This window comes from Micromonospora sp. CA-249363 (assembly GCF_050950185.1).
In the GTDB taxonomy this organism is placed as follows: Bacteria; Actinomycetota; Actinomycetes; order Mycobacteriales; family Micromonosporaceae; genus Micromonospora.
Genome location: NZ_CP192020.1, coordinates 5,753,763 through 5,811,433, shown reverse-complemented (window position 1 = coordinate 5,811,433; position 57,671 = coordinate 5,753,763). Strand labels below are relative to the sequence as shown.

44 protein-coding genes and 1 pseudogene (2 of these 45 cut by a window edge) are annotated in these 57,671 nt (G+C 71.3%); 21 read left to right on the top strand and 24 right to left on the bottom strand.

The features are described from left to right. On the top strand, window positions 1-302 hold the 3' portion of the coding sequence (locus tag ACQPZK_RS25865) for an IS30 family transposase (RefSeq protein WP_433535437.1). Its footprint begins 724 nt before the window's first position; the window shows 302 of its 1,026 coding nt (coding positions 725-1,026); its start codon lies off the left edge, out of view; its stop codon occupies window positions 300-302. Between the two features lie 55 nt (window positions 303-357). Here ACQPZK_RS25865 and ACQPZK_RS25860 read toward each other — a convergent pair whose 3' ends face one another. The 4 genes from ACQPZK_RS25860 to mce form a co-directional block, all read right to left on the bottom strand. Next, window positions 358-2,622 (bottom strand): hypothetical protein, encoded by a 2,265-nt coding sequence (locus ACQPZK_RS25860; RefSeq protein WP_433535436.1) that lies wholly within the window; start codon window positions 2,620-2,622, stop codon window positions 358-360. A 177-nt stretch (window positions 2,623-2,799) separates the two neighbouring features. Further along, window positions 2,800-4,065 (bottom strand): cell division protein DivIVA, encoded by a 1,266-nt coding sequence (locus tag ACQPZK_RS25855; protein ID WP_433535435.1) that lies wholly within the window; start codon window positions 4,063-4,065, stop codon window positions 2,800-2,802. 286 nt (window positions 4,066-4,351) lie between these two features. After that, on the bottom strand, window positions 4,352-5,707 hold the full coding sequence (gene ccrA, locus ACQPZK_RS25850) for a crotonyl-CoA carboxylase/reductase (protein WP_433539319.1): 1,356 nt from the start codon (window positions 5,705-5,707) through the stop codon (window positions 4,352-4,354). Window positions 5,708-6,069: 362 nt separating this feature from the next. Continuing rightward, a complete protein-coding gene (mce, locus tag ACQPZK_RS25845; RefSeq protein WP_433535434.1) occupies window positions 6,070-6,543 on the bottom strand; it encodes a methylmalonyl-CoA epimerase in 474 nt (157 codons plus the stop codon). A 60-nt stretch (window positions 6,544-6,603) separates the two neighbouring features. On the opposite strand from mce, the gene ACQPZK_RS25840 reads away from it, so the two are divergent. The 6 genes and pseudogenes from ACQPZK_RS25840 to ACQPZK_RS25815 all read left to right on the top strand — a co-directional run. Further along, a complete protein-coding gene (locus ACQPZK_RS25840; RefSeq protein WP_433535433.1) occupies window positions 6,604-7,788 on the top strand; it encodes an acetyl-CoA C-acetyltransferase in 1,185 nt (394 codons plus the stop codon). After that, complete coding sequence (gene meaB / locus ACQPZK_RS25835; protein WP_433535432.1) at window positions 7,785-8,792, top strand: methylmalonyl Co-A mutase-associated GTPase MeaB; 1,008 nt, start codon at window positions 7,785-7,787, stop codon at window positions 8,790-8,792. The genes ACQPZK_RS25840 and meaB overlap by 4 nt, the downstream gene beginning before the upstream one ends. A 132-nt stretch (window positions 8,793-8,924) precedes the next feature. After that, on the top strand, window positions 8,925-9,338 hold the full coding sequence (locus tag ACQPZK_RS25830; RefSeq protein WP_433535431.1) for an Asp23/Gls24 family envelope stress response protein: 414 nt from the start codon (window positions 8,925-8,927) through the stop codon (window positions 9,336-9,338). A gap of 106 nt (window positions 9,339-9,444) precedes the next feature. Then, the gene (locus ACQPZK_RS25825) at window positions 9,445-11,133 is read left to right on the top strand and encodes an acyl-CoA mutase large subunit family protein (RefSeq protein WP_433535430.1); all 1,689 of its coding nucleotides are present in this window, start codon (window positions 9,445-9,447) and stop codon (window positions 11,131-11,133) included. A gap of 234 nt (window positions 11,134-11,367) precedes the next feature. Next, window positions 11,368-12,288, top strand: coding sequence for a tetratricopeptide repeat protein (locus tag ACQPZK_RS25820; protein ID WP_433535429.1), 921 nt, complete (start codon window positions 11,368-11,370; stop codon window positions 12,286-12,288). An 84-nt stretch (window positions 12,289-12,372) separates the two neighbouring features. Beyond that, a pseudogene (locus tag ACQPZK_RS25815) lies at window positions 12,373-13,353 on the top strand (arginase family protein); the annotation flags it as partial. 551 nt (window positions 13,354-13,904) lie between these two features. Here ACQPZK_RS25815 and ACQPZK_RS25810 read toward each other — a convergent pair. Then, window positions 13,905-15,869, bottom strand: a complete 1,965-nt coding sequence (locus tag ACQPZK_RS25810) for a penicillin-binding transpeptidase domain-containing protein (RefSeq protein ID WP_433535428.1) — start codon at window positions 15,867-15,869, stop codon at window positions 13,905-13,907. Between the two features lie 286 nt (window positions 15,870-16,155). On the opposite strand from ACQPZK_RS25810, the gene ACQPZK_RS25805 reads away from it, so the two are divergent. After that, window positions 16,156-21,237: an NAD-glutamate dehydrogenase gene (locus ACQPZK_RS25805; RefSeq protein ID WP_433535427.1), complete on the top strand. Its 5,082-nt coding sequence runs from the start codon at window positions 16,156-16,158 to the stop codon at window positions 21,235-21,237. A 73-nt stretch (window positions 21,238-21,310) separates the two neighbouring features. Here the strand turns inward: ACQPZK_RS25805 and ACQPZK_RS25800 are convergent, their stop codons facing one another. Both ACQPZK_RS25800 and ACQPZK_RS25795 read right to left on the bottom strand, forming a co-directional pair. Beyond that, entirely contained in the window at window positions 21,311-22,000 is a 690-nt protein-coding gene (locus tag ACQPZK_RS25800) for a class F sortase (RefSeq protein ID WP_433535426.1), read from the bottom strand. Between the two features lies 1 nt (window position 22,001). Beyond that, on the bottom strand, window positions 22,002-23,255 hold the full coding sequence (locus ACQPZK_RS25795) for a hypothetical protein (protein WP_433535425.1): 1,254 nt from the start codon (window positions 23,253-23,255) through the stop codon (window positions 22,002-22,004). A 591-nt stretch (window positions 23,256-23,846) separates the two neighbouring features. Here ACQPZK_RS25795 and ACQPZK_RS25790 point away from each other — a divergent pair. Beyond that, window positions 23,847-25,655: a glycoside hydrolase family 6 protein gene (locus tag ACQPZK_RS25790; protein WP_433535424.1), complete on the top strand. Its 1,809-nt coding sequence runs from the start codon at window positions 23,847-23,849 to the stop codon at window positions 25,653-25,655. 128 nt (window positions 25,656-25,783) lie between these two features. Here the strand turns inward: ACQPZK_RS25790 and ACQPZK_RS25785 are convergent, their stop codons facing one another. The 5 genes from ACQPZK_RS25785 to ACQPZK_RS25765 all read right to left on the bottom strand — a co-directional run bounded on the left by ACQPZK_RS25785 (window position 25,784) and on the right by ACQPZK_RS25765 (window position 30,283). Beyond that, entirely contained in the window at window positions 25,784-26,167 is a 384-nt protein-coding gene (locus ACQPZK_RS25785; RefSeq protein WP_433535423.1) for a hypothetical protein, read from the bottom strand. Window positions 26,168-26,283: 116 nt separating this feature from the next. Then, a complete protein-coding gene (locus ACQPZK_RS25780; protein ID WP_433535422.1) occupies window positions 26,284-26,592 on the bottom strand; it encodes a hypothetical protein in 309 nt (102 codons plus the stop codon). 15 nt (window positions 26,593-26,607) lie between these two features. Continuing rightward, window positions 26,608-28,266, bottom strand: a complete 1,659-nt coding sequence (locus ACQPZK_RS25775; protein ID WP_433535421.1) for a sodium:solute symporter family protein — start codon at window positions 28,264-28,266, stop codon at window positions 26,608-26,610. 311 nt (window positions 28,267-28,577) lie between these two features. Next, complete coding sequence (locus tag ACQPZK_RS25770) at window positions 28,578-29,672, bottom strand: hypothetical protein (protein ID WP_433535420.1); 1,095 nt, start codon at window positions 29,670-29,672, stop codon at window positions 28,578-28,580. A gap of 11 nt (window positions 29,673-29,683) precedes the next feature. Next, the gene (locus ACQPZK_RS25765) at window positions 29,684-30,283 is read right to left on the bottom strand and encodes a hypothetical protein (protein WP_433539318.1); all 600 of its coding nucleotides are present in this window, start codon (window positions 30,281-30,283) and stop codon (window positions 29,684-29,686) included. Window positions 30,284-30,692: 409 nt separating this feature from the next. Here ACQPZK_RS25765 and ACQPZK_RS25760 point away from each other — a divergent pair, with 409 nt between their 5' ends. From ACQPZK_RS25760 to ACQPZK_RS25730, 7 genes are all read left to right on the top strand, one after another. After that, window positions 30,693-33,140 (top strand): sensor histidine kinase, encoded by a 2,448-nt coding sequence (locus ACQPZK_RS25760; RefSeq protein ID WP_433535419.1) that lies wholly within the window; start codon window positions 30,693-30,695, stop codon window positions 33,138-33,140. Then, window positions 33,140-33,562 carry a roadblock/LC7 domain-containing protein gene (locus ACQPZK_RS25755; protein ID WP_433535418.1) on the top strand — a complete coding sequence of 141 codons (423 nt, stop codon included), beginning with the start codon at window positions 33,140-33,142 and terminating at the stop codon, window positions 33,560-33,562. The genes ACQPZK_RS25760 and ACQPZK_RS25755 overlap by 1 nt, the downstream gene beginning before the upstream one ends. Next, a complete protein-coding gene (locus ACQPZK_RS25750) occupies window positions 33,552-33,941 on the top strand; it encodes a DUF742 domain-containing protein (protein WP_433535417.1) in 390 nt (129 codons plus the stop codon). The genes ACQPZK_RS25755 and ACQPZK_RS25750 overlap by 11 nt, the downstream gene beginning before the upstream one ends. Continuing rightward, window positions 33,922-34,524: a GTP-binding protein gene (locus ACQPZK_RS25745; RefSeq protein ID WP_421472855.1), complete on the top strand. Its 603-nt coding sequence runs from the start codon at window positions 33,922-33,924 to the stop codon at window positions 34,522-34,524. Before ACQPZK_RS25750 ends, ACQPZK_RS25745 begins: the two co-directional genes overlap by 20 nt. Window positions 34,525-34,637: 113 nt before the next feature. After that, the gene (locus ACQPZK_RS25740; RefSeq protein WP_433535416.1) at window positions 34,638-35,675 is read left to right on the top strand and encodes a lactonase family protein; all 1,038 of its coding nucleotides are present in this window, start codon (window positions 34,638-34,640) and stop codon (window positions 35,673-35,675) included. 165 nt (window positions 35,676-35,840) lie between these two features. Further along, window positions 35,841-37,595: a substrate-binding domain-containing protein gene (locus ACQPZK_RS25735; protein WP_433535415.1), complete on the top strand. Its 1,755-nt coding sequence runs from the start codon at window positions 35,841-35,843 to the stop codon at window positions 37,593-37,595. A gap of 212 nt (window positions 37,596-37,807) precedes the next feature. Beyond that, a complete protein-coding gene (locus tag ACQPZK_RS25730) occupies window positions 37,808-39,292 on the top strand; it encodes a sugar transferase (RefSeq protein ID WP_433535414.1) in 1,485 nt (494 codons plus the stop codon). A gap of 9 nt (window positions 39,293-39,301) precedes the next feature. On the opposite strand, the gene ACQPZK_RS25725 is transcribed toward ACQPZK_RS25730, so the two are convergent. Then, window positions 39,302-40,432, bottom strand: coding sequence for a PP2C family protein-serine/threonine phosphatase (locus ACQPZK_RS25725; RefSeq protein WP_433535413.1), 1,131 nt, complete (start codon window positions 40,430-40,432; stop codon window positions 39,302-39,304). 95 nt (window positions 40,433-40,527) lie between these two features. Between ACQPZK_RS25725 and ACQPZK_RS25720 the strand changes: the two genes are divergently transcribed. Then, the gene (locus ACQPZK_RS25720) at window positions 40,528-41,154 is read left to right on the top strand and encodes a MarR family winged helix-turn-helix transcriptional regulator (protein WP_433535412.1); all 627 of its coding nucleotides are present in this window, start codon (window positions 40,528-40,530) and stop codon (window positions 41,152-41,154) included. A gap of 19 nt (window positions 41,155-41,173) precedes the next feature. Here the strand turns inward: ACQPZK_RS25720 and ACQPZK_RS25715 are convergent, their stop codons facing one another. Continuing rightward, complete coding sequence (locus tag ACQPZK_RS25715; RefSeq protein WP_433535411.1) at window positions 41,174-42,805, bottom strand: SpoIIE family protein phosphatase; 1,632 nt, start codon at window positions 42,803-42,805, stop codon at window positions 41,174-41,176. A 127-nt stretch (window positions 42,806-42,932) separates the two neighbouring features. After that, the gene (locus tag ACQPZK_RS25710; RefSeq protein ID WP_433535410.1) at window positions 42,933-44,171 is read right to left on the bottom strand and encodes an ROK family protein; all 1,239 of its coding nucleotides are present in this window, start codon (window positions 44,169-44,171) and stop codon (window positions 42,933-42,935) included. Window positions 44,172-44,249: 78 nt separating this feature from the next. Here ACQPZK_RS25710 and xylA point away from each other — a divergent pair, with 78 nt between their 5' ends. The 3 genes from xylA to ACQPZK_RS25695 all read left to right on the top strand — a co-directional run bounded on the left by xylA (window position 44,250) and on the right by ACQPZK_RS25695 (window position 48,390). Next, a complete protein-coding gene (gene xylA / locus ACQPZK_RS25705; RefSeq protein WP_433535409.1) occupies window positions 44,250-45,437 on the top strand; it encodes a xylose isomerase in 1,188 nt (395 codons plus the stop codon). Window positions 45,438-45,446: 9 nt separating this feature from the next. Continuing rightward, the gene (xylB, locus tag ACQPZK_RS25700) at window positions 45,447-46,865 is read left to right on the top strand and encodes a xylulokinase (RefSeq protein ID WP_433535408.1); all 1,419 of its coding nucleotides are present in this window, start codon (window positions 45,447-45,449) and stop codon (window positions 46,863-46,865) included. A 91-nt stretch (window positions 46,866-46,956) separates the two neighbouring features. Continuing rightward, window positions 46,957-48,390: an MFS transporter gene (locus tag ACQPZK_RS25695; protein WP_433535407.1), complete on the top strand. Its 1,434-nt coding sequence runs from the start codon at window positions 46,957-46,959 to the stop codon at window positions 48,388-48,390. Window positions 48,391-48,701: 311 nt separating this feature from the next. Here the strand turns inward: ACQPZK_RS25695 and ACQPZK_RS25690 are convergent, their stop codons facing one another. The 5 genes from ACQPZK_RS25690 to ACQPZK_RS25670 all read right to left on the bottom strand — a co-directional run bounded on the left by ACQPZK_RS25690 (window position 48,702) and on the right by ACQPZK_RS25670 (window position 54,939). After that, window positions 48,702-50,357, bottom strand: a complete 1,656-nt coding sequence (locus tag ACQPZK_RS25690; protein WP_433539317.1) for a glycoside hydrolase family 13 protein — start codon at window positions 50,355-50,357, stop codon at window positions 48,702-48,704. 33 nt (window positions 50,358-50,390) lie between these two features. Beyond that, entirely contained in the window at window positions 50,391-51,437 is a 1,047-nt protein-coding gene (locus ACQPZK_RS25685; RefSeq protein WP_433535406.1) for a LacI family DNA-binding transcriptional regulator, read from the bottom strand. Window positions 51,438-51,505: 68 nt separating this feature from the next. Further along, window positions 51,506-52,474 carry a carbohydrate ABC transporter permease gene (locus ACQPZK_RS25680; protein ID WP_433535405.1) on the bottom strand — a complete coding sequence of 323 codons (969 nt, stop codon included), beginning with the start codon at window positions 52,472-52,474 and terminating at the stop codon, window positions 51,506-51,508. Between the two features lies 1 nt (window position 52,475). Then, window positions 52,476-53,522 carry a carbohydrate ABC transporter permease gene (locus tag ACQPZK_RS25675; RefSeq protein WP_433535404.1) on the bottom strand — a complete coding sequence of 349 codons (1,047 nt, stop codon included), beginning with the start codon at window positions 53,520-53,522 and terminating at the stop codon, window positions 52,476-52,478. 70 nt (window positions 53,523-53,592) lie between these two features. Continuing rightward, on the bottom strand, window positions 53,593-54,939 hold the full coding sequence (locus tag ACQPZK_RS25670; RefSeq protein ID WP_433535403.1) for an ABC transporter substrate-binding protein: 1,347 nt from the start codon (window positions 54,937-54,939) through the stop codon (window positions 53,593-53,595). 251 nt (window positions 54,940-55,190) lie between these two features. On the opposite strand from ACQPZK_RS25670, the gene ACQPZK_RS25665 reads away from it, so the two are divergent. Further along, window positions 55,191-55,964 carry a peptidoglycan DD-metalloendopeptidase family protein gene (locus ACQPZK_RS25665; RefSeq protein ID WP_433535402.1) on the top strand — a complete coding sequence of 258 codons (774 nt, stop codon included), beginning with the start codon at window positions 55,191-55,193 and terminating at the stop codon, window positions 55,962-55,964. Window positions 55,965-56,012: 48 nt separating this feature from the next. Here the strand turns inward: ACQPZK_RS25665 and ACQPZK_RS25660 are convergent, their stop codons facing one another. The 4 genes from ACQPZK_RS25660 to ACQPZK_RS25645 all read right to left on the bottom strand — a co-directional run. Then, entirely contained in the window at window positions 56,013-56,507 is a 495-nt protein-coding gene (locus ACQPZK_RS25660) for a TspO/MBR family protein (RefSeq protein WP_433535401.1), read from the bottom strand. Between the two features lie 154 nt (window positions 56,508-56,661). After that, complete coding sequence (locus ACQPZK_RS25655; RefSeq protein WP_007464364.1) at window positions 56,662-56,805, bottom strand: GPGG-motif small membrane protein; 144 nt, start codon at window positions 56,803-56,805, stop codon at window positions 56,662-56,664. Further along, window positions 56,796-57,572, bottom strand: coding sequence for a metallophosphoesterase family protein (locus ACQPZK_RS25650; protein WP_433535400.1), 777 nt, complete (start codon window positions 57,570-57,572; stop codon window positions 56,796-56,798). The genes ACQPZK_RS25655 and ACQPZK_RS25650 overlap by 10 nt, the downstream gene beginning before the upstream one ends. A gap of 10 nt (window positions 57,573-57,582) precedes the next feature. After that, on the bottom strand, window positions 57,583-57,671 hold the 3' portion of the coding sequence (locus ACQPZK_RS25645) for a hypothetical protein (protein ID WP_433535399.1). It continues 187 nt past the right edge of the window; 89 of the gene's 276 nt are visible here — the last part of the coding sequence; its start codon lies off the right edge, out of view; its stop codon occupies window positions 57,583-57,585.

Below are 57,671 nucleotides of genomic sequence, written 5' to 3'. Positions count from 1 at the left end.
GGGCCTCACTGACCTGGGACCAGGGCGTCGAGATGGCCCGACACCGGGACTTCACCATCGCCACCGACTGCCCGGTCTACTTCTGCGACCCGCACAGCCCCTGGCAACGCGGCAGCAACGAGAACACCAACGGACTACTGCGCCAGTACTTCCCCAAAGGCCAATTCGACTTCACCACCATCGACCAAGCCGACCTCGACCACGTCGCCGACGAACTCAACGACCGCCCCCGCATGACCCTGGGCTGGGCCACCCCCGGCGAAAAGATGACCCAACTCCTCGGTGTTGCAACCACCGGTTGAACCCGCCCGCTGGACGGAAACTGTCCAAGATCTCGAAGCTCGGTGCGGGCGCCCGTCAGTCCTTCTCGATGGTGACCTTGCTGGGCTTGGCGCTGCGCTCGTCGGTGGTCGGCTTGCTGGGACGCTTGCCGTTCTCGCCCGTGCTGGTGATCTTGGTCGGCTTGGCGCCCCGGCCACCCTCGCCGGGGACCGCGGCCACCGTCGGCTCGCCGTCCACCCCGGCACTGGCCGTACCACCGTCGACCGTGGTCACCGGCTCGGCCACCGGCCGGGTGGTGGGCTGCCCGTCCTCGTCGGCGCCGGCGCTCACCGGGGCGTCAGCGGGCGCGGCCTTGAGACCACCGGCCGGGCCGCTACCGACAGCACCGTCACCCCCGGCACCGCTGACGGCCGCACCGTCAACGGCGTCAGCGCTCGTGGCGGCGTCACCGTCACCCGGGCGGCTACCACCGCCGGCCGACACGGTCGCGGCCTCGAGCGGCGCGTCGGAACCGTCGCCGTCGCCCGGACCGGTCCCGCTGCCCGTCGTCGTGCTCACGGCGCTGCCCGTCGTCGTGCTCACGGCGCTGCCCGTCGTCGCGCTCACGGCGCTGCCGTTGGCCGCCACGGTCGCTGCCGAAGCCGGCGCGTCTGGTCGATCGGCGGCCGTCGGCGCGGTCGGGCCGTCGACGGGGCCGGCGACGCTGCGCAACCGCAGCTCGGTCATCTGCCGCTCGATCTCGTCCGACTCCTGCCGGGCCTTCCAGGTCTCCTGCCGCAGGTCGGCAAGCTGTTGCTGGGCCTGCGCGATCTCCAACATCACCTGAGCGAGCTGCTGCCGGCCCGCCGCCGCCTCCTGCTGCGTCGCCGCCAGGTGCTGCTGCGTGGTCGCGAGATGCTGCTGGGTGGTGGCCGCGTACTCCTCGAACTGGCGGCGCGAGGCCGCGACGTGCTCGTCGGCCTTGCGGCGCTTGTCACCCGCCTCGGCCTCGGCGCGGCTCAGCATCTCGGCGGCCTCGGTCTCGGCGCGCTCGCGCAGGGTCGCCGCGTCCGCCTCGGCTGTCTGGCGGATGGCGTCCGCGCCCTGCTCGATCTCGTTCTTGCGGGTGGTGTACTCGGTCTCCAACTCGTCGCGGCGTGCGGTGTAGGAGGTCTCCAGCTCGTCCCGGCGTGCGGTCCAGCCCGACTCCAGCTCCTGCTGGCGGGACTCGTGCTGCTTGTCCAGCTCGTCGCGGCGCTTGGCGAACTCCTGCTCGGCGGTGGACCGGCGCTGGGCCAGCTCCCGATCGGCCGCCTCGCGCCGGGAGTTGACCTCCTGCTCCACACCGGCCCGCCAGGCGCCGAGCTCCTGCTGTGTCTGCGCCCGGGACTGCTGCACGTACGCCTCGGTCTCGCTGCGCATGCGCTGCACGTACGCCTCGGTCTCCGCCCGGCTGCGCTTGGCCGCCTCGGACGCCTGCGTGGTGAGCCGCTCCGCCTCCTGCTGGGCCTTGGCCCGGGTGGCCCGGCCGGCCATCGACGCGTCGTCGATGATCTGCTTGGCCTCCTGCTGGGCCTTGGCGTGGGTCGCCCGGCCCGCCTCGGTCGCGGTGTCGGTGAGCCGCTTGGCCTCCTGCTGGGCCTTGACGTGTACTTCCTTGGCCGCCTCGCGCAGCTCCGCTGCCTCCTGGCGGGCGGTGGCCAGCGCCTCGCGGGCCTCCTCGCGCAGCTTGGTGGCCTCCTGTTGGGCCCGCGTGTGGATCTCCTTGGCGGTGTCCCGGAGTTGGGTGGCCTCCTGCTGGGCCTTGGCCAGCTCGTCCTGCGCCGCCTTGCGCAGCTTCGCCGACTCGTCCCGGGCCGAGCGCAGGGTCTCGTCCGCCTCCGCGCGGCGGGAGGCGCTGTGCCGCTCCTCCTCCTGACGCCGGGCGGCGAGGGCGATCTCGAAGTCCTTCAATGCCCGGGCGGCCTGCTCGCGGGCTTCCTCGATGATGTGCTCGGCGGCGGCCCGGCGGGCGTCGATCTCCTCGTTGGCCGCGGACAGGATCTGCTCGGCCTGCTCCTCGGCGAGGGTGAGGATCGACTCGACCCGGGGACCCAGGTGCCGGAAGGAGGCCCGGTCGACCACGTTCATCTGCTTGCGGACCTGGGTCAGATCCCGCTGCAGCACCTCGACCTGGCCGGCGAGCTTGTGGATCTGTGTATAGGCCTGTTCCCGTTCGGCGGCGAGGGTCGCGATCTCGTGCTCGGCACGCGCGACGTACCGGTCAACCTGTTTCTTCTCGTACCCCCGCAGAGCGGACTCGAAGCTGGGCTCCGTGGTCACATCCCCGCCGAGAGCGAACAGTTCCTCGCCGTGCGACATGCCCCCATCCTCACACGCATCGCCCGCGGCTGGGGCGATACGGACGCCGCTTGTGGGACCTACTTCACTCCGGCGCGAGGGTGTCAGACCACGGGTTGGGAAACGCACACGGCGCGAGGTCACACCGGTTACCCGGTGTCACCTCGCGCCGTCGATGCCCCGACCTGACGCCTCGCGTCAGCCGGCGGTCTCCGCGGTGACCCGCTCCTGAGCGCCGTCGGTCTTCTTCGTCTCGGACTTCGTCGCCGCGGCCGGCGACGCCGCGGGAACGCCGGGCACGATGCCGGCGAGCCCGGAGAGCATCTGCCCGAGCTGCGAGGTGACCGCGTCCTTCTGCCGGGTGAGGTCCTCGACCTCGCGGCGGGCGGCCTGGGTGGTCAGCTCGGCCTCGGTGCGGGCCTCGGTGAGCAGGCGCTGCGACTCGGCCTTGGCCTCGTTGAGCGTCTTGTCGGAGAGCGCCTTGGCCTTGTCGATCGTCTCGGCGGCGTTGCGCTCCGACTCGACCCGACGGGCCTCGGCGCGCTGCTCGATCTCCTTGGCGCGCTCCTGGGCGGCGCGGGCGCGCTGCTCGGCCTCGCTGACCATCTTCTGGGTCTGCGCCACCTGGGCGGCGTGCCGCTCGGACTCCTCGCGCTCGGCCTTCTCGCGCCGCTCGGCGAGTTGCAGCTCCAGCGCCTGGAGGTCCTTGTCGCGCTTGTCCCGCGCGTCGGTCAGCAGCTTGGTGGCCTCGGCGCGCTTCTCCTCGGCCTCGCGGGCGGCCTTGGCCCGCTGCTGGGTGATCTCCCGCTCGGCGGTGGCGCGCAGGGTGGCCACCTCCCGCTCCACGGTCGACTTCAGCTCGGCCACCTCGTGTGCGGTGACCGTCCGCAGCTGCTTGGTCTCGCGGTCGGCGTCGGCGCGCAGCGTGTCGGCCTCGCGGCGGGCCTGCACCCGGACCTCGGCGGCCTCCCGCTCGGCGGCGGTACGCAGGTTGCCCGCCTCGCGTTCCGCGGTGGCCTTCATCGCGGCGGCCTCGGCACGGGCCTTGTCCGTGATCTCCCGCGCCTCGAGGCGGGCGGCGGAGAGGATGCCCTCCGACTCGCGCTTGGCCTCGTTGCGGTGGTCGTTGGCCTGCTCCTCGGCGAGCCGGAGGATCTGCTCGACGCGGGTGCCGAGCCCGGAGAGGGTGGGCCGGCTGTTCTCTTCGAGCTGCTTGTTGGTGTCGGTGAGCTTCTGCTCCAGCGCACTCATGCGCTGCTCGGCCTGGCGGAGGCGACGCTGGGCGTCGTTCATCCGCTGCTCGGCCTCGGCACGAGCCTGCTCGGACTGGGTCAGCGCGGCGGTCATCCGGCCGATGAAGTCATCGACCTGGTGAGTGTTGTATCCGCGCAGGCCAACGGTGAAATCTGGCTGCGAGTTCGCGTTATCGAAGAACGCGAGAGGGGAGGACTGCTGCTGGGGCATTGGGACATACTGGCAGACGCCCCAGGGTGCTTCGCAAGAGCGGTGCGAAGCTTTCGTCTCCTCTTTACATGGTCAACTGGCCTGGCTGTCGTACCTGGACCAATCGGCGATCTTGGCAGCTCCCGGGCCGCGTGGAGGCCACGCAGCGTGACGTGAAAAAGGGCCACGGGGTCTGTCCCGTGGCCCTTTGTTCGACCCGGATGGGTTCGGGCTAATGCGGGTGGAAGAACAATGGCCGATCACCGCATTGGCCATCGGGTGCTCATCCGTCCGGCCGGTGTCCCGCTCAGTGTCCCCGGAACCGGTTGATCGCCTCCTCGTGCCGGGCCCGCAGCTCCCCGTCCCGGACACCCAGCCCGTCCGACGGCGCGAGGCAGCGCACGCCGACCTTGCCCTGGTGCGCGTTGCGGTGCACCTCGTACGCGGCCTGGCCGGTCTGCTCGAGGGAGTAGGTGCGGGACACCGTCGGGTGCACCTTGCCGAGCGCGACCAGCCGGTTCGCCTGCCACGCCTCGTGGTAGTTGGCGAAGTGGCTGCCCACGATCCGCTTGAGGTGCATCCAGAGGTAGCGGTTGTCGTACTGGTGCTGGAACCCGCTGGTGGACGCGCAGGTGACGATGGTGCCACCGCGACGGGCCACGTAGACGCTCGCGCCGAACGTCTCCCGACCGGGGTGCTCGAAGACGATGTCCGGGTCCTCGCCGCCGGTGAGTTCACGGATCCGCTCACCGAACCGCCGCCACTCGTCCGGGTCCTGGGTCTCCTCGTCCTTCCAGAACCGGAAGCCCTCGGCGGCCCGGTCGATGACCAGCTCCGCGCCCATGCTGCGGCACAGTTCGGCCTTCTCGGGCGAGGAGACGACGCACACCGGAATGGCGCCACCGTTGAGGGCCATCTGGGTGGCGTACCCGCCGAGGCCGCCGGAGGCGCCCCAGATCAGCACGACGTCGCCCTGCTTCATGTTGGCGCCGTGGTGGGAGACCAACTGCCGGTACGCGGTCGAGTTGACCAGCCCCGGGCTGGCCGCCTCCTCCCAGCTGAGGTGCCGCGGCTTGGGCATGAGCTGGTTGGCCTTGACCACGGCGAGCTCGGCCAGCCCGCCGAAGTTGGTCTCGAACCCCCAGATGCGCTGCTGCGGGTCGAGCATCGTGTCGTCGTGCCCGGCCGCGTCCTCCAGCTCGACCGAGAGGCAGTGCGCGACGACCTCGTCGCCGGCCACCCACCGGGTCACCCCGGGGCCGGTACGCAGCACCACGCCCGCCGCGTCCGAACCGACCACGTGGTACGGCAGGTCGTGCCGGCGGGTCAGCTCGGAGACCCGGCCGTAACGCTCAAGGAACCGGAAGGTGGACACGGGCTCGAAGATGCTGGTCCACACCGTGTTGTAGTTGATCGCGCTGGCCATCACGGCGATCAGCGCCTCGCCCGGTCCGAGTTCCGGCGTCGGCACCTCCTGCACGTGCAGCGCCTTGCGGGGGTCCTTGTCCCGGGTGGACATGCCGTCGAACATCCGGGACTCCTCGGCGCGGACGACCACGCCTCGGTAACTCTCCGGTACGGGAAGTCCGGCGACGCCGGCCAACTCCCGGTCCGGGTCGTTCGATTCCTCCGCCGCCATGATCGCTTCGAGGATGTCCTGCACGGTGACCTCCGGTTCGTCCCGCACCCGCGCGGGCCCGGGTGCTGCCATCGTCGGCGCCGGTGGGACACGACCGCCATGTCGGCATTCGACACATCCGGCACCGGTCGCGCTCCTGTGGGCCGGGACGTTACTGAACGGTAGCTAAAGCCGGAAGTCCTCTGTGAAAAACTGCATCCGCCGATGCGTGAAGGTGCCCGACCAGCGCGAAAACCGCGCACCGTCGAGCGCGTCGCCCCCGCAGCACCGCCCCGCGCCGCCCCACCCCCGCCCTCCCCGGTGATCATGAGGTTCGCGTCAGATCCGGGCCCCGAGATGACGCAAACCTCTTGATCACCAGGGAGGCGAGGGCCCGGTGGGGGCGGTCAGTGGGCTGCGGCGGGTTGGACCAGCTCGACCAGGACGCCGCCCGCGTCCTTCGGGTGGACGAAGTTGATCCGGCTGTCCGCGGTGCCCCGCCGCGGCTCGTCGTAGAGCAGCCGCATCCCCCGCTCGCGCAGCGCCGCGCAGGCCACGTCGATGTCCGCCACGGTGTACGCGACCTGTTGCACGCCCGGTCCGTTGCGGTCCAGGAACTTCGCGATCGTCGACTCCGGGCCGAGCGGGGCGAGCAGCTGCACGCAGCCGCCCTCGGCGGTCGGCCCGACGGCCAGCATCGCTTCCCGTACGCCCTGTTCGGCGTTGGTCTCGACGTGTACGCAGCGCATCCCGAAGGTCCGCTGGTAGAACTCGATCGCGGCATCCAGGTCGGCGACGGCGATGCCGACGTGATCGATCTTGCGAAGCCCGATGTCTGTGACGTAGTCCGCACCGGGCTCGGCGGGGGAGTTCTCAGCCATGGCGATAGTCTGACCGAACCATCGTTCAGGCGTACAGCTCGGCACCCCTCGGAGGCAGGCATGGCTTCGGTGATCGTCAGCGGCGCGCGGACCCCCATGGGCCGGCTGCTGGGCAACCTCAAGGACCTCCCGGCCACCAAGCTGGGCGGGATCGCCATCAAGGCCGCTCTGGAGCGGGCGGGTGTCAGCCCCGACCAGGTCCAGTACGTGATCATGGGGCAGGTGCTCCAGGCCGGCGCCGGTCAGATCCCGGCCCGGCAGGCGGCGGTCGAGGCCGGCGTACCGATGTCCGTGCCGGCGTTGACCATCAACAAGGTCTGCCTGTCCGGCCTGGACGCGATCGCCCTTGCCGACCAGCTCATCCGGGCCGGCGAGTTCGACATCGTGGTGGCCGGCGGCATGGAGTCGATGACCAACGCCCCGCACCTGCTCATGGGTCAGCGCACCGGCTACAAGTACGGCGACGTGGTGGTCAAGGACCACATGGCGCACGACGGGCTCAGCGACGCCTGGGACTGCTGCTCGATGGGCGAGTCGACCGAGCGGCTCGGCACGAAGCACAGCATCACGCGCGAGGAGCAGGACGCCTTCGCCGCGACCAGCCACCAGCGGGCCGCCGCCGCGCAGAAGAACGGCCACTTCGCCGAGGAGATCACGCCGGTGCTGATCCCGCAGCGCAAGGGTGACCCGTTGGTGATCAGCGACGACGAGGGCATCCGGCCGGACACCACCGTCGAGTCGCTGGGCAAGCTGCGGCCCGCCTTCACCAAGGACGGCACCATCACCGCCGGCAGCTCCTCGCCGATCTCCGACGGCGCCGCCGCCGTGGTCGTGATGAGCAAGGCCAAGGCCACGGAGCTGGGCCTGACCTGGCTGGCGGAGGTCGGCGCGCACGGCAACGTGGCCGGCCCGGACAATTCCCTGCACTCGCAGCCGTCCAACGCGATCAACCACGCTCTCAAGAAGGGCGGCCTGAGCATCGAGGACCTGGATCTCATCGAGATCAACGAGGCCTTCGCGCAGGTCGGCATCCAGTCCACGCGTGACCTCGGCATCAGCCCGGACAAGGTCAACGTCAACGGCGGCGCCATCGCCCTCGGTCACCCGATCGGCATGTCCGGCGCGCGTCTCGTACTCACTCTCGCCCTGGAGCTCAAGCGGCGCGGTGGCGGCACCGGCGCGGCGGCGCTCTGCGGTGGCGGCGGTCAGGGCGACGCGCTGATCATCCACGTGCCGGCACAGTGAGCGAGGCGGCCGAGAGCGCTCCGGCGGCGGCCGGCACCACGTCGGTGCGTCGCAGCCGGGACGTACCGCTGCTGGTCGAGCGCGCGCGCACCGGCGACCCACGGGCGGTGGCCCGCCTGATCACCCTCGTGGAGAACGGCGACAGTCTGCTGCCGGCGATCGCCGCCGCGCTGGCGCCCTACGCCGGTCAGGCCCAGGTGGTCGGGTTGACCGGCTCGCCCGGGGTGGGCAAGTCGACCACCACCAACGAACTGGTCCGGGCGCTGCGGGCGCGCGGCCATCGGGTGGGCGTGCTGGCGGTCGATCCGTCCAGTCCGTTCACCGGCGGGGCGATCCTCGGCGACCGGGTGCGGATGCAGGACCACGCCACCGACCCGGGCGTCTACATCCGCTCGATGTCCAGTCGGGGCCACCTCGGCGGGCTGGCGGCGGCGACGCCGCAGGCGGTCCGGGTGCTGGAGGGCGCCGGCTGCGACGTGGTGCTGGTGGAGACCGTCGGCGTCGGGCAAGCCGAGGTGGAGGTGGCCTCGCTGGCCGACACCACGCTGGTGCTGCTCGCCCCGGGCATGGGCGACGCGATCCAGGCCGTCAAGGCGGGCATCCTGGAGATCGCCGACGTGTTCGTCGTCAACAAGGCCGACCGGGACGGCGTCGACGCCACGGTCCGCGACATCCAGGGCATGATCGCGCTCGGCGAGCGCGGGCCGGGGCAGTGGCGGCCGCAGGTGGTCCGCTCGATCGCGGCCCGGGGCGAGGGCATCGACGACATCGCCGCCGCCCTCGACAAGCACCGCGGCTGGCTGGTCGAGCACGGCGAGCTGCGTCGCCGGCAGGAGGCGCGGGCCGCCGCCGAGATCGAGGCCATCGCGCTCGGCGCCCTCCGCGCCCGGATGGGCTCCCTGCGCGACGGTACGGAGTTGAGCACGCTCGCCACCAAGGTCGCCGAGGGCGCCATCGACCCGTACGCGGCGGCGGACGAGCTGCTCGCCCAACTGGCGAACTGACCCGGGCCCAACGGCTGCACCCCCCGCGTGCCTGGACGCGAAGCGCCCTCCGGTTTTAGTAGGCTCGCGGCCGGCAGCGGACCGAACGATCAGGTCGGTCCACAGTGCACGGGGACCAGGGGAGATGTGATCATGACGGACGCGGTGGAGAACGCCGGCGCGGCGCAGCCGACGACGGGCGCGGCCCGGGGTGTGACGTCGGTTTCCGACGAGGTGGTGGAGAAGATCGCCGGTGCGGCCGCTCGCGCGGTTCCCGGTGTCGCCGACCTCGGCGGTGACGTGGCCCGGTTCTTCAACAGCGTGCTCGACAAGGTCGGCCTGGACGAGGTGGGTGACGCCCGCCGGGGCGTCTCCGCCGACGTGAAGGGCACCTCGGCCGTCATCAACGTGGTCCTGGTGATCGACGCCGGTTCCGTCGTGGCCGATGTGACCGATGCGGTGCGGGCCGCGGTCATCGAGGCGGTGGAGAAGTACGGTCTGACGGTCACGCAGGTCAACGTCACGGTGGACGACATCGAGATGAACCAGCCGGGCGCCGCCGTCTGACCGTGGGCGGCCCGGTTACCCGCCGGTACGACGTGACTTAGCGATCGTTCAGGCAAGGGCTCTACACTCGATGTGCTGGTCGAGACACCGAGGAGGAGCCCTGCGCATGGACGCCGACGAGATCGACGCCGGACGGGCACGCTGGCAGGCCCGGTACGACTCCGCGCGCAAGCGGGATGCCGACTTCACCACGCTCTCCGGGATGACGGTCGACCCGGTCTACGGGCCGCCCGAGGGCAGCACCTACCCGGGCTTCGAGCGCATCGGCTGGCCGGGCGAGTACCCGTACACCCGGGGTCTGTATCCCACCGGCTACCGCGGTCGGACCTGGACGATCCGGCAGTTCGCCGGCTTCGGCAACGCCCAGCAGACCAACGAGCGCTACAAGATGATCCTGGGCGCCGGCGGTGGCGGCCTCTCGGTCGCGTTCGACATGCCGACGCTGATGGGCCGCGACTCGGACGACCCGCAGTCGCTCGGCGAGGTCGGGCACTGCGGGGTCGCCATCGACACCGCCACCGACATGGAGGCGCTCTTCGACGGCATCGACCTGGCCGGCGTCACCACCTCGATGACGATCTCCGGCCCGGCCGTGCCGGTGTTCTGCATGTACCTGGTCGCCGCCGAGCGGCAGGGCGCCGACCTGTCCACGCTGGACGGCACGTTGCAGACCGACATCTTCAAGGAGTACATCGCGCAGAAGGAGTGGCTGTTCGACCCCGAGCCGCACCTGCGCCTGATCGGCGACCTGATGGAGTACTGCGCGGCCGAGATCCCGCGCTACAAGCCGCTGTCGGTCTCCGGCTACCACATCCGCGAGGCCGGCTCGACCGCCGCGCAGGAGCTGGCGTACACCCTGGCCGACGGCTTCGGCTACGTCGAACTGGGTCTCTCGCGCGGGCTCGACGTGAACGTGTTCGCGCCCGGGCTGAGCTTCTTCTTCGACTCGCACGTCGACTTCTTCGAGGAGATCGCCAAGTTCCGCGCCGCCCGCCGGATCTGGGCCCGCTGGCTGCGCGAGGTCTACGGCGCGACCAGCGAGAAGGCGCTGTGGCTGCGCTTTCACACACAGACCGCCGGTGTGTCGCTGACCGCGCAGCAGCCGGTCAACAACGTCGTGCGGACGGCCGTGGAGGCGCTCGCCGCGGTGCTCGGCGGCACCAACTCGCTGCACACCAACGCCCTGGACGAGACCCTCGCACTGCCCACCGACGAGTCCGCCGAGATCGCCCTGCGGACGCAGCAGGTGCTGATGGAGGAGACCGGCGTGGTCAACGTGGCCGACCCGCTCGGCGGCTCCTGGTACGTCGAGGCGCTGACCGACAAGATCGAGGCCGAGGCGGAGGAGATCTTCGCCCGCATCCGTCAGCTCGGCGGGGAGGGGCCGCACCAGATCGGCCCGATGACCTCGGGCATCCTGCGCGGCATCGAGGACGGCTGGTTCACCGGTCACATCGCCGAGTCGGCGTTCGTCTACCAGCAGGCCCTCGAGAAGGGCGACAAGAAGATCGTGGGCGTCAACTGCCACACCGGCACGGTCGCCAAGGAGCTGGAGATCCTGCGCATCTCGCACGAGGTGGAAGTGGAGCAGCGGCGGGTGCTCGCCGAGCGCAAGAGCGCGCGGGACGAGGACACGGTCCGCGCGGCCGTGGCCCGGATGGTCGAGGTCAGCCGTACCGACGGGAACATGATCCCCGCCATGCTCGACGCCGTCCGCGCCGAGGCCACGTTGGGCGAGATCTGCGACGCCCTGAGGGACGAGTGGGGCACCTACCGCGAACCCGCCCGCTTCTGACCCCCACCCCCGCCCTCCCACCCGCGCTCCCCACCCCCGCCCTCCCCACCCCGTCGATCTTGCAGTTTCTGTCGCGGCATAAGCCGCAAAAGTGACGTAGCGACAACCGAAAGTGCAAGATCGGCGGGGCTGGGGACTCGGGGCCGTTTCGCGTTGTCCGATCGGCGTGAGAGTTGCGACGTTGGAGTTGTGGGTGAGCCGGGAATCGGGGCTCACGTGCGAGACTAGGTAACCATGAGCGACCCACGGATCACCTCGTCGATCTTCACCCGCGGCGCGGTCGACCTCAGCACGCTGCGTGGCCCCGCACCAGCCAGTACCCGCCCCGGCGCACCCCCGCAGGGCGGCCCGTCCGCCGGCACGCCGGGCGCACCGACCGCCGACAACGCCTCCATCGTCGATGTCACCGAGGCGACCATCCAGTCCGCGGTGCTCGAGCAGTCGATGGCCATGCCCGTCATCGTCTTCTTCGGCGCGGCCGGCTTCCCCGAGAGCGACGAGTTCGCCCCGGTGCTCGAGCGGCTGGCGGCCGAGGGCGGCGGCACCTGGTTGCTGGCCCGGGTCGACGTGCAGGAAAACCCGCGGATCGCCCAGATGTTCCGGGTCCAGGGCATTCCGACGGTCTACGCGGTCGTCGGCGGCCAGCCGATCGACGCCTTCTCCGGTGTGGTGCCGGAGGCCCAGCTCCGCCAGTGGATCCAGGCCGTTCTCAAGGCCGGCGGCGTGACCGTCGCCGAGCCGGAGGACCCGCGCCTCGACGAGGCGGACGACGCGCTCATGAGCGGCGACCTGGACGCCGCCGAGCAGGCGTACCGCAAGATCCTCGCCGACGCACCCGCGGACGCCGCGGCGACGGCGGGCCTCGCCCAGGTCGGCGTGGCACGCCGGGTGGCGGGCGCCGACCCGTCCACCGCGCTGGCTGCCGCCGAGAGCGCCCCGGACGACGTCGCGGCCCAACTGCTGGCCGCCGACATCGAGGTGCTCAGCGGGTTGGCCGAGCAGGCGTACGCCCGCCTCGTCGGCCTGGTCCGGCGCACCGCCGGCGAGGACCGCGAGACCGTCCGCCAGCACCTGGTGTCGCTCTTCTCCATCGCCGGCCCGGACGATCCGGCGGTCGCCTCGGCCCGTCGGGCACTGGCCAGCGCCCTGTTCTGAGTTCGCAGCACGACTGTGAGTGCGTAGTACGCCAGCGCGGGCCGGCGGTTCGCCGGCCCGCCCGACCTCCGGGGACGGGAGCTCATGATGCGCCGGATCGCCGTCCTCGACGCGCCGACAAACCTCGGCCTGCGACCGCCGACGTCCACCTCCGTGCCGGGCTGCGCCAAGGCGCCCGGCGCGCTGCGCGACCATGACCTGCTGGCTCGGCTGCGGGCCCGCGACGCCGGGTGCCTCACCCCACCCCGGTACGACCCCGGTGACTGGCGACCCGGGGACGGTGTGTGCCACGCACGGGAGATCGCCGACTACTCGCTCGCGCTCGCCGAACGGATCGGCTCGATCATCGACCGGGGCGAGTTCCCGGTGGTGCTGGGTGGCGACTGTTCCGTGCTGCTCGGTTCGGCGCTCGCCATGCATCGTCTCGGTGAGGCGGTCGGCGGGCGGATCGGGCTGGTCTTCGTCGACGGGCACTCCGACTTCCGGCACCCCGGCAACGCCTCCTATGTCGGCGCGGCCGCCGGTGAGGACCTGGCCCTGGTCACCGGGCGCGGGCAGGCCGACCTGGCCGCGTTGGAGGGCCGCCGGCCCTACTTCCGCGACATCGACGTGGTGGTGCTGGGCATCCGGGCGCAGGACGAGTACCGCCTCGACCTCCAGGCCGCCGGCATCACCACCCGCCCGGTCCCCGCGCTGCGCGCCGAGGGCGCCGCCCGGACCGCCCAGTGGGCACACGAGCAGCTCGCCGACTGTGCGGGCTACTGGGTGCACATCGACGTCGACGTTCTCGATCCTGCGGTGATGCCGGCCGTCGACGCCCCCGACCCGGGCGGCATCGCCTTCGCCGAGCTGGAGATCCTGCTCGCCGGCCTGGTCGACACACCACACTGCCTCGGCGTCGAACTGACCGTCTTCGACCCCGACTACGACCCGGACGGCTCGTACGCCGCCGAGATCGTCAACACCGTGGTCGCCGGTCTGGCCCCCGTCACCGCGCCGGAGGCGGTGCCACCGCGGCTGCTGTCGCCCCGGTCCACGCCCGCCGCGCGGCGGGCCACCGAGCGGACGACGGACGCCGCCCGGTTCGACCGTGCCGAGCGCCACGACGGGCCGGCCGGGCTCGATCGTGCGGCGGGCGTGCCGGGTTCTGCCGGCCTTGATCGCGGTACGCACACCGTCGCAGAGGCTGCCCGAATGGATGAGCTCGACGGCGAGGGCCTCGACGATGAGGACCTCTCCGGCGCAGACTCTCCCGGCCTCGACTCCTCCCGTGTTCCGGTGTCGAGGGGTGAGGCGGCCGACGAGATGGCGGCGGAGACCGAGCCACCCGTGATCCTCGACCGGTCCGCGTCCGAGCCGTCCGGGCTCGCGGCGCAGATCGCGGCCACGGTCGAGCGCGAACCGGTCGGCCCGCCCGCGTCGGCCGGCCCGGGTCTGCTGCGGCGTCCCTCCCCGCCGACCCAGCACGCACCCGAGGGGCAGCAGGCCGACACCGCCTGACCCACTCGCGGCCACCCGACCCGTGATCCGCCGGGTATCAGCGAAACCGGGGTGTCCGGACGGCTTGGACGCCCCGGTTACAACGACATCGAGTGGATCAAGGCGGTGATCGCCGGTCAGGAGGTGGGCAGGGCGCGGAGGAAGCGTTCGGCGACCGGGACGGCGGAGGCGGTGCTCGATCCTCCGTTCTCCACGAACACGGCGAACGCGACGTCGCCCCGCCAGCCCACGAACCAGGCGTGCGTGTGGGCCGGGTTGTTGTCGAACTCGGCGGTACCGGTCTTGCCGTACACCTCGCCGCCCGGAACGTCCTTGAGCGCACTGGCGGTGCCCGCGGTGATCACCTCGCGCATCATCGTGCGCAGCGCCGTGACCGACTCGGGCTTGAGCTGCTCGCCCTGCGGGGCCGGCTTGGCCGGCGCCGGGTCAACCAGCAGTTTCGGCTGCTCGAAGCGGCCCCGAGCGACGGCCGCCGTGGCACCGGCCATGGCCAGGGGGCTGACCAGCGTGGTGCCCTGGCCGAACGACGCGGCCGCCTGCTCGGCCGGGCTGCCGCCGGTGGACACCTTGCCGGTGAAGGCATCCACGCCGAGGTCCCACTGCCCCTCCAGCCCCAGGGACCGGCCGGCGGCGGCCAGCCCGTCGCCACCGAGCTTCGGCGCCAGCGAGGCGAAGGCCGTGTTGCAGGACTTCGCGAAGTCGGTGCGGAACGGCACGGAGCCCAACTCGAAGTTGTCCGAGTTCTTGAAGGACCGGCCGTCGACGGTGAAGGTCTTCTTGCACTCCACCCGGCCGTCCAGGCTGACCGCGCCCCGGTCCAGCAGGCCCAGCGCGCTCACCATCTTGAAGGTGGAGCCCGGCGGCACCTGCGCGGTGAAGGCGAGGTTTTCGCCGGCCGAGCCGGGGCCGTTCGCGGCGGCGAGCACCGCGCCGTCGCTGACCCGTACCGCGACCAGCGCGGCACGACGCGGCTCCGCGCGCAGTGCCCCGTCGGCCGCGTTCTGGGTGGTCACGTCCAGGGTGGTCTTCAGCGCCTGGCCCGGCTGCGGGTCGCGGCGGAACAACTCGGTGCCGGTGGGCGCCAGCTTGCCGTCCTCGGCGGGCCGCTCGACGACGACGGTCAGCCCGGGCGCGCCCCGCAACCGCTCGTCGTACCGGCCCTGCAGGCCGCCGTGCCCGACGAGGTCGCCGGCGACGTACCGGTCGGGGTGGGCGGCGAGGTCGTCCGCCTGCGCCTGGTCGACGCTGCCGAGCAGCGCGCGGGCGAACTCCCGCGTCGGCGCGAGGTCGAGCTTGTCGGAGATGAACTTGGTGCCGGGCAGGTCGTAGATGCGAGGCTTGACCTGCTTGTACGCGTCCTCGCGCAGAGTCACCACCTCGACGAAGGCGCCCGGATCCGACTCGGCGACCCGCTTGGGCAGGTCGGCCAGGTCGACGCCGGGGACCAGCGCCGGACGGATCACCTTGAAGGCCGCGTCGAGATCCTTGACCAGCTTCTTGATGTCGGTGACCTGGTTGGGCTGCACGCCCACCCGGACCACCGCACGTGGCGACACGATGGGCTTGCCCGCCGCGTCCAGCACAGCGGCCCGGGGCCCCGCGTCGCGGCGCAGCCCGAGCCGGTCGCCCTTGGTGAGCTGCTCGTGGAGCACCCGCGGCTCCCACATCACCTGCCACTGGTCGTCGTCGCCCTGGACGAGACGCAGCTCCCGGTCGTACGTCCAGTGGGTCTGACCCGGCAGCGACCAGTCCACCCGTACGGTGCTGGTCGCGATGTTCTTGGTGATCTTCGGCTCGCCCTGCCGGGTCAGGGTGGGCGGGGTGGCCGCCAGCTCGCCGGACAGCTCCTTGATCTCCTTGCTCACCTCGGCCGCCGGCACCTTGGCGCCGGTCGTGTCGACCATCGCGACCGCCTGGAGGTCGCCCTTGCGCCAGCCGGCGAGGAAGGCGTCGACGCTACCCTCCGGCCCGTCGTCGCCGGAGCACGCCGCGAGGAACCCCGCAGTGAGCAGGGACGCGGTGAGCGCGGCTATCCGCCGGGCGCGGTTCGGCCGGTGGGGGCGGGGGTAGGACAAGGTCATGAAGCGGTCCTTCCGATCTCGTACTGCCCTGCACGGTAGTACGCGAACGCTGTCCCCAACGTCCCGTGCAGCCCGCAACGTGCGGAAAGACGGACCGGGCCGGTGTGATGAACATCGCGCGTCGGGGTATCCCGCAACCGGCCAACCTCGGACCCGCAACGGGTGAAAGGACGAAGTCCCGATCCGGACGTCCGGCCGGTGGTCCGCCGACAAAGGCGGCGGACGTCACGCCTAGGCTGGACGGCAGAGTGACCCACAACGCGGTGGGTCGAGGGGAGTGGCACCGATGGACCGGCGTCCGGCGATCAAACCGGAACCCGACCTCCGACCGGATGACTCCGGGCGGGACGACGACAGCTTTGATTCGGCGACCGACGGGGACGGCTACGGCCGGCTCGACACCGGCGTCACAGGGCTGACCGGGTCGAGCATCGACACCATCTACGATCTGGGTCTGCCGACCGAGGCATTGACCGACGACGTGGAGGACGCCGAGCTCGACGAACCCGTACCCAACGCGGAGCGGTTGGTGGCCCAGGCCGTCGCGCTCGCCGGCGACGACCACGACGCGGCGACCCTGGTCGGTCGCTTCTGGCGGTTCGCACCGGACGAGGAGCTGGTCGGCTTCACGGCGGAGGAGATGCTCGACGCGGCCCGGGCGCACCGGGACCTCGCGCAGCAGCGGGTGCCCGGCGAGTTGAAGCTACGCATCCACGAGCCGCACGCCGACCAGCACCACACCGTCGTCGAGATCGTCACCGACGACATGCCGTTCCTCGTCGACTCGGTGACCGCGCTGCTCAACTCGTACCACCTGGACGTACACCTGCTGGTGCACCCGCTGGTGGTGGTCCGGCGCGAGCCGCTGGGTCGCCTCACCGAGGTGTCGGCGGACGTGGAGCCGGACGACGCGATCGCCGGTGACATCGTCGAGAGCTGGATGCGGATCGAGATCGACCCGGTCCGGGACGCGGCCGAGCGGGACCGGTTGCGGCGTGAGCTGCAACGGGTGCTCACCGACGTACGGGAGGCCGTGGAGGACTGGCCAAAGATGCGTCAGCGTGCCCTCGCGCTCGCCGACGAGCTGGCCTCGGCCCGGACCTCGGACAACCGCCCGCCCGTGCCGGAGAAGGACATCACCGACTCGGTGGAGCTGCTGCGCTGGCTCGCGCACGACCACTTCACGTTCCTCGGCTACCGGGAGTACCGCCTGGTCGACGCCCCGGACGGAAACCCCGCGGACCCGGTGGACGGCAAGGCCCTCGAAGCGGTGCTCGGCACCGGGCTGGGCATCCTGCGCTCGGACTCCCCGGACGCCCGGTCGCTGGCGTCGATGACGCCGGAGGCGCACGAGAAGGTGCTGGAGAAGCGCCTCCTCATCATCACCAAGGCCAACTCGCGGGCCACCGTGCACCGTTCGGCGTACCTGGACTACATCGGCTTCAAGATCTTCGACGAGGCCGGCGAGGTCATCGGCGAGCGGCGTTTCCTGGGGCTGTTCTCCACCGCCGCGTACCGGACCAGTGTCCGGGAGCTGCCGGTGGTGCGTCGTAAGGTCGCCGAGGTGCTCGACCGCTCCGGCCTGAGCCGGCGCAGCCACTCCGGCAAGGACCTGCTCCAGATCCTGGAGACCTACCCGCGCGACGAGCTGTTCCAGATCAAGACCGACGACCTGTACCACGCGGTGATCGGCGTGCTGCGGATGGCGGGTCGCCGGCAGCTGCGGGTGTTCCTGCGCCGCGACGCGTACGGGCGGTTCATCTCCTGCCTCATCTACCTGCCCCGGGACCGGTTCACCACCCAGAACCGGCTGCGCATGCAGGACATCCTGCTGCGCGAGCTGAACGGTGTCGGGGTGGACTACACCACCCGGGTCACCGAGTCGATGCTCGCCCGGATCCACTTCATCGTCCGCACCGACCCGACCCGGCCGCCCGGCGAGATCGACGCCGACCTGCTGGCCGAGGAGCTGGCCGACGCCACCCGGCTCTGGGACGACGACTACCGGCTGGTGCTGGAGCGCAAGCTCGGCGACGAGCAGGCCAAGCATCTGTTCACCCGGTACGCCGACGCGTTTCCGGAGGGTTACAAGGACGGGCACACGCCGTACGAGGCGATGAAGGACCTGGCCAAGCTCGAGCTGCTGGAGGAGCCCGGCCAGCTCGAGATGCACCTGTTCCGCAAGCAGCTCGCGCCCCGACCGGGGACCCGCGTGCCGGGCGCCGACCTGACCGACGAGATGAACGTGCGGTTCAAGGTCTACCGGTACGGGGAGCCGATGATGCTCTCCGCCGTGCTGCCCGTGCTGCACTCGCTCGGCGTACGCGTGGTCGACGAGCACCCGTACGAGGTGGACCGGATCGACGGTCGGGTCTACCTGTACGACTTCGGCCTGATGCTGCCCGAGGGGCACCACGAGCTGGCTGAGGTCCGCCCGCACGTGGAGAACGCGTTCGCGGCCGCCTGGCGCGGCGAGGCCGAGGTGGACCGGTTCAACGAGCTGGTGCTGCGCGCCGGACTGACCTGGCGGCAGGTGGTGGTGCTGCGGGCGTACGCGAAGTACCTGCGGCAGGCCGGCACGGTCTTCTCGCAGGACTACATGGAGCAGACCTTCATCGCGTACCCGAAGCTCGCCAGCCTGTTGGTGGAGCTGTTCGAGACGCGGTTCGCGCCGGGCGAGCTGAGCGCCGAGCAGCGGCAGCAGCGCAGCGGCGAGTTGGTGGAGACGATCCGGGGCGCGCTGGACGACGTGGCCAGCCTCGACCAGGACCGGATCCTGCGCTCGTACCTGACGCTGATCGAGGCGACCCTGCGGACCAGCTTCTACCAGAAGCCGGTCGGTGGGCGGCCGAAGGCGTACGTGGCGTTCAAGCTGGACCCGCAGGCCATCCCGGACCTGCCGGCGCCCCGGCCGAAGTTCGAGATCTTCGTGTACTCGCCTCGGTTCGAGGGCGTACACCTGCGGTTCGGGCCGGTGGCCCGGGGCGGGTTGCGCTGGTCCGACCGTCGGGAAGACTTCCGGACCGAGGTGCTGGGCCTGGTCAAGGCGCAGATGGTGAAGAACACGGTGATCGTGCCGGTGGGCGCCAAGGGCGGCTTCGTGCTGAAGCAGAAGCCGGGGGACCGGGACGAGGCGGTCGCCTGCTACCAGGAGTTCGTCGGCGCGATGCTGGACGTCACCGACAACATCGTCAGCGGGCAGATCGTGCCGCCCGAGGACGTGGTCCGGCACGACGGTGACGACCCGTACCTGGTGGTCGCGGCGGACAAGGGCACGGCGACGTTCTCGGACATCGCCAACGAGATCTCGCTGGCGCACAACTTCTGGATGGGCGACGCGTTCGCCTCCGGCGGTTCGGCCGGGTACGACCACAAGAAGATGGGCATCACCGCACGAGGCGCCTGGGAGTCCGTGAAGCGGCACTTCCGGGAGCTGGGCCTGGACACCCAGACCCAGGACTTCACGGTGGTGGGCGTCGGCGACATGTCCGGCGACGTGTTCGGCAACGGGATGCTGCTCTCCGAGCACATCCGGCTGGTGGCCGCTTTCGACCACCGGCACATCTTCCTGGACCCCGACCCGGACGCCGCCACCTCGTACGCGGAGCGTCGGCGGATCTTCGACCTGCCCCGCTCCTCCTGGGAGGACTACAACCCGGAGCTGATCTCGGCCGGGGGCGGCATCTTCCCGCGTACCGCCAAGTCGATCCCGATCACGCCGCAGGTCCGGGCGGCGATCGGCCTCGACGACGGCGTCACGCAGATGTCGCCGCAGGAGCTGATGAAGGCGATCGTCACCGCTCCGGTGGACCTGTTCTGGAACGGCGGCATCGGCACGTACGTCAAGGCCTCCACCCAGACCAACGCCGAGGTGGGCGACAAGTCCAACGACGCGATCCGGGTGGACGGGCGCAGCCTGCGCTGCCGGGTGGCGGGCGAGGGCGGCAACCTGGGCTGGACGCAGCTCGGCCGGATCGAGTACGCGTTGACCGGTGGTCGGATCTACACCGACTTCATCGACAACGCGGCGGGTGTGGACACCTCCGACCACGAGGTGAACATCAAGATCCTGCTGAACACCGCGGTGGCCGACGGTGAGCTGACCACGGCCGAGCGGGACGAGCTGCTGGCCGGCATGACCGACGAGGTCGCCGACCTGGTGCTGCGCGACAACTACGACCAGGCTCGGGCGATCAACAACGCCCAGGCGCAGGCGGCGTCGCTGCTCCCGGTGCACCGCCGGATGATCAACGAGTTGGAGCGGTCCGGCGCGTTGGACCGGTCGCTGGAGGCGCTGCCGCCGGACGAGGAGCTGGCGGTACGCAGCGAGTCCGGGCTGACCGCGCCGGAGTTCGCCGTGCTGCTCGCGTACGTGAAGATCGTCCTTGAGCGGGAGATCCTCACCGACGGGTTGGCCGACGAGGAGTGGACGTCCGAGGTCCTCGTCAACTACTTCCCGACGCCGATGCGTGAGCGGTTCGCCGATCGGATGGGCCGGCACCGGCTGCGGCGCGACATCGTCACCACCGTGCTCGTCAACGAGGCGATCAACCGGGGCGGTATCTCGTTCGTCTTCCGGGTCGTCGAGGAGACCGCAGCCAGCGCCGCCGACGTGATCCGGGCGTACGTGGTGGTCCGCGAGGTGTTCGGGCTGCGTGACCTCTGGGACGCGGTGGAGGCGCTGGACAACAAGGTCTCGCCGGAGTTGCAGACCAGCGTCTACCTGGACACCCGTCGGCTGCTCGACCGGGCCGTGCGCTGGCTGGTCACCAACCGGCGCTCGCCGATCGACGTGCCCGCCGAGATCGCCCGCCTGCGGGACGGCGTGGCCCGCCTGCTGCCGGGTATGGAGGAGCTGTTCTACGGCAGCGAGCGGCAGGGCATCGTGGCGCACATCGACTCGATGACCGAGCGTGGGCTGCCCCGCGAGCTGGCCGAGCAGGCGACCCGCCTGATGTACAGCTTCGGCCTGCTGGACGTGGTGGAGACCGCGACCCGCAGCGGACGGGACGTCGGCGAGGTGGCTTCGGTCTACTTCGTGCTCTCCGACCTGTTCCGGGTGGACTCGCTGCTGTCGAAGATCTCCCTGCTGCCGCGGGAGGACCGTTGGCAGACCCTCGCGCGGATGGCGCTGCGCTACGACCTGTACGCCGCGTTGGCCGCGCTCACCGCGGAGGTCCTCGACTCCACCGGAGACGAGTTGCCGCCGCACGAGCGGGTGCAGCAGTGGGAGCAGTCCAACGCCACGTCGATCCACCGGGCCCAGCGGGCGATGGGGGAGTTCGACGAGTCGCGGGCGGACCTCGCCGCCCTGTCCGTGCTGCTGCGCCAGATCCGCACCCTGGTGCGGACCTCCGCCGCCGCCTGAGTCGCAACGCCGAACGCGGTCCGGCCGGTCGGGTCACCCCGACCGGCCGGACCGATTCTCGGGTACGTCCAGCTCACGCCGCCAACGTGGCGAAGACGACCACGTTGTCGGGGTAGCTGCGCACGGTCTCGTCGAACTGACCGCCGCACGTCACCACCCGCAGGCCGGGCCGGTCGTTCGGCCCGTACACCAGCTCGGTGGGGAAGGACGTCTTCGGGTACGACTTCACCGAGTCGACCCGGAACGTCGCCGGCTGACCGTCCGCCCGTTGGACGGTGATCGTGTCACCCGGCACGAGCGAGCCGAGGTCGAAGAAGACGGCCGGGCCGAGCTTCGCCGAGTCGACGTGCCCGACGATGACCGCGTTACCGGTCTCACCGGGGCTCGCGCCGGGCTCGTACCAGCCGGCCTGGTCGGCCTGCTCCAGCGGGGGGACCTGGACCGTGCCGTCCGGGTTGGTGCCCAGCGACATGACCGTCGCGTGGACACCGATCCGGGGGATCTCGATGGTGGTCGGGGCGGAACGGGTGAGACCGGTCGGCGCGGCTTCTCCGTCGAACGGTGGGACTCCGCTGTCGGGGACCGCCGATCCGGTGGCCTCGGGACCGGCCTGGGCCAGCGGCTGTGGGGGTCGGGGAGCGGGCGTGGTCTTCAACGAGGCGCCGATCATGCCGGCGCCGATCATGGCGAGGGTGACGACGACGGCCGCGCCGGCGGCACGCCACGGTCTCCCGTGACGGCCGCCGGCCCGTGTCGCCGTCACGTCAGGCGAGCGAACCATCGGTCCGCCGACGACGCATCAGCACGATCCCGCCGAGCGCGGCAGCGCCGAGCAGGCTCGCGCCACCGGTGGCCAGACCACGGTCGGTGCCGGTGCTGACGCCGCCGTCACCACCGTCGACCCCGCCGTGGGGCAGGACGACCAGTTCGCCCTCGCCGCACGAGCCCTTGAGCTCGTAGCGACCCGGCTTGGCGTCCTCGTCGACCTTGGCCTCGCCGTAGTAGACGAACTCACGCTCGTCGTCCCGGCCGCCCTTGTCCCAGCCCTTGTCGGAGCCGTACTCGTCGTCGGAGCCGTAGTCGCGGTCCTCGGACTCGTGGCCCTTGGACTCCCAGCCCTTGTCCGAGCCGTACTCGTCGTCGGAGCCGTAGTCGCGGTCCTCGGACTCGTGGCCCTTGGACTCCCAGCCCTTGTCCGAGCCGTACTCGTCGTCGGAGCCGTACTCGTGGCCCTCGGAGCCGTGGCCCTTGGACTCCCAGCCCTTGTCCGAGCCGTACTCGTCGTCGGAGCCGTACTCGTGGCCCTCGGAGCCGTGGCCCTTGGACTCCCAGCCCTTGTCCGAGCCGTACTCGTCATCCGAGCCGTACTCGCGGTCCTTGGACTCCCAGTCCTTCTTGCCTTCGTCCTTGGACTCCCAGTCCTTCTTGTCCTGGTCGTCCCGGCCCTCCTGGCCGTGCTCCTCGCCCTTCCAGTCCTTGCTGTCCTCGGCCTCGTCCTCGTAGGCGTCGGCGGCCGCGCCGCCGCCCTGGCCGCCGGGCTGGGCGTCGTCCTTGCCCTCGTCGCCCTTGCCTTCGTGGTCCTTGCCCTTGTCGTCCTTGCCCTTGTCGTCCTTGCCGTGCTCGTCCTTGCCGTGCTCGTCCTTGCCCTTGTCGTCCTTGCCTTCGTGGTCCTTGCCGTTGTCGTCCTTGCCATGCTCGTCCTTGCCCTTGTCGTCGTGGCCGGAGGAGTCCTCCTCCTCGCTCCACTCGCCGCGGTCCTCGCCCCGGTCGTCCCGCGCCGGCTTGAGCTTGACCTTGCCGGTGACCTTGGACCACACGTACGCGTGCTCCTGGCGATCCGGGCAGATCTCGAGGAGCTTGACCTCGTCGCCGGCCTTCACGATGTGCGGCTTGGCGTAGACCTTGCCGTCCTCGTCGTGGTGACCGTCAGCGAACGCGATCCCCGGCGTGAACACCAGGAGCGACGCGCCACCGAGGGCGGCGCCCGCAACGACCTTCCCGAGCATCTTCTTAGCCATGACCTGCGTCACTCCATCCCTGTTGTCCTGAGCCCGGCGACAACCGAGCTAAGACCGACGTTAGACCTTTTCATGACTTATGAAGTGAAAGATTCGCGTTTTGACCTTTGCTGGTGGTAAGAGGTGAAGGAGTGGTACGCGGCTTTCTCTGCCCACCGTGCCGCCTCGGGCGCTCACCGACCGGCCGGGTCGGTCGAGGCATTCCCGACCCGTCGCGCGTTACCCGACGCGCTCGACCGGTAACGGACGGCTGGTGCCGCACGCGTCGCTCGGGGGTATCGTCCGGGTCAGGGGCGACCGCGCATCGAGCCATTGCCATGGAAGCGCTCCCATGCAAGAATCGGCGCACGCGGTTCGGGGGAGCCACACCGCGTAGGCAGGGCGTCGAGGGCATCCGGTTTCACCGGACGACAGCCGGCCGCCGATCGGCCGGCCGCGCGCTGGCCAATCACCACCAACCACCACCGCCCGTCCGGGTCGGGCACCCCCCAAAGAATCCCGTGGCGCCGGAGGCCGTCCGTGCAGGACGCCCGCCGGGCCGTCTCGCCGGGCCGTACGTGAGGCCCGGTCTCGCCCAAGGAGATCAGTGGCATGAATGTGTGGAGAAGGCTGTCCGGCCCACGCCGGACCCTCGCGCTCGCCGGCGCGGGCGTTCTGGTCGCCGGCGGGCTGGTGACAATCCCGGTCACCGCGGCGCAGGCCGCGACGCAGTGCGACATCGCGTACACGACCAATGACTGGCAGGGCGGCTTCACCGCCAACATCACCATCAAGAACCTCGGCGACCCGGTCAACGGCTGGACGCTCGGCTGGACCTTCCCCAACTCCAGCCAGCGGGTGCAGCAGGGCTGGTCGGCCACGTACACCCAGTCCGGCAGCCAGGTCACCGCGCGCAGCATGTCGTACAACGGCACCCTCGCGACCGGCGCGTCGACGACCCTCGGCTTCAACGGCGCGTGGAGCGGCAGCAACCCGAAGCCGACCTCGTTCACCCTGAACGGCGTGGTCTGCAACGGTGGCACCGGTAACCCGACCACCCCGCCGCCCACCACTCCGCCGCCGACCACGCCCCCGCCGACCACGCCTCCTCCCACCACGCCTCCGCCCACCACGGGACCGCCGCCGACCACCCCGCCCCCCGGGGTGAAGGTCGACAACCCGTACGTCGGTGTGCCCGGGTATGTGAACCCGGAGTGGAAGGCCAAGGCGGACGCCGAGCCCGGCGGTAGCCGCGTCTCGAACAACCCCACCGCCGTCTGGCTGGACCGGATCGCCGCGATCAACGGCACGCCGAACAGCAGCTCCAACGGCGCCTTCGGGGTGAAGGACCACCTGGACGAGGCGCTGCGCCAGGGCGCGGGCTACATCCAGTTCGTCATCTACAACCTGCCCGGCCGGGACTGCTCCGCGCTCGCCTCGAACGGTGAGCTGGGCCCGGACGAGCTGCCCCGGTACAAGTCCGAGTACATCGACCCGATCGCCGCGATCCAGAGCGACTCGAAGTACCGGAACATCCGGATCATCAACATCATCGAGATCGACTCGCTGCCGAACCTGGTGACCAACACCTCCGGCCAGGCCGGCGGCACGGTCATGTGTGACACGGTCAAGGCCAACGGCGCGTACGTCAACGGTGTCGGCTACGCCCTGGCCAAGCTGGGCGCGATCGGCAACGTCTACAACTACATCGACGCCGGGCACCACGGCTGGCTCGGTTGGGACAGCAACTTCGGCCCGTCCGCCGAGATCCTGAAGACCGCCGCTGTCGCCTCCGGCAGCACGGTCAACAACGTGCACGGCTTCATCACCAACACCGCGAACTACTCGGCCCTCACGGAGCCGTACTTCAAGGTCACCGACAACGTCAACGGCCAGACGGTGCGGCAGTCCAAGTGGATCGACTGGAACTACTACGTCGACGAGCTGTCCTTCGCCCAGGCGTTCCGGACCAAGCTGGTGTCGTTGGGCTTCAACTCCAACATCGGCATGCTGATCGACACGTCCCGCAACGGCTGGGGCGGCGCCAACCGGCCCACCGGCCCGGGCGCGACGACCAGCGTCGACACGTACGTCAACGGTGGTCGGGTCGACCGCCGGTACCACGCTGGCAACTGGTGCAACCAGGCCGGCGCGGGTCTCGGCGAGCGGCCGCGGGCGAACCCGGCGACGGGCATCGACGCCTACGTCTGGGTGAAGCCTCCGGGCGAGTCGGACGGTTCCAGCTCGGAGATCCCGAACAACGAGGGCAAGGGCTTCGACCGGATGTGCGACCCGACGTACGGCGGTAACGCCCGCAACGGCAACAACCCGACCGGAGCGCTGGGGAACGCGCCGATCTCCGGAGCGTGGTTCTCCGCTCAGTTCCGCGAGCTGATGCAGAACGCCTACCCGGCGCTCTGATCGGGTAGCTCACGCGCCAACCCGCCTCCGGCAGTAGGTGAGGCACTGCCGGGGGCAGGTTTCCCCGGGGTCCCCGGTCCGACCATCACGGTCGGGCCGGGGACCCCCCTTTTCGCGTCTGTCCGGGATCAGGGCACCGTGCGCTCGATCGCCGCCCGGCCGTGTTCGGCCAGGTCGCGGCGTGCCTTGTCCAGGTTCTCCGGCGTCAGGTCCTGCCCACGGGCCATCACCAGGTCCTCCGGCTCCCAGGGCTGCTCCGCCCCGGTACGGATGTTGTCGCCGCCCGCGCCGGTACCCGTCCCGGTCGCGCCGGTTCCGGCGCCGTACGGGTCGCCGATCAGGTCGTCGGTGTCCGGGGCGAGGTCCGGTTGCCGCTCGCGGGGTTCCGTGAAGGTCGGGGTATCGCGGTCGGGGCCGCCCCCGGTCCGCAGCTCCGGGACGGTGCTGTCGTCGTCCACCGCAGCGGCCGTCTGCGGGCTCTCCTCCAGCGGTCGGCGGTCGCGATCGGTCATGGTGCTGCCTCCTGTGTCCGACACGGTGCCTGATCCCCGTCGCGTACCCCGTGGGCGGGTGCCCATGCACGGCGCCGGCGGCGTCCCGGTGGACGGCACCGGCGGCGGACCGGGGTTCAGTGACCGGACTGCGACTCGTTCGCCGCGGGCGCCTCCGCCGGCCGCAGCCACTGCCAGAGCAGCATGACCAGCCCGAAGGCGAGCATCACCAGGCCGGCCCACAGGTTGATGCGGACGCCCTCGGCCTTGTCGATCTCGGCTCGGCTGTCGAAGATGCCGATAAGCGTCACGATGATCCCGTACGCCACGAAGAGCCCACCGATCACCCGACGGATGTCGAACAGACGGGCGGCGGCGGAACGACGCTCCTCTGCCTGTGTCTCGTCGATCAGCGGGTCCTGTGCCGGCTGGCCGTCGTTGCTCATCTGCCGACTCCTTTCCTAGAAGACCGGGATGTAGAAGAGGGCGGCCAGCGCGACCGCGATCAGGCCCAACAGCACCGGGGAGCGGTACCAGACGGCGTCCCCGGTGAGCACGTCGCCCTTCAGGTCGACGCCGCCCATCCCGTAGACCAGCCCGCGCAACTCCTCGTCGCGCTTGGGCGCGGTGAGCGGGGTGAGGATGGCGGCGACGATCGCCACGGTGACGAACGCGATGCCGGCGCCCCAGAAGCTCTCCTCCAGGTCGGAGTTGAAGTCGATCGCGCCGCCCTTGTAGAGCAGGTACGTCGCCAGCGACGCCAGGGTGCCGAGCAGCAGCGACCAGAAGCCCGCGAGCGCGCTCATCCGCTTCCAGAACATGCCGATGATGAAGGTGGCGAACAGCGGCGCGTTGAACAGGGAGAACAGCGCCTGGATGTAGTTCATGATGTTGCTGAATCCGGAGGCGATGAACGCCGTTCCGATGCCGATCACCACGGCCCCGACGGTCGCCCACCGACCGATCCGCAGGTAGTACTCGTCGGACCGGCCGCGGCGGACGTACGCCTGCCAGATGTCGTAGGTGAAGACGGTGTTGAAGCCGCTCACGTTGGCCGCCATGCCGGCCATGAACGACGCGAGCAGGCCGGTGACGGCCACCCCGAGCACCCCGTTGGGCAGCAGGTCCCGCATCAGCAGCGGGATGGCGTTGTTGAACTGCAGGTCGCCGCTCTCCGCGCCGAGCCCCTTCACCGTCACGAGCGCCACCAGACCGGGAATGATCGTGACGAGCGGGATGAAGAGCTTCGGGTACGCGGCGATGATGGGCGTACGTCGGGCCGCGCTCATGTTCTTGGCCGACAGGGCGCGCTGCACCTCGGCGAAGTTCGTCGTCCAGTAGCCGAACGAGAGCACGAAGCCCAGGCCGAAGACGATGCCGATCCACTGCGCGCCGAGGGGGTTGTCGGTGCCGCCGGTGTCCTGCCAGGCGTGCAGACCCGCCTCGCCGAGCTTCGAGTCGCGGACCGCGTCCATCAGCCCGCTCACGCCGCCGACCTTGACCAGACCGATCACGGTGACCGGGATGAGGCCGGCCAGGATGACGAAGAACTGGAGCACCTCGTTGTAGATGGCCCCGGAGAGACCACCGATGGTGATGTACGCCAGCACGATCGCCGCCCCGACCACGATCGCCGTCCAGAGCGGCCAGCCGAGCAGCGCCTGCATGACGAGGGCCAGCGCGTAGAGGTTCACACCGGCGATCAGCACCTGGGCGACGGCGAAGCTGAGCGCGTTCAGCAGATGGGTGGGTCGGTTGAAGCGCAACCGCAGGTACTCGGGGACGCTGCGGACCTTGGAGCCGTAGTAGAACGGCATCATCACGATGCCGAGGAAGACCATCGCCGGCACCGCGCCGATCCAGTAGTAGTGGACCGTCATGACGCCGTACTGGGCCCCGTTGGCCGCCATGCCGATGATCTCCAGCGCCCCGAGGTTCGCCGAGACGAAGGCGAGGCCGGTCACCCAGGCCGGCAGTGAGCGGCCGGAGAGGAAGAAGTCGACGCTGGTCCGGATCGCCCGGCGGGCGGCGAAGCCGACTCCGAGGACGGTGACGAAGTACAGCGCGAGGATGAGGTAGTCCAGCCCGTTCATGTTGAGCCGGAGACCGCCGCCGTCCATCTCGTCACCCCTCGTCCGACGTTGGCACCGCAATCGATGCGCGCGCCCTATTACCCCGTAGGCGGACCTTTACGCCTGCCTGTCTGGTCCGTGGGGTTCCGGCTCTTCCGAGCGGCGTCGGTGCGATGCCTCGGTGTGGCCCCTTTGCTCTGCTTCAACCGAGGAAACAGCCCGCGTCCGGTATCCGTACACCGGGTGTTGCCTGGGGTGAAGCAGAGCAAAGGGCGACCGGCAACTAGCCGGCCCGGCCGGCCTGGGACACGAAACGGGGCGCCCGGCCGGTGTCGGCCGAGCGCCCCGCGTTCGGTCGGTCAGCGACCCAGGACGCGGTCCAGGAAGTCCCGGTAGTTGCGGACCGCCATCCGCAGCTGCTCGGTGTCCGCGGAGCCGGAGTCCTGCCAGCCGCCCAGCGTGTTCTTCTGCGCCGCGAGCGCCGAGGCGAGTGCCTGGATGGCCTCCTCGACCAGGGCCTGCGCCTCGCCGGCCGCGGCGTGCGGATCGTCGACGAACCGCAGTTGCACGTCCCGCCAGCGGTCCCGGAAACCCTGTGCGGTGTCTCCGTCAAGGAGCGTGGCCGCGTCGGAGGCGACGGTCGAACCGGCGGGCCGCGACGTGCCGGCCGACTCCAGCGAGGTGCCGACGCCCTCGGTGGCGACCGGTTCGGCGTCCGCGTCCGGGTCCACCATCTCCGGGGAGGCGCTGCCGTAGCCGGCCGCGCCCGCCGTCGCCGCGTCCGGATCGCCCGCCCAGTCGGTCAGGTCGCTCCGGCGCTCCGGCCCGCCCTCCGTGCTTCCCGGCACGACGACGGTTCGCGCGGCGTCGGTCCGGTCGCGTCGGTCGTCGACATCCAGGTCCGCAGCCGCGTCAGCGTCCGTCGTCGTGTCCCCGTCGGTCTCCGCGAAGTCGTCGCGGCGGTGCAGCTCTGCGGTCGGGTCGGCACGCAGGCCCTCCCGCTCGCCGTCCTCGGCTCCGTCGCCCGGCGCGGCCGTCCGCTCGGCCCGCGGGTCGGGCTGGTCCTCCGGGCGCGGGCTGGCCAGGGCGGACGCGGCCACCGCGTCGGCGACCGTGGTCGCGCCGAACGCCGTCGGCAGCGGACCCGGCTCGTGGAAGTCACCCTCGTCGTCGGCCCGGTTCCGCCGGTCGGTGTCGTCGATCCGGTCGTCGTCGACCCGGTCGTGCGGGACGTCCGGATCGGTGCCGTTGACCCGCTCGTGGTCGGTGGTCGGGGCGTCGTCGGTGTCCCGTTCGTCGCCGACGGTCGGATCGTCGAAGGTGCCGCGGTCGTCCAGGGCGTCCTCGGGTACGTCCGAGTGGGCGGCCCGGTCGCGGGTCGGCGGGACCGGCACCGGCGCGGACCGGACGGCCTCCGGGTGGTCGTTGCTCACCTGCTGCTCTTCGTGGCGCATCGGTGGCCTCCTCAGCGGCTCGTGGCGTCGTGCGGAGTGTCCGGGTGGGAACGGTGTTCGGGCGCGCGCTGACCGACGGGCTCCTCGCCGAGCAGGTCGGCGAAGAGGGCCCGGTAGTGCACGACCGCCTGACGCAGTTCCTCGGTGGTCGCCTCACCCCGCGAGTTGCGCAGGTGGATCTCGTGTGCGTCCCGGTAGTTGGTGAGGGTGCGGGCGTGCTCGACGGAGAGGTGGGCGATCTGGTCGGAGAAGTCACCGGTCGGGTAGCCCTGCTCCTCGATGAGCCGGGTGACCAGTTCGTCCGCGTCGCCCACGGTCTCGCCTGGCGAGTCGATGAAGCGGATCTGGAGCTCTTCCCAGGCTGCGGCGTAACGCGCCCGCGACTCCGGGCTGAGCGGGGTGAGCGTGAGCTCGGCGTGCCGGCGCTCCCGGTCGCGTAGCTCACGCTCCGCGGCGGACCGGCTCTCCTGCTCCTGCACCACCCGGTCGTACTCCGGTCCGAACCGGCTGCGCAGCGCGCGGCGCCGACCGGCCGTCCGCGCGACCACGGCGATCGCCGCGATGATCACCAGCACGACGAGCACGATGACGATTATCTGCGTGGGCGACATGGGCTCCTCCTTCGTCATCTGGTATTCCCTCCGCGCACTGATCGCCAATCCCGATCCGGAGGACTTTCCTCGCCGATCGCGGTTCGGCGTCCCCGCAGCTGACAAAAACCTGACTCATTCCAGATAGCCCGCGTGGGTGGACTGGTCCCCGTCGTACGGCATCGCCGGCAACGTCTGATCCGTTCCCGCCCTGCACCGGCGGCCGGAGGAGCACTGCGGCGGGATGCGCGGCCTGGGAGCGGAGGCACGCTTCGCACCAGGGACGGCGGTAGTGCAACCGGGCATGATTACGTATCCTGCCCAAGGCGCGCGCGCCGGTGCCCGGCCCGACGACCGGGTACGCGACCGGCGAGCGCGCTGCCCGGCGGTGCCGGCGCCCCTCCTGCCACCCCTTGACGGGCGAGGTCTGATGAGAACCCGCGACTGGCCTATCCGCTCGAAGCTGACCGCATTGGTCGTCGCGCCGGTGACCGCGCTCCTCGCGCTGTGGATCTTCGCGACGACGTTGACCTTCGGTCCCGCCCTGAACCTGCTCTCCGCGCGCACCCTGCTCTATGACCTGGGCCGCCCCGGCGAGGCGGTGGTCACCGAGTTGCAACGCGAGCGTCGCCTGTCGGTGGTGCAGCTCGCCGGCGACACCGAACTGCCCGCCCTGGCCGAACAGCGCCTGCGTACCGACCGGGCGGTCGCCGAGCTGCGTCGCCGCGTCGACGGGGAGGCGTTGCGCGACGCCGCCGACGACCTGCTGGAGGACCGCGTCGACCGGCTCGTCACCGCCCTGGCGGCACTGCCGACCGGGCGGGACTTCATCGACGACGGGATGATGGACCGCGCCGGCGCGATCGGCCTCTACAGCGGCATGGTGTCGGCGGCCTTCCAGGCGTTCTCCGCCATGGCGAACCTGAGCGACCCCGCCATCAACCGGCAGGCGCTGGCCCTCACCACGCTGGGCCGGTCCCGCGAGCTGCTGGGCCAGACGGACGCGATGCTGGCTGGTGTGCTGACCGCCGGGAAGTTCGCCAACGGAGAGCACGCGCAGCTGGTGCAGACCATCGGCAACCAGCGATGGCTCACCGAGAGCGCGGTGGCCGACCTGCCCGAGGCCGGGCGCACCGCGTACCAGCGGCTCAGCGAAAGTCCCGACTTCACCAGCCTGCGCGCCATGCAGGACGCGCTGATCGGCGCCAACAGGTCCGGTCGGCCACCGGTGGACGCCGCGGCGTGGCAGGCCAGCCACGACGCCGTACAGCAGGAGTTGCGCGACTTCGAGCTGGCCGAGGCCGACAACCTCACCGACCGCTCGGTGCCGATGGCGGTCGGGATCCTGGTCCGGCTCGCCGCCGCCGGGGTGCTCGGTCTCGTCGCCGTGGTGGTCTCGGTGCTGGTGGCTCTGCGGGTCGGCCGGACCCTGGTCCGGCGGCTCAGCGGAGTCCGTACCGCCGCCCTCGAACTGGCCGAGCACCGGCTGCCCGACGTGGTGACGCGGCTGCGTCGCGGCGAGCACGTCGACGTCGCCCGGGAGGCGCCACCCCTGGAGTACGGCCACGACGAGATCGGCGAGGTCGGGCGGGCCTTCACCGAGGTGCAGCGCACCGCCGTCCAGGCAGCCGTGGACGAGGTCACCCTGCGCCGAGGGCTGAACGAGGTGTTCCTCAACATCGCCCGCCGGAGCCAGGGCCTGGTGCACCGCCAGTTGCACCTACTGGACCGCATGGAGCGACGTGCCGAGGACCCGGACGAGCTGGCCGAGCTGTTCCAGGTGGACCACCTGGCCACCCGGCTCCGCCGGCACGCCGAGGACCTGGTCATCCTGGCCGGCTCCGCGCCGGGCCGGGGGTGGCGCAACCCGGTCGCGATGGTCGACCTGGTCCGCGGGGCGATCAGCGAGGTCGAGGCGTACGACCGGGTGGACATCACCGCCGTACAGCCGGCCGGCGTGCTGGGCCGGGCGGTCGGCGACGTCATCCACCTGCTCGCCGAGCTGGTCGAGAACGCCACCGCCTTCTCGCCGCCGGACACCCGGGTGACCATCACCGGGGAGCAGGTCGCCGACGGGTACGCCCTGTCGATCACCGATCAGGGTCTGGGCATGTCCGCCACCGCGCTCGAGAACGCCAACACCCGGCTGACCAGCTCGCCCGAGTTCGATCCGGCGCAGAGCGCCCGTCTCGGTCTGTTCGTGGTGGCCCGGCTGGCGGCGCGGCACTCCGTACGCGTGCGACTGCGGTCTCCCGAGCCGGGCGGCGTGACCGCCGTGGTGTTGATCCCCGCCGACCTGGTCACCGCCGAGCCGCCGGCCGGCCCCGATCCGGCCTCGGTCGCCACCGCGCCCGGTGACCGGCGTCTGACCCGGCCGGTGCGCCGCACCACGGCGCCTCGGTCACGCGCCGGTCGCACCACCTCGGCCCCGGCCGTCGCCGGTGAGCCACCCACCCTCGTCCTACCCACGGGTCCGGCGTCCGACGTGCCGGCCGCGAAGGACGAGCCGTCCTCCGACGGGACGGCGGACGACCTGGAAGGGCTGCCCCGCCGAGTGCGGCGACGCACCCCCAACGTCCTGCCCCGGTCCACCGCGGCCGACACGCCGTCGCCCCGCTCGCCGGAGGAGGTGCGCCGGGTGATGGCGGCCCTACAGGCCGGCACCGCCCGAGGTCGGGCAACCGTCGTCGCCCCGACGGCCCCGACCCGCGCTCCCGTTCCCCCGCCCGCCGCAGCGCCGGCGATCCCGGCCGCTGCGCCGACAGCGGTCCCGGCTCAGCGATCGGCAGCGGCCCCCGAGACCGGGCCCGCTGCCGAACCGGGATCCTCCGCGCCCCCGAAGGCTTTCGAACCGACAGCGACTGAGAGGGACGCCTAGTGCGGGAAACGACGAAGCAGAGCGCCAGCCTCGACTGGTTGCTCGACGATCTGGTGCAGCGGGTGCCGGCCGCCCGGGAGGCGGTCGTGCTCTCCGCCGACGGGCTGCTGCTCGGCTCCTCGGCCGAGTTGGAACGCGCCGACGCCGAGCACCTCTGCGCGCTCGCCGCCGGCTTCTCCAGCCTGGCCCGGGGCGCGAGCCACCACGTGGACGGTGGTCCGGTCCGGCAGACCGTGGTGGAGATGGAATCGGCGTACCTCTTCGTCACCACAGCGGGCCAGGGCGCCTGCCTGGCCGTGGTGAGCGACGCGGACGCGGACATCGGCCTGGTCGCGTACGAGATGGCGATGCTGGTCATCCGTGTGGGGGAGAACCTGACCGCGTCGGCCCGACCGCCCGCGGACGCCGGTGATGCGGACTGAGCCGCCCGGCCCCCAGCACGAGTGGCTGGACGGCGACGCGGGCCCGGTGGTCCGCCCGTACACGCTCACCGGCGGCCGGGTGCGCTCCGCCGCCGGCGGCTTCGACCTGGTCGCGTTCGTGCTGGCCGGGCCGGACCTCGACCTGGCGGACCACCCGCAGTTGCCGCCGGAGCACCGGCGGCTGGTCGCGTTGGCCGGTCACCCGGTTTCGGTGGCCGAGCTGGCGGCCGAGCTGGACCTCGCGGTCGGTGTGATCCGGGTGCTGCTCGGCGACCTCCTCGCGCAGGGCCTGGTCGCGGTGCACGAGCCGCCGGCCAGCCGCGACCTTCCCAACGACGACATCCTCAAGGCGGTGGTCAGTGGACTCCGTGCGCTATGACCATGCGGGCTCAGCCGTCACCGTCCCGCTGGCACTGAAGATCCTCATCGCGGGCGGCTTCGGCGCCGGCAAGACGACGCTGGTGAGCGCGTTGAGCGAGGTCCGGCCGTTGCAGACCGAGGAGGTGCTGACCGACGCCGGTATCGGCACCGACGACCTCTCGGGGGTGGAGGGCAAGACGACCACCACCGTGGCGATGGACTTCGGCCGGATCACCATCAACGACGACCTTCAGGTGTACCTGTTCGGCACCCCCGGCCAGGACCGCTTCTGGTTCCTCTGGGACGAACTGGCCTTCGGCGCTCTCGGCGCGGTGGTGCTCGCCGACACCCGGCGGCTGGCCGACTGCTTCCCGTCGATCGACTACTTCGAGCAGCGCGGCATCCCCTTCGTGGTGGGGGTGAACTGTTTCGAGGACACCCGTCGCTTCGACCTGGAGACCGTACGCCGAGCGCTCGACCTCGACCCGGACGTGCCGATGGTGCTCTGCGACGCCCGGGACCGGCAGTCCGGCAAGCTGGTGTTGATCTCTCTGGTCGAGCACGTGGCGCGGCAGCGCGGCGAGCCGGTGCCGGCCTCCTGAACCGCCCGCGCATGCCCGGCGGACCGCCCGAAGGTCGAAAAGGCGGTTAGTCGGTCGGCTTCGTGGGCAGCTCTGGTTGGATCTACTCCAGAATGTCGGCGAAGGGGTGCAGCGTGACTGGTCCGGGCGAGATCGTCCACATCGGGGGTTACACCGCGCACAGCGGCGGGCGGGCGGATGGCATCGTCGCCGCACTTCGCGACCCGGCCACCGGGGCCCTGGACCCTCTCGGCACGGTGGCGGTCACGCCGTCGCCGTCGTTCCTCGCGCGGCACCCCACGCGGCCGATGCTCTACGCGGTGAACGAGTTGACCGACGGTCTGGTCAGCGCCTGGCAGGTCGGGTCGGACGGCGCTCTGGACGCGTTGGGCAGCTTCTCGACCGGCGGCGCCGAGCCCTGTCACCTGGCGGTGCTGCCGGACGGTGGGCACCTGGTGGCGGCCAACTACGGCAGCGGAAGTGTCGCGGTCTTCCCGCTCGACGAGCAGGGCGTGCCCGGCGAACGCACCGACCTCGTGGTCCACGAGGGCCACGGCCCCGACCCGGAACGCCAGGAGCGGGCGCACGCCCACATGGTCTCTCCCGGCCGTGACCGGGCGCCCCTGCTGGCGGTGGACCTCGGCACCGACTCGGTCTACCGGTACGACCTGGACAACGCGAGCGGGCGGTTGGTGCCGCGCGGTCCGCGGATGCGCACGGCGCCGGGCGTCGGGCCTCGGCACCTGGCCCGTCACCCCGACGGCCGGCGCTGCTATCTGGTCGGCGAGTTGGACGCCACGGTCACCGCGTACGAGCTGACCGAGGACGGGTCGCTGCACCAGCGTGGCCGGGTCGACGCGAGCGGGCGGACCGGTCACGTCCAGCCCTCGGAGATCGCTGTCGACCCGGACGGACGTCTTCTCTACGTCGCGAACCGTGGTGTCGGCACCATCGCCGTCTTCGACCTGGCCGGTGAGCTGCCCGCGCTGGTGTCCGAGGTGGAGACCGGTGGGGAGTGGCCGCGACACTTCGCGCTGATCGGGGAGCATCTCTACGTCGCCGATGAGCGGGCGGACATGGTGCGGATCTTCCGACGCGACGCGAGCACGGGCGTGCCGGTCCCGTTGGGCGAGCCCGTACCGGTGGCGAGCCCGACGTGCGTCCTGCCGTGAGCGGACGAAATGACGGAAGCGAATGCGAGAGCGCGACGGGTTTGGCAACGCCGTGGGGCCGATTCATCACTCTCTGTTGCTAAATGGTGATCAACTGTTTCTCCTGCGTAACTTTAGTCCGAACGGATGTGGCAGAGACGGCACCTAATACGCAAGATGGTCAGCGTGTCTGCAGGCCGCCATCGAATGCGTTCGAAACTTCATCTAGCAGCCGCCGCCGCGACGGCGACGGTTCTCGTCGTCACCACCGGCGTCTGGTTCGGCTATAAGGAGCTGATCCAGCCAAGCTGTTCGGGCGAGATCCGACTTGCCGTGGCGGTCGCCTCCGAGCTCGCGCCCGCGGTGGACGCCGCCGCCTCTCAATGGGTCAAGGACGGTGCCGCAGTCGGCCCGACCTGCATCCGCGTCGATGTCTCCGCGTCCGACCCGGTGGACGTGGCCGCCGTGGTGGCCGCGAAGCACGGTGCCGTACTCGCCGGCGTCGGCCAGGCCAGCGGCACGGCCGTCACCCCGGACGTCTGGGTGCCGGACTCCTCGACCTGGTTGCTCCGTCTCAAGAAGGACGCCACGGCGTTCGCGCCGACCAACGGCGCCTCCATCGCGCGCAGCCCCATCGTCGTGGCGATGCCCGAGCCGGTAGCGACGCGCCTCGGCTGGCCCAACGCCAAGTTCACCTGGACCGACCTGCTCAAGCAGGTCAACAGCAGCAAGCCGTTGCGTACCGGAATCGTCGAGCCGACCCGGGATGCGGCCGGACTCTCCGGCCTCCTGTCGCTGACCACGGCCGCCAGCGGCGCGGGCGGCGACGCCCAGCGCAACACCGTGGGCGCGCTACGGGCGCTGGCCACCGGTCGCTCCTCGCTCCGCAACGACCTCCTCGCCCGCTTCCCGACCGCCGCCGACCCGACCTCCATCGCGAGCGCTCTCGGTGCGGCGGCGCTGTCCGAGGAAGACGTGATCGCGTACAACAGCAAGAAGCCTCCGGTGCCGCTCGCCGCGCTCTACATGGAGCCTGCCCCGATGCCGCTGGACTACCCGTACGCGGTGCTGCCCGGCATCGAGCCGACCAAGGCGGCGGCGGCGAAGGTGCTGTTCGAGCTGCTCACCGCGCCGAAGTTCCGGGATCGCCTGGCGGCGCAGTCGCTGCGCGGGCCGGACGGCAACTGGGGCGCCGGCTTCAACGCCCCACAGGGTGCGCCGAGCCCGGCCGGTGGCGCGTCGAGCGCTCCGGCGGCCGGCGGCACCGCGGCGGGCGGCCTGGACCCGGCCGCGATACAGCGTGTCGTGTCCAGCTGGTCGATCGCCACCCAGTCCGGTCGGATGCTCGCCGTCATCGACGTCTCCGGCTCGATGAAGGACGAGGTTCCCAGCGCCAACAACCGCAGCCGGGAGGAGGTCACCGTCGACGCGGCCCGCCGCGGCCTCGGGCTCTTCGACGACTCCTGGTCCATCGGCCTGTGGACCTTCTCCACGAAGCTCGTCGGCAACCGCGACTACCGCGAACTCGTGCCGATCGGACCGCTCTCCGGCCAGCGGGCGCAGTTGGAGGGGGCGCTGGCAACCGTCAAGCCGTCCAGCGGTGACACCGGTCTGTACGACACGATGCTGGCCGCGTACCAGGCCGTGCAGGAGGACTGGCAGCCCGGGCGGGTCAACTCGATCGTGCTGTTCACCGACGGCAAGAACGAGGACGACAACGGCATCAACCAGCAGCAGTTGCTCGCCAAGCTCAAGCAGATCGCCGACCCGGAGCGGCCGGTGCAGGTCATCATGATCGGTATCGGCGAGGGTGTCAGCAAGGCCGAGCTGGAGTCGATCACGAAGGTGACCGGCGGGGACGTCTTCGTCACCAAGGACCCGAGCGAGATCGGCAGCATCTTCCTCACCGCCATCGCGCGGCGTCCCCCAGCCCCACGCTGACCCGCCGCTGAGCAAAGGAACCCGCCGTACCGCTGAGCCGGTACGGCGGGTTCCTTTTGTGGCCACGGGATTGAAGAAAAGTGACGGCAATACGTCGGAAGCAATCGGCAGTCATAGTTGTCAGGGCAGGATGTCGACGTGTTCCGGCAATGTCGATCCCCCTTCGGCCCGACCCGTCGGCCGGGGCCGTCCTGAGCAGAGTGGGAGGGCCGGTGACGACCGCGACACTGTTGACCCCCGCCGACACCTCGGCGACGCCGCAGGACCGTCCGAGCGGACTGGTGGCCCGTGCCGACGAACGTTCCTACATTCGGGTCCTGGTGGTGCTGGACACCACCGTCCTCATCATCGCGCTGCTCGTCGGGTACGTCGGCAGGTTCGGTGACGAGGAGCCGGTCGGCTCCAAGATCCCGTACGTGCTGGTGGCCCCCGGTCTGGTCCTGGCGTGGCTGATCTCCCTCAAGGCGCTCGGGTGCTACGACGACCGGGTCGTCGGCTACGGGGCGGACGAGTACCGGCGGGTCAGCTCAGCGAGCCTGCGGCTGGCCGGCGCGATCGCCATCGCCGGCTACATCGCCGACGTCGGCGTCTCCCGGGGGTTCCTCGGTATCTCCTTCGCGGTGGGCACGGTCGGGTTGGAGGTGACCCGGTTCGCGGCGCGCAAACGGCTGCACCGGGCCCGCTCGAAGGGCGCCGGCTGGTCCCGGCGGGTGCTCGTCGTCGGTGACACCGCGCACGTCCTGGAACTGGTGCACACCCTGCGCCGTGAGCCGTACGCCGGCTACCAGGTGGTGGGGGCGTGCATCCCCGACGCGCTGCTGGCGCCGGTGGCGCAGCGGCTCGGGGACGTACCGGTGGTGGGATCGTTCCGGGGCATCCCGGAGGCCGCGACCGCGATCGGCGCGGACACCGTGGCGGTGACCGCCTCCGGTGAGCTGACCGCGGCCCGGCTGCGTCGACTCGGCTGGCAGTTGGAGGGGACCGGCGTCGACCTCGTCGTGGCCCCCGCGCTCACCGACGTGGCGGGCCCGCGGATCCACACCCGCCCGGTCGCCGGGCTGCCCCTGATCCACGTCGAGGCGCCCGAGTTCCGCGGCGCGCGCAAGCTGGTCAAGGGTTTCGTCGACCGGTCGATGTCGTCGGTCGCCCTGGCGTTGCTCCTGCCGCTGATCGCGGTCATCGCGTTGGCCATCAAACTGGACAGCCGGGGGCCGGTGTTGTTCCGGCAGATCCGGGTGGGTCGGGGCGGGCAGGAGTTCGGAGTGTTCAAGTTCCGGACGATGGTGGTCAACGCCGACGCGCTGCTCGCCGAGTTGGCGGCTCGGAACGAGACCGACGGCCTCATGTTCAAGATGCGCGACGACCCTCGGGTGACCCGGGTCGGCCGGCTGCTGCGCAAGTGGTCGCTGGACGAGCTGCCGCAGTTGGTCAACGTCCTGCTGGGCCAGATGAGCCTCGTCGGCCCACGGCCGCCGCTCCCGTCCGAGGTGGCCCGTTACGACGGCGACGTGGCCCGACGGCTGCTGGTCAAGCCCGGCATGACCGGGCTCTGGCAGGTCAGTGGCCGGTCCGACCTCAGTTGGGAGGACGGCATCCGACTCGATCTCTACTACGTGGAGAACTGGTCGCTCGCCGCCGACCTGACCATCCTCTGGAAGACCGCCGGCGCGGTGCTCAACAGTCGCGGCGCCTACTGACGGCCACGCTCACGGTTGCGGGCCGGTCCAGTCCAGGCAGACCACCACGGCGTCGTCGACGAGGTCGCCGGCCACGAAGGCGCGCAGGTCGCCGAGGAGCGACCGCACGGCGTCCAGCGGCTCCATGGGGCCCGTCCGCCGTAGGAAACGGTCCAGCGCCGTCTCGCCGTAGCGGACGCTCTGCCCGGTGGCCTCCACGACGCCGTCACTGACGACGAACAGCCGGTCGCCGCGTTCCAGGGTGAACGTCTGCTCGTGGTAGTCGGTCGCCTCGAACATGCCGAGCGGAAACTGGGCCTCCAGCGGCTGCTCGGTGACCTCACCCCGGCGCAGGAGGACGAGCCGGGGCGAGCCGGCGTCCACCACGGTCATCGTCCCCGAGCGCAGGTCCAGCTCCATCAGCAGCGCGGAGAGGTGCCGCTTGCCCCGGTACTCGTCGTAGATGGCCTGGTCGGCGAGGGCGGCCTGATCGGCCAAACCGAGGCCGGCCCGGCGGGCGTTGCGCAGCGCGTGAGTGGCCAGCGACGTCAGCAGCGATGCCGCGACACCCTCACCGCTGCCGTTGATCGTGGACAGCCAGAGCTGTTCCCCGTCGTCCGACCAGTCGAAGCTGTCACCACGTACGGCGTACGCCGGTTCGAGCTGCCCGGCCAGGCTGAACGAGGGGCGGATCCGGCTCCGGCCGGGCAGCAGGTCCCACTGCATCTCGGCGGCCAGGGTGAGCCGCTGGCTGCGTCGGGCCACGCTGTAGACGTCCGTGCCGGGGGAGACGGCGGCCACCTCGTGTGCGAGTGAGGTGGCGATGTTGGCCAGCTCGGCGAGCACCGTCGGGTCGTCGGCCACCGGCGCCAGGCGCAGGACGCCGCGGCGTTCGCCGCGCATGCTGACCGGAAACCAGGCGACGCCGTCGACCAGGACGGGCGACTGGTGGTCGAACGCACGCCACGCGGGGTGCCCGGCCCCGCGGAGAGAGTCACCCTCGGTGAGGGGCAGCAGCTCCGCGAGGCGATAGTCGACCTGGTACAGCTCCGCCTCGGAGATCCCGTACGCCTTGTCGAGAACCTTGCGGACGCCACCCACGAGACCGTCGGCGGGTGTCTCGTTCAAGGCGCGTCGTGCCCGATTGACCGGTTCGCTCATCAGGCCTCCTTCATCAGAGCTCGACCACCAGTGGGTTCGGAGTAGTCTCGGCCACCATGGCCGAACACAACGGTCCACCGGACCCTGCGACGAGTATGGCTGCCGCGCTGGACGCGGCGGCGGGTGCCCTGCTGGGCGTCTGGGATTCCGCCCGCGAGGCGACCGCCAGCCGGGTTTCCGGTGCCCAACTACGGGCGGTGATGGTGGTGGAGCAGTACGACGGGATCAACCTACGTCGGCTCGCCACCCGTCTGGACATGTTGCTGAGTTCCGCCAGCCGCCTGTGCGACAGGTTGGTCGCGGCCGGCATGCTGGAGCGTGAGCCGGGGCGCTTCGACCGGCGGGAGATCTCCCTGCACCTCACCCCGGAGGCTCGTCGGCTCCTCGCGGAGCTGCGTAACGACCGTCAGGAGCGGCTCGCCGCAGTGTTGGCGGCGATGAGCCCGGCGGGCCGTGCCGCGCTGGTGAGCGGAGCGCGGGAGTTCGACGAGGTCGCCCGCCGGCAGCGGGCGCGGAGCGCTCCGGACGACGGGGACACCCCGCCCGGGCGGGACTGGCCGCAGGACCCGGACCGGCCCGACGGCCCGGCGCGCAAGTCGTCGGATCAGCCGGACCGGCCCACCCGGGCGATGTGGCAGGGCGGGGCTGCGGGACCGGAACGGACGGTCGACACCCCCCGCGACTGGCCCACCGGTGAGCCACCGGTGGCGCGCACGGCCTGACCGGTCCGCACGGCGCTGGTCAGGCCGGTGCCGACGCGCACACCGCCAGCATGGCGATGTCGTCGTGGGCCTGCCCGCCCACCCATTCGTCGACCGTCTGAAGCAGCCTGTCGACCAGGGCCGCCGGAGGCAGACCGGCCGCCGCGGCGAGCGCGCCGCGCAGGCGATGCTCGCCGAACTTCTCCGCGTGGGCCGGGCCGCCGCTCGCCTCGGTGACCCCGTCGGTGTACGCGAGGAGCAGATCGCCCGGATCGAGATGCACCCGGACCTCGGAGAACCGGGCGTCGGTCAGCGCGCCGACCGGCATACCGCCGACCGGGACGTTCGTGACGGAACCGGCGGCGGTGACCAGTAGCGGCGCGGGGTGGCCGCCACCGGCGATCCGGAGATCCAGCCCCGTCGGTCCGTGTTCCAGCCACCCGAGCAGCAGGGTGGTGAGCTGGCTGCGCCGTGCCGCGTCGGGCGCGTCGAACAGGGTGCGGTTGAGCAGGTGGATCAGCTCCAGGGGCCGCTGCTCGACGAGTCGTAGCGTCTGTAGCGACTGACGGACCCGCCCGGTCAGCACGGCCGCGCCGACGCCCTTGCCGGACACGTCCCCCAGCGCGAACAGCGCGCCGCGTGGGTGCGGGAACACCTCGTAGAAGTCCCCACCGATGCGCAGTGTGTCGCCCGCGGACCGGTAGCCGCCGGCCATGCGTACGCCGGGCACCGTCGGCAGCTGCGGCGGGAGCAGGCTGGTCTGCAACACCCGGGCCAGGTGGGCCTGCTCGCCGTACAGCTCGGCGGCGGCCAACGCCGCGCCGGCCCGCGCGGCGAATTCGCGGGCCAGCTCGCGGTCGCGAGCGTCGAAGTCGCCCCGTCCGGCACGGCGGACGAGCAGCAGGGCGCCGGCCGGGCTGCCGGGGCCGCGCATCGGGCTGATCAGCGCCGTGCCGAGCCGACCGAAGCTGGGCGGAAGCAGGGCGGCCAGCTCGGCGACGTGGGCATCCGGCCATGAGGTGGGCTCGCCGAGGTCGCCGTCGAACGCCGCCCCGAGATCCGGCACGAGGTCGGCCAGTTCCTCGTCGGCCAGGCCGGTCACCGGGGCCGGCTCGTCGTCGGCGTACCGCGTGAAGCGGGGACGCGGCTCGGCCGGCGCAGGCGGGCGGAGCAGCGCCACGGCGGCATCGGCCAGGTACGGCACGGCGAGGGTCACGGTGGTACGGAGTGTCTGCTCCGGGTGCAGCGAGAGCCCGAGCCGGCTGCCGGCCTGGGCGAGGAAGGCGGTGCGGGAGCGCTCGGCCAGCAGGGCGTCGGTACGGGCGTGCTCCTCGGTGACGTCGCGGACGTACCAGGCGTACCGGTTGCCGGCGAGCTGCCGTCGGGCGCCGCGCAGGTGGCGGCCGTGGTGCTCGGCCTCGAACGCGCCGGCGCCGTCGCGGACGGCGCGGGCCAGCGCGGCCATCGCGCACCCGGAGAGCTCGACGCCCGCGACGATCTCCGGGAGGAGCTCGACCGCTCGGGCGTTGACCAGGGTCACCCGGCCGGCCGCGTCGGTCGTCAGCACCGCCTCGGCGGACCCGTCGAGCAGTTCGCGGGCCAACGGTGGGTCGGCGGGCAGTCCGTCACCGCCGACCGAACCGGCCATGCCGCCCCGTTGGGTCGTGGTCACCGCCCGACGCCGGCCCGCGTCCGACGACCTGTACGCATGCTGCTCCCGGGCTCCTCGCCTGCCGATCGTTGCTCGACGGCAAGAGTACCGATCCGCACCGACGCACGCCCAGACCGCGCCCCCGTGGTCAGCCGGCGCGGTTCAGCCAGCCGGCGGGCCGGGAGACGATCCGCCGTACCACCGAGCCGGCCGCGCCCACGGCGGCGGCCTCCGGCCCGAGGGTCGAGGGGCGAACCGTGACCGGCGACCAAGCGGCGGTGAGCACCCGGGCCTTGATCTCGGCGAGCACCGGCGGGCAGAGCCAGGGGGCGAGCGGGGCGTACCCGCCACCGAGCACCACGGTGTCCAGGTCCAGCAGGTTGACCACACCGGCGACGGCCACCCCGAGGGCCGTGCCGGCGTCGTGCAGGGCGCGCAGCGCGGCCGGGTCGCCGCCCTCGGCCAACTCGGCCAGGCGGGCCGTCGCGGTGTCGGCGGGCAACTCCGCCCGCACCAGTCCGGCGGCGGCCACGATCGCCTCCTGACCGGCGTACTGCTCCAGGCAGCCGCGCCCACCGCAGCGGCAGGGCCGCCCCTGCGGGTGCACCGGCAGGTGCCCGATCTCGCCGCTCCAGCCGCGTACGCCCCGGAACAGCGCGCCGTCCAGGACGATCCCCGCGCCGATGCCGACCTCGCCGGAGATGTGCAGGAAGCTGGCCGGGCCGGGCGGCCGGGAGTGCAGCTCGCCGAGCGCGGCGAGGTTGGCCTCGTTGTCCACCACCAGGGCCGGTACGTCCGGTACCCGATCGGTGAGGGGTGGGTGCGCGCTCAGCAGCTCGGGCACCGGTACGTCCTGCCAGCCGAGGTTCGGTGCGAGCCGGACCTGTCCGGAGTCGTCCACCAGGCCGGGTACGGCGAGCGCGGCCCCGGCGAGCGTGAGGCCCTGCCGGGCCGCGTCGACGCGGGCCTGCCCGGCCAGGTCGACGAGGCGGGCCAGGGCGTCGGCGGGCGCGACCGGGCGCAGGTCGGCGCGGTGCACGGTGCGGTGCCGGACCTGGCCCGCGAGGTCGACAACGCATACCGTCAGGTAGTCGACGTTGACTTCGAGCCCGAGTCCGGCCGGGCCCTGGTCGGCCAGGACCAGTCCGCGTGCCGGGCGGCCGGCGCCGGCCCGGGGCGCCGGGTCGGCCTCGCTGACCAGCTGGCCCGCGAGCAGGTCCTCGACGACCGCGGAGACGGTGGCCCGGGTCAGGCCGGTGGCCGTGGCCAGGTCGGCCCGGGACGGGGGTCGGTCGGCGGCGGCGATCCGGCCGAGGACCAGGGCGAGGTTGAGTTCGCGCAGGCTTCCCTGACGGGCCGCGCCGACCGGGGCGTGGGTGGGGCTCACCCCTTGACAGTGCCATAGGCCGGGAAAATAATTCAATCGCTGAACAAATATCTGACGCCACCACCCCGGAGGTCACTCATGGCACCCCGTCCCACCCCGGCCGACAAGTTCTCCTTCGGGCTCTGGACCGTGGGCTGGCAGGCCCGCGACCCGTTCGGCGACGCGACCCGCCCCGAGCTCGACGCCGTCGAGGCGGTGCACCGGCTCGCCGAGCTCGGCGCGTACGGCATCACCTTCCACGACGACGACCTGATCCCGTTCGGCGCGGACGCCGCCACCCGGGACCAGCACATCGCGCGGTTCCGCAAGGCCCTCGACGAGACCGGCCTGGTGGTGCCCATGGTCACCACCAACCTCTTCACCCACCCGATCTTCAAGGACGGCGGCTTCACCAGCAACGACCGCGACGTCCGCCGCTTCGCGCTGCGCAAGGTGCTGCGCCAGGTCGACCTGGCCGCCGAGCTGGGCGCGAGCACCTTCGTCATGTGGGGTGGCCGCGAGGGCTCGGAGTACGACCTCGCCAAGGACGTCCAGGCCGCGCTGGACCGCTACCGCGAGGCCGTCAACCTGCTCACCCAGTACTCCATCGACAAGGGCTACAACCTGCGGTTCGCCCTGGAGCCCAAGCCGAACGAGCCGCGCGGTGACATCCTGCTGCCCACCATCGGGCACGCGCTCGGCTTCATCTCCCAGCTGGAGCACCCGGAGCTGGTCGGCCTCAACCCGGAGGTCGGGCACGAGCAGATGGCCGGGCTGAACTACGCCCACGGCATCGCCCAGGCGCTCTGGCAGGGCAAGCTGTTCCACCTGGACCTCAACGGCCAGCGTGGCATCAAGTACGACCAGGACCTGGTCTTCGGCCACGGTGACCTGATGAACGCGTTCGCGCTGGTGGACCTCCTGGAGAACGGCGGTCCGGACGGCGGGCCGACCTACGACGGGCCCCGGCACTTCGACTACAAGCCGTCGCGTACCGAGGACATGGACGGGGTGTGGGCCTCGGCTGCGGCCAACATGAGCACCTACCTGCTGCTCAAGGAGCGCGCGGCGGCGTTCCGCGCCGACCCGGAGGTCGTCGAGGCGCTGGCCGCCAGCAAGGTCGGCGAGCTGAGCACGCCGACGCTCGGCGACGGCGAGGGCTACGAGGAGTTCCTGGCCGACCGTTCCGCGTTCGAGGACGTCGACGTCGACGCGGTGGCCGCCCGGGGCTTCGCCTTCGTCCGGCTCAACCAGCTCGCCGTCGAGCACCTGCTCGGCGCCCGCTGAGGCCCCGCCATGCCGCTGGTCGCGGGCGTTGACTCGTCCACACAGTCCTGCAAGGTGGTCATCCGGGACGCGGAGACCGGCGCGCTGCTCCGGCAGGGCCGGGCGCCGCACCCGGACGGCACCGAGGTCGACCCGGAAGCCTGGTGGCAGGCGCTGCGCAGCGCCGTCGACGAGGCCGGTGGGCTGGCCGACGTCGCGGCGGTCTCGGTCGCCGGCCAGCAGCACGGCATGGTCTGCCTCGACGAGGACGGCCAGGTGGTCCGTCCGGCCCTGCTGTGGAACGACACCCGCTCCGCCGACGCCGCCGCCGACCTCGTCGAGGAGGCCGGCGGCGGCGAGGCGGGGCGTCGCTTCTGGGCCGACGCCACCGGCAGCGTGCCGGTGGCGAGCTTCACCATCACCAAGCTGCGCTGGCTGGCCCGGCACGAGCCGGAGCAGGCCGCCCGGGTGGCCGCCGTGTGCCTGCCGCACGACTGGCTGACCTGGCGGCTGGCCGGCGCGCCCGGCCTTACGGCGCTGCGGACCGACCGGGGGGACGCCAGCGGCACCGGCTACTGGTCCCCGGCCACCGGCACCTACCGTCCTGACCTGCTCGAACGGGCGTTCGGCCGGCAGCTCGTGGTGCCCGAGGTGCTGGGTCCGGCCGAGTCGGCCGGTCGGCTGACCGGAGAGTGGGGTGACGCCCTGCTGGGGGCGGGCACGGGCGACAACGCCGCCGCCGCGTTCGGCGTCGGCGCCGGGCCCGGCGACGTGGTCGTCTCCATCGGCACCTCCGGCACGGTGTTCAGCGTGGCCGACGTCCCGGCCGCCGACGACAGCGGTGCCGTGGCCGGCTTCGCCGACGCGTCCGGTCGTTTCCTGCCGCTGGTGTGCACGCTCAACGCGGCCCGCGTGCTGGACGCCGCCGCCACGATGCTCGGCGTCAGCCTGGACGAGCTCGCCGACCTGGCGCTCTCCGCCCCCGCCGGCGCGGACGGGCTGGTCATGGTGCCCTACCTGGAGGGGGAGCGCACGCCCAACCGTCCGCTGGCCACCGGTGCGGTCCACGGCCTGACCCTGCGTACCTCGACCCCCGCGCACCTGGCCCGGGCCGCCGTGGAGGGCATGCTCTGCGCCCTCGCCGACGGTTTGGACGCGCTGACCGCCCAGGGGGCCACCGTCCGCCGGGTCATCCTGGTCGGCGGTGGGGCACGCTCGGCCGCGGTCCGCCGGATCGCACCGCAGGTCTTCGGCTGCCCGGTCGTGGTCCCACCCGCCGGGGAGTACGTCGCCGACGGGGCCGCCCGCCAGGCCGCCTGGGTCGCCCTGGGCGGTCCGACGCCGCCGCAGTGGGATGTCAAGGGCACCGAGGAGTACGCGGCGGAGCCCGTCCCCGCCGTCCGTGACCAGTACGCCGCGGCTCGCGGGCTGGTGCTCGACCGGCGCTGAGCGTCGGGTCGACCGGGTGGGCGTCGGTCAACGGTGATCGACGCCCACCCGCGTGCCGACCGGCTCGGCCGGGTCTGATTGGCTGCGGGTCATGACGGTGACCAGTGGCGGGCGGGAGCAACGCGCACGCGGCCGGCGTGGTGGTCCGGCGCACCGGCTGTACAGCGTCGTGGTGTTCGTGGTGCTCGCCTCGCTGGACAACGTGGCGATCGGGCTGGTGCCACCGCTGTACGGGCCGATCGCCCGGACGTTCGACGTGTCGACCGGGCTGCTGGGCGTGGTCACCGCCGTCAGCTTCCTGGTCAGCGCGGTGGCCGCGGTCGGCTGGGCGTACGTCGGGGACCGCAGCAACCGTAAGCCGCTGCTCATGGTGGGCACGCTGCTCTGGGCGGCGGGCACCGGCGGCAGCGCGCTCGCCGGCGGGTACTTCAGTTTCCTGGCCGCCCAGTTCGTCGCGGCGGTCGGCCTCGGCGCGGTCGGCTCGGTCGGCTTCTCGGTGGTCACCGACCTGATCTCACCGGCCCGCCGTGGGTTGGTGATGAGCTTCTGGGGGCTCTCCCAGGGCGTCGGCACGCTCGCCGGCACGCTTGTCGGTGGGCTGCTCGGTGCGACCGACTGGCGGCGGCCGTTCCTGCTGCTGACCGGGGTGGGGCTGACCGCCACCGTGGCGTACCTGTTCACGTACGACATCCGTCGCGGCCAGAGCCAACCGGAACTGGTGGACGCGCTGGACTCCGGTGCCGAGTACGACTATCGGATCAGCCGGGCCGATCTGCCGCGCATCCTGGACCGGCGGACCAACCGATGGCTGATCCTGCAGGGACTGACCGCGCAGGCCGCCTTCGGCTCACTGGTGTGGCTGCCGAGGCTCTTCGCCGAGCGGGCCGAGGCCCAGGGCTACTCGGAGTCGACCGCCGTGGTGGTCGGCAGCGTCTTCGCCACCCTGTTCCAACTCGGCGGGGTCCTCTCCATCGTGGGCGGCCTCGTCGGCGACGCGGCGCAGCGGCGTACCCCCCGAGGCCGGGCAGTGGTCGCGGCGGTCGGCATCCTCGCCGCGCTCCCGTTCTACCTGGTGTTGTTCTTCGTGCCGGTGACCATCGACGTCCCGGACGGCGGGAGCGGCGGCGCGGTCGTCGGCGCGGTGCTGGCCAGTGTGTTCACCGAGCCGTCGGTGGGGCTGAGCCTGCTCACCGCCGTGGTGGCGCTCGCGCTGACCTCGGCCAACTCGCCGAACTGGTTCGCGTTGATCGCCGACGTGAACCCGCCGGAGCACCGGGGGACCGTCTACAGCCTCGGCAACCTGGTCAACGGCGTCGGCCGAGCGGCCGGCAACGGGCTGGTCTGGGGAGCCTTCCAGGGGCTGCGAACGGCGTTCCCGCCGCCCCTGAACTTCGCCGTCGGCCTGGCCGCGTTCCAACTCTTCTTCATCCCCACCGGCGTCATGTACTGGCTGGCTTCCCGCACGTCGCCCACCGACATCGACAATGTCCACAACCTGCTCCACACCCGAGCCGAACGCCTCTGAAGCCGCCGCCGCGTGCCCTCGCCGGCTCGCTGGCCCTCGCCGGCTCGCTGGCCGGTGTTCTGGAGGGCCTGATCTCGTTATCGCCACCCGATCATCGGGGCCACGCCTCCCAGGTCCGCGTAGGCCAGCGCCACCTTTGCTCTGCTTCAACCCAGGCAACACGTAAGGCCGCCGACTGTCGCCTGGGTTGAAGCAGAGCAAAGGGCGTGATGCACACCCGGCCCCCCACCGCCCCACCGACCCGGCCCGCTGAAAGCGGTGGTCGGTCGGGGCGGTGGGGCGCTGGGAGGTGCAGCGGTCGATCGGGCGGGTCAGCCGCGCAGATAGACCGTGACGTCGGTGGGGATCGTGCCCTCGGTCAGGGGTGCGCTGGTGGCCAGTACCTCGGCGTTGGGCGGGACCGGCACGGGCGCGTCGCCGAAGTTGGTCAGCACGGTCAGCTCACCGTTGCGGAACGCCAACGTCTCGTCATCGGAAGACAGCCATTCGAGCGTTCCCCGGCCCAGACCGTGGGCGCGGCGCAGCCGCAGCGCCGTGCGGTACAGCTCGTACGTCGAGCCGGGCACGTCGCGCTGCCGGTCCAGCGCGTACTCCGCCCAGGACGGCGGCTGCGGCAGCCAACTGGCGTCGGTGGGGCCGAAGCCGTACGACGGGGCGTCGGCCTCCCACGGGATCGGCACCCGGCAGCCGTCGCGGCCCCGCTGGGTGTGGCCGCTGCGCGCCCAGGTCGGGTCCTGCCGGGCCTCGTCCGGCATGGTGGTGTGCTCGGGCAGACCCAGCTCCTCGCCCTGGTAGAGGTACGCGGAGCCGGGCAGGGCGAGCATCAGCAGGGTGGCCGCCCGGGCGCGGCGCAGGCCGAGCGCCGCGTCCGGCTGGGGGTCGCCGATGCCGATGCCGTTGGGCCGGCCGCCGCCGATCGGCAGGCCGAGCCGGGAGGCGTGCCGCACCACGTCGTGGTTGGACAGCACCCAGGTCGTCGGCGCGCCCACCGAGTCGGTCGCCTCCAGGGACCGGGTGATCACCGCGTACTGGGCCGGCGCGGTCCACGCGGCGAGCAGGTACTCGAAGTTGAACGCCTGGTGCATCTCGTCCGGGCGGACGTAGCGGGCCAGCCGCTCGGCCGGCTCGACCCACGCCTCGGCGACCAGCACCCGTTCGCCGGGGTAGCTGTCCAGGACCTGCCGCCACTGCCGGTAGATCTCGTGCACGCCCTCCTGGTCCCACATCGGCGGGCGCGGCTTGTCGATCTCGTTGCCGGAGAGGATCTCCTGGGGCTCCTGCCAGTCGGGCAGGTTCGTCTGCTTGATGAGGCCGTGCGCCACGTCGACCCGGAAACCGTCCACCCCGCGGTCCAGCCAGAACCGCAGGACGTCCAGGAACTCCTCGTGTACCTCCGGGTTGTCCCAGTTGAGGTCCGGCTGGCCGGTGTCGAAGAGGTGCAGGTACCACTGGCCGGGCTGGCCGTCCGGGTCGACCGTGCGGGTCCACGCCGGCCCGCCGAAGACGCTCTGCCAGTCGTTCGGCGGCTGGTCCCCGGCCGGGCCCAGGCCGTCCCGGAAGATGTACCGGGACCGCTGGGCGCTGCCCGGTGCGGCGGCCAGGGCTTCCTGGAACCAGCGGTGCGCCGAGGAGGTGTGGTTGGGCACCAGGTCGACGATCACCCGCAGACCGCGGGAGCGGGCCTCGGCGATCAGCCGGTCCGCGTCGGCGAGGGTGCCGAACAGCGGGTCGACGTCCCGGTAGTCGGCCACGTCGTAGCCCGCGTCGGCCTGCGGTGACGGATAGAACGGGGACAGCCACACCGCGTCCACTCCCAGCTCGACCAGGTGGTCGAGGCGGGCTGTGATGCCCGGCAGGTCGCCGACCCCGTCGCCGTCGGAGTCGGCGAACGAGCGCGGGTAGATCTGGTAGATGGCGGCCTCGGTCCACCAGCCGGTGGCGGTCTGCTGCGTCGGGTCGGTGTTCAGGGTCGTCTCCCGTGTCGTGCCGTGGTTGATGTTTCAGTGTGCCCGGGGCGGTGCGGTGGACTCCCGGACGACCAGCCGAGTGGGCAGGATCACCGGCGAGTCGCCCTCGGGGGTCCGTTGACCGACGATCGGGCCCAGAGTGCGGGCCCCGAGTGGGTCGAGCAGTATCCGGGCGGCCAGCCGGCCCTGCTCCGCGGCCGGCTGGGCCACGGTGCTGAGGCCCAGCACGCCGGCGAGGTCGTGGTCGTCGATGCCGACCACGCTGACGTCCTGCGGTACGCGCAGACCGGCATCGCGCAGCGCGGTCATCGCGCCCATCGCCATCTCGTCGCACGCCGCGACGATCGCCGTCGGCGGTTCACCGCGGGCCAGCAGTTCGGCGGCGGCGCGATTGCCGCCGTCGATGGTGAACGACGACTCGACGTCGAGGCTCGGGTCGGGTCGCAGGCCGGCGGACCGCAGTTCGGCCTGGTAGCCCCGGCGTCGGTCCAGGTGGGTGGTATAGGCGAGCTCGTCGTCGGGATCGCCCGAGATGTGCGCGATCCGACGGTGGCCGAGGTCGAGCAGGTGACGGGTGGCCACCCGCGACGCGGCCACGTCGTCGATGCGGACGCAGGGCCAGTTGGGCACCCGGCTGCCGGAGCTGATGGTCACCCCGGGCAGGTCCAGGGCGGCCAGCGCGGTCAGGTCGGCCGGGCGCAGCGGTGTGGCGACCAGCATGATGGCGTCCACCCGTTTGTGCAGGTTGGCGGTACGCAGCACCCGCTGGCGGATCTGCTCCCGACCGCCGAGGTTGTAGAGCAGCAGGTCGTACCCGGAGTGGTGGAGGTGCTCCTCGACGGCCTCGACGACGGTGCTGAAGAACCAGCGGGTGATCCGGGGTACGACCACCGCGACCGTGCCGGTGCGGCCACCGGCGAGCCGGGACGCGCTCGGCGAGACGGCGTAGTCGAGCTGCTCGGCGGCCGCGAGCACGCGGCGGCGGGTGGCGGCCGAGACCGTCGGCAGCCCGCGCAGGGCGCGCGAGACGGTGGCCGTGGAGACCCCGGCCAGCCGGGCGACATCATCTATCTTCGTCACGGTTCCCCCGCTCGGTGCCCGTCGCCCGCCGCCGCCCCTCAGGGGTGGGGCGGCGGCGGGCAAGCGGGTCAGCCCTTGACGCTGCCGGCGAGCAGGCCTCGCACGAAGAAGCGTTGCAGGGACAGGAATACGACGAGCGGTACAACGATCGAGACGAACGCGCCAGCCGTGAGTCGCTGCCACTCGTTGCCCCGGGTGCCGGCCATCTCGGCCAACCGGACCGTGAGCGGCGCGGTCTCGTTGCCGCCACCAGCGAAGATCAGCGCGACCAGCAGGTCGTTCCAGACCCAGAGGAACTGGAAGATGCCGAACGCGGCCAGCGCCGGGGTGATCAGCGGCAGGACGATGGTGCGGAAGATCTTCGGGTGCGTGGCCCCGTCGACGCGGGCCGCCTCCATCAGGTCGCCCGGAAGCTGCGAGATGAAGTTGTGCAGCAGGAAGACCGCGAACGGAAGCGCGAAGCAGGTGTGCGCGAACCACACCTGGGCGAACTTCTGCTCGTCGACCAGGTCCCAGGCCGGCATCAGGGTGACGCCGCCGAGGGTGACGCCGGTGGAGAAGAACTTCAGCAGCGGCACCAGGGCCATCTGCAGCGGGACGATCTGCAACGCGAAGATCGCGATGTAGAGCCAGTCCCGCCCACGGAAGTTGATCCACGCCAGCGCGTACGCGGCCAGCGAGGCGAAGGCCAAGGGGAAGAGCACCGACGGGATGGTGATCGCCAGCGAGTTGATGAAGTAGCTGGCGAGCTGCCCCGACGACGCGGACCGCCCGAAGAGGACCTGCTGGTAGTTCTCCAAGGTGAACTGCGGGTTGGTGAACGCCGTCCACCAGCCGGTCGTCTTGATCTCGTCCTCCGGTCGGAGGGAGGAGACGAGCAGGCCGAAGGTCGGAATGGTCCAGACCACCGCGATGACGATCGAGACGAGCGTCGCGGTACGGCTGTTCAGCCGCTTACGGACCCGGCCGGCGGTGGTGGACGGTCCGTCGGCGGTCTTCTGGGCGCCGGCGGCGACGGTGGGCGTTGCGGTCGTCATCTCAGCCCTCCCGCTGACGACGGAGGTTGCGGATCTGGTAGACCACGACCGGGATGACCAGGATGAAGAGGAAGACCGCGAGCGCGGAGCCCTGTCCGTTCTGGCCGTACCGGAAGGCCTGGTTGTACATCTCGCTGGCGATCACGCTCGTGTCGTAGTTGCCGTTGGTCGAGGTCCGGACGATGTCGAAGACCTTGAGCGTGGCGATCGTGAGCGTCACCACCACGACGATCAGCGCCGGCCGGATGCTCGGCATGGTGATCTGCCAGAACATCTGCCACGGGCTGACGCCGTCGAGCCGGGCGGCTTCGACGATGTCGCCGGGGATGGCCTTGATCGCGGCGGAGAGCACCACCATGGCGAAGCCGGCCTGGATCCAGACCATGATGACGATCAGCAGCAGCGTGTTCAGGGGTGATTCGAGTAGCCACTGCTTCGGCTCACCGCCGAGGCTGACGACGATCTGGTTGAGCAGGCCGATCTGGTCACCGTCGCCGCGGTACGCGTAGACGAACTTCCAGATGATGCTCGCGCCGACGAACGAGATGGCCATCGGCAGGAAGATCAGTGACTTGGCGATCGCCTCGAAGCGGGCCTTGTCCACGAGTACGGCGTAGATGAGGCCGAACGCGGTGGCCACCAGCGGAACCAGGAGCACCCAGACCAGGGTGTTGATCAGGACCCGGATCATGGAGGTGTCGGAGAACATCCAGCCGTAGTTGCGCAGCCCCACCCATTCGGTGCTGCCCCCGTTCATCAGCGAGAGCAGCATGGTGCGGATGGCCGGCACGACAAGACCGATGGTGAGCAGCAGCAGTGTCGGCAGCAGGAAGAACAGCGCGAAGAGCCCTTCCCGCTGCTTGGGCCGCCGGGTCAGCGGCGTGCCGCTGACCGAGGCGGCGACGAGCTGAGCTTCCCGCCGTCGGGCGAACCAGGCTGGTACGACGTCGAGCAGCAGGAGCAGACCACCCACCACCAGTACGAAGGCAACCAGCCCGTACATCAGCATGAGGAGCTTCGGCTGCTCGTCGGCGAAGTCGAACTCCATCAACCCTCCCTCTCGGGTCCGGATCGGCCGGTGGCCCGGCTCGCGGATGCGAACCGGGCCACCGCCGTGATCACTTCGGCCAGCTGCTCTCGATGCCCTGGAGCACCGGGGCGGTCTGCTTGCCGTTCAGCCAGTCGACCATGCCCTTCCAGAACGTTCCCGCGCCGACGGCCGCCGGCATCAGGTCGGATCCGTCGAAGCGGAAGGTGCCCGTCTTGTCCTGGAGGATCTGGACGGACAGCTTGTCGATCGGGCTGGCCACGTTGGCGATGTCCAGCTTGTTGTTCGCCGTGACCCAGTTGCCGAGCTTCGCGCGGCTGTTCACGTACTCGGCGGAGGCGAGGTAGGTCTGCACCGCCTGCACCTCGGGACGGTCGGCGTACGCGACGACGAACTCGCCAGCGCCCAGGACCGGCTTGCCCTTGGCCGGGTCGATGGCCGGGAAGTAGAACGCGAACGCGTCCCCGTTCTCGTCGACCTTGGTGCCCTCGGGGAACTGGTTGGCGTAGAACGACGCCTGCCGGTGCATCGCGCACTTGCCGGTGGTCACCGGCAGACCCGCCTCCTGGAAGGCGGTGGTGGTGATGCTCTTGACGCCGCCGAAGCCGCCGTTGACGTACTTCTCGTTCTTGAGGATGCTGCCGGCGCGGTCGACCGCGTCGACGATCCTCGGGTCGTTGAACGGGATGGCGTGGGTGGTCCACTGGTCGTAGACCTCGGGGCCCTGCGTCCGCAGGATCACGTCCTCGATCCAGTCGGTGGCCGGCCAGCCGGTGGCGTCACCGGACTCGACGCCCACGCACCACGGCTTCATGCCGCTGGCGGCGATCTTGTCGCTCAGCGCGATGAGCTGGTCCCAGGTGGTCGGAACCTCCCAGCCCTTCTCCTTGAAGGTCTTGGGGGAGTACCAGACGAAGGACTTGACGTTCGCGCCGAGCGGCACGCCGTAGAGCGTTCCGTTGACGGTGCCGTACTTCAGCCAGTCGGCCGGCATGTTCTGCTCGGCCATGGTCTTGGTGTCGGCGCCGAGGGACTTCAGCTTGCCGGCGTCCGCGAACCGCTTCACGAGGCCCGGCTGGGGCACGAAGGCGATGTCGGGGGCGTTGCCGCCGTCGACCCGGACGGGGAGCTGCGCCTCGAACTCGCCGCTGCCCTCGTAGGCGATCTCGATGCCGGTGCAGTCGGTGAACTGCGACCAGGAGCGCTCGAGCAGGTCGGCCTCGGCGTCACGGATGGACGCGTAGATCGAGACCTTCTTGCCGTCGTTACCCTCGTACTTCTCGTACGGGGCACATTCGGCGGAGCCCGCCTTGTCGCTCTTCTTGTCATTGCCGGTACCGCAAGCGGTGGCGGTGACCGCCAGCCCGAGTACACCGGCGATCACGAAGGCCTGGCGTGGTCTGGTGAAGACCGCCATGCCGTCCTCCTTCCTAGCCGGCGTGGTCTCCGCTGGTGACCCGCGCCGGTCCGATTGGGCGTGCCACACATGTAAGCGCTTGCATCGGGTCTGGTCCACCCCCTGTCAGACACGAGCGAGTAACAATCCCGAAACCTCGTGTCCGTCGGTTGGGCGCGCTTCCAGCCGCAGCTCCGGGCTCTTCCGGAGATTGGAGAAATCTGTCAGGCTAGAGCCACCTCATCGAAGGTTTTGAACATTGGAGGAGCTGGATGCGTAAGCGGTGGATCAGCCTGTTGGTGACGGGCCTGCTCGTCGGAGGGGCCGTGGCGCCGGCGAGCCCGGCGCTGGCCGCGCCGACCTTCAAGGTGCCGTTCCCGTGCGGTCAGTCCTGGTCGGGGCAGACCCGGTCGGACCACAGCCCGGCGTACGCCGTCGACTTCAACCGCACCGACGACCTGGGCGACCCGGTGGTGGCGAGCGCGCCCGGCACGGTCGACCGGGTCACCGACCTCGGCGGCACCAGTTACGGCAAGTACGTCCGGATCGACCACGGCGGCGGTTACACGACCTACTACGCCCACCTCAACGGCTTCAACGTCTCCGTCGGGCAGACCGTCGGGTACGGCAAGGTGCTCGGCTGGGTCGGCAGCACCGGCGGGTCGACCGGCCCGCACCTGCACTACGAGCAGCGCCTCAACGGCAACGACGTCCAGGTCCGGTTCAACGGCACCCTCGGCCTGTACTGGGGCACCAAGACCTACACCAGCGACAACGGTTGCTCGTCCGGCAGCGGCAACGGCACGGTCGACACCAGCGGCACGCCGCTGACCGTCCGCTCCGGCCCCGGCACCGGCTACGCCTCGGTGGGCACCGTCGCCGACGGCACCCGGGTGACGATCGCCTGCCAGACCAGCGGCACCACCGTCACCGGCACCTACGGCACCAGCTCGATCTGGGACCGCATCGGCAGCGGACGCTACATCGCCGACGCGTACGTCTACACCGGCTACGACGGCTACATCCCGAACGTACCCCGCTGCTGACCTCTGCTGGTCTCCGGCGGGATGACCCGCCGGAGGCCGGCCGGTCGGTCAGACGTTGAGCCGCCAGATCGACAGGTTCAGCGCGGCGGCGAAGGTGACCCACGCCCAGTACGGCAGCAGTAGCGCGGCCGCGCCCCGGGACACCCGGGCGAACAGCACCACGGTGAGGCCGATGGTCAGCCACATCACCACGATCTCGGCGAACGCCAGCCCGTACCGGCCCGCGCCGAAGAACAGCGGCGTCCAGGCGGCGTTGAGCACGAGTTGGGCGGTCCACGCCCACAGGGCGGGGGAGAAGCCGACCCGACGCCAGACCAGCCAACCGGCGACCGCGATCAGCGCGTAGAGGATCGTCCAGACCGGGCCGAAGAGCCACGACGGTGGCGCCCAACCCGGCTGGCGCAGGCTCGCGTACTCGTCGGTGGTGCCCTGCACCCCGAGCCCGCCGATCGCGGCCGCGACGAAGACCGCCGCCGCGAAGGCGGCGAGCGCCCATCGCGATCGCCGGCCGGAGGTGGGCGGCGCCTCGCGAGATATCTCCATGGTCGAGATATTTCCGCGCTGGCGCACGGTCAAACCCCACAAAAAAGCGCCGGGGCCGCTGCGGCCGGTGCTTCTGTCGGGAGGACGAAGCTCCGGTCGCGGCGACCCCGACGGGTCCCGGTATCCGTTATGAGTGTTTTATGAGGTGCGAGCGTCAATTGAAGATGCTGACACCACCCGGGCCGACCAGCAGGCCGACGACGATGAGGACGATGCCCCACAGGATCTGCCGACGGAACAGCGCGAGGATGCCGGCGACCACGAGTACGACTGCGAGAATCCAGAGAATCAGCTCCATGACCGCTGAATACCCGACCCTCCGATCGGGGAAACCTGGTCCGTGTCGAGTTGATCCCCGACATGAAAGACGCTGTACGCCTGCTTGATCACCGGGTGCGCCACGTTGCGGACGCGTACCCCTCCCGGTGTCATGCCCCGCTCGGTGCCGGCGTGCGCGTGCCCGTGCAGGGCCAGGGCGGTCGGTGCCGAGTCGATCGCCTGCCCCAACTGGTACGACCCCAGGAACGGATAGATCTCCAGCGGCTCGCCGACCAGCGTGTCGGGGACCGGAGCGTAGTGCGTGAGCGCGACGAGCATGTCGCAGTCCAGTGAGCGCAGGGCCTCGCCCAGCCGGTCCGCGCTCTCGTTGGTGGTCCGGACGAACGCCTTCATCTCCGGCTCGCCGAAGTCGCTCGCGCACCGGCCGGCGAACCCGCCGCCGAAGCCCTTGACCCCGGCGATGCCGAGCCGGCCGCCCGCGCAGTCCAGGACGACGCCGGTGCCCTCCAGCACGGTGATGCCCGCGTCCTCGAGCACCTTCACGACCTGTGGCACCTGATCACACTGGTGGTCGTGGTTGCCCAGAACGGTGACCACCGGTACGGCCAGCCCGCCGAACTCCTGCGCCACGCAGCGCGCCTCGGCCTCGGTGCCGTGCCGGGTCAGGTCGCCGGCAAGCAGCAGCACGTCGGCGCACTCCGGCAGCTCCTCCAGCGCCGGGCGGAACCGGCCGACCACGTCCTCGTCCAGATGCACGTCGCCCACGGCGGCGATCCGGATCACCATGAAACCTCCCTCAGGGCAGTTGCTCGATCTCCGTGGGCGCCTGGACGCGGATCACCCCGATGTCGCTGGTGATCGGCACGTCCGGGAAGCGCTCGGACA

Bases quoted from the DNA above. Each gene is read 5' to 3' on its own strand.
- ACQPZK_RS25670 (WP_433535403.1), bottom strand. From the start codon at position 54,939: ATGGCGGTCTTCACCAGACCACGCCAGGCCTTCGTGATCGCCGGTGTA.
- ACQPZK_RS25720 (WP_433535412.1), top strand. From the start codon at position 40,528: ATGGCTGCCGCGCTGGACGCGGCGGCGGGTGCCCTGCTGGGCGTCTGG.
- xylA (WP_433535409.1), top strand. From the start codon at position 44,250: ATGGCACCCCGTCCCACCCCGGCCGACAAGTTCTCCTTCGGGCTCTGG.
- ACQPZK_RS25830 (WP_433535431.1), top strand. From the start codon at position 8,925: ATGACGGACGCGGTGGAGAACGCCGGCGCGGCGCAGCCGACGACGGGC.
- ACQPZK_RS25825 (WP_433535430.1), top strand. From the start codon at position 9,445: ATGGACGCCGACGAGATCGACGCCGGACGGGCACGCTGGCAGGCCCGG.
- ACQPZK_RS25655 (WP_007464364.1), bottom strand. From the start codon at position 56,805: ATGGAGCTGATTCTCTGGATTCTCGCAGTCGTACTCGTGGTCGCCGGC.
- ACQPZK_RS25780 (WP_433535422.1), bottom strand. From the start codon at position 26,592: ATGAGCAACGACGGCCAGCCGGCACAGGACCCGCTGATCGACGAGACA.
- mce (WP_433535434.1), bottom strand. From the start codon at position 6,543: ATGGCTGAGAACTCCCCCGCCGAGCCCGGTGCGGACTACGTCACAGAC.
- xylB (WP_433535408.1), top strand. From the start codon at position 45,447: ATGCCGCTGGTCGCGGGCGTTGACTCGTCCACACAGTCCTGCAAGGTG.
- ACQPZK_RS25840 (WP_433535433.1), top strand. From the start codon at position 6,604: ATGGCTTCGGTGATCGTCAGCGGCGCGCGGACCCCCATGGGCCGGCTG.
- ACQPZK_RS25855 (WP_433535435.1), bottom strand. From the start codon at position 4,065: ATGCCCCAGCAGCAGTCCTCCCCTCTCGCGTTCTTCGATAACGCGAAC.
- ACQPZK_RS25785 (WP_433535423.1), bottom strand. From the start codon at position 26,167: ATGACCGATCGCGACCGCCGACCGCTGGAGGAGAGCCCGCAGACGGCC.
- ACQPZK_RS25795 (WP_433535425.1), bottom strand. From the start codon at position 23,255: ATGGCTAAGAAGATGCTCGGGAAGGTCGTTGCGGGCGCCGCCCTCGGT.
- ACQPZK_RS25860 (WP_433535436.1), bottom strand. From the start codon at position 2,622: ATGTCGCACGGCGAGGAACTGTTCGCTCTCGGCGGGGATGTGACCACG.
- ACQPZK_RS25775 (WP_433535421.1), bottom strand. From the start codon at position 28,266: ATGGACGGCGGCGGTCTCCGGCTCAACATGAACGGGCTGGACTACCTC.
- ACQPZK_RS25750 (WP_433535417.1), top strand. From the start codon at position 33,552: ATGCGGACTGAGCCGCCCGGCCCCCAGCACGAGTGGCTGGACGGCGAC.
- ACQPZK_RS25660 (WP_433535401.1), bottom strand. From the start codon at position 56,507: ATGGAGATATCTCGCGAGGCGCCGCCCACCTCCGGCCGGCGATCGCGA.
- ACQPZK_RS25790 (WP_433535424.1), top strand. From the start codon at position 23,847: ATGAATGTGTGGAGAAGGCTGTCCGGCCCACGCCGGACCCTCGCGCTC.
- ACQPZK_RS25770 (WP_433535420.1), bottom strand. From the start codon at position 29,672: ATGCGCCACGAAGAGCAGCAGGTGAGCAACGACCACCCGGAGGCCGTC.
- ACQPZK_RS25680 (WP_433535405.1), bottom strand. From the start codon at position 52,474: ATGACGACCGCAACGCCCACCGTCGCCGCCGGCGCCCAGAAGACCGCC.
- ACQPZK_RS25820 (WP_433535429.1), top strand. From the start codon at position 11,368: ATGAGCGACCCACGGATCACCTCGTCGATCTTCACCCGCGGCGCGGTC.
- ACQPZK_RS25810 (WP_433535428.1), bottom strand. From the start codon at position 15,869: ATGACCTTGTCCTACCCCCGCCCCCACCGGCCGAACCGCGCCCGGCGG.
- ACQPZK_RS25760 (WP_433535419.1), top strand. From the start codon at position 30,693: ATGAGAACCCGCGACTGGCCTATCCGCTCGAAGCTGACCGCATTGGTC.
- ACQPZK_RS25765 (WP_433539318.1), bottom strand. From the start codon at position 30,283: ATGTCGCCCACGCAGATAATCGTCATCGTGCTCGTCGTGCTGGTGATC.
- ACQPZK_RS25650 (WP_433535400.1), bottom strand. From the start codon at position 57,572: ATGGTGATCCGGATCGCCGCCGTGGGCGACGTGCATCTGGACGAGGAC.
- ACQPZK_RS25665 (WP_433535402.1), top strand. From the start codon at position 55,191: ATGCGTAAGCGGTGGATCAGCCTGTTGGTGACGGGCCTGCTCGTCGGA.
- ACQPZK_RS25725 (WP_433535413.1), bottom strand. From the start codon at position 40,432: ATGAGCGAACCGGTCAATCGGGCACGACGCGCCTTGAACGAGACACCC.
- ACQPZK_RS25695 (WP_433535407.1), top strand. From the start codon at position 46,957: ATGACGGTGACCAGTGGCGGGCGGGAGCAACGCGCACGCGGCCGGCGT.
- ACQPZK_RS25675 (WP_433535404.1), bottom strand. From the start codon at position 53,522: ATGGAGTTCGACTTCGCCGACGAGCAGCCGAAGCTCCTCATGCTGATG.
- ACQPZK_RS25805 (WP_433535427.1), top strand. From the start codon at position 16,156: ATGGACCGGCGTCCGGCGATCAAACCGGAACCCGACCTCCGACCGGAT.